This window comes from Lederbergia sp. NSJ-179, from assembly GCF_022867885.1.
GTDB lineage: Bacteria > Bacillota > Bacilli > Bacillales > Bacillaceae_C > Lederbergia.
Genome location: NZ_JALIFP010000026.1, coordinates 1 through 53,582 on the forward strand (window position 1 = coordinate 1; position 53,582 = coordinate 53,582).

A 53,582-nucleotide genomic window follows, 5' to 3' on the forward strand; every position below is an offset into this window, starting at 1 on the left:
AACCCACTCAAGTTAGATTTACCTAGTAACTAAATTATAGCAAAGGGTGTGATAATAAGAAAGTAAAAATTAAGTTATCCACAATTTTAAAGTGAAAACAAGGAATTTGGTTCAATTTGATCCTAAAAATAGGAAACTCAATTGACGGAACATTCAAAAATGTTGATAAGGTATTTTCCTTAAAAAAGGGAACAAAATATAAATTTACTCCTCAGAGCTGTCAGATATTTTATTTGCTTTCCTTTTTTACTAATTTATGATACCTTAATTTTATGTATGTCAATGGAAAAAGAGTACAGTCTCATCTATCATCACCAGTAGGGAAGCTGATTCATCCACATGTTTTCCTTGGCAAATGATCAGTACAATTAGCACATTTATTTTGACTTTATTATATTGGTTTTCTTTTCTTGCTAAATAAATAAAAATTCAATATATGTTTTTACTGAATACGAACAACTTGAAGGCAGGGATTTTATGGCACAGCCCGCAAAATATATGATGGTCATTAATGAGATAAAAGATTGGATTCAAACGGGAAAAGTAAAACCGGGAGATAAAATATATTCTGAAAATGAACTTTCCAAAATGTTTCAAGTAAGTAGACATACGATTAGGCAAGCCATTGGCGAACTGGTTCATGAAGGATTACTTTACAGAGAACAAGGTGCAGGAACATTTTGTGCCGAGCAACCAAAGGAGCTTTCTTCTCCCCTTCCTAAACAAACTACATCAGGTAAGAATATTGGCATTATCACAACCTACATCTCCGATTATATTTTTCCTTCCATCATAAGGGGAATGGAATCTTATCTTACAGCAAAAGGCTATTCCTTATTTCTCTCCAGCACAAACAATGATGTGGAAAAGGAGAAACAATGTTTAGAGGCAATGTTGGAGCGCAAAGTCGATGGATTAATTATTGAACCAACGAAAAGCAGCGGGTATAACCCGAATATACCCTATTATTTGGAGCTGGAACAAAAAAATATTCCCTATTTAATGATTAACCAATACTATTCGCAATTAAATCCGCCTTATATCTTATTGGATGATGAAAAAGGCGGGATGCTTGCAACAGAACATTTAATTGAACTGGGTCATAATAAAATTATCGGCATTTTTAAAACAGATGACTTGCAAGGAATTTATCGGATGAAAGGCTTTATTAATGCCTTCCGGAATCACAAAATCCCGTTTCAAAATGATACGGTTATTTCCTATACAACCGAGGATCTGCCCGACGCTTTTCAAGAGAAAATCGAAAAACTAATTGCTGATCCAGAAAAGATTCCTACTGGAATGGTTTGCTATAATGATGAAATCGCGCTTACGATTATTCGTATTTTAAAGGAACATGGTTACCGTATTCCCGATGATATTTCCATTATTGGGTATGATAATTCTTCCCTTGCGGAGGCATCTGAGGTAAAGATCACATCGATTAACCACCCGAAAGCGCAATTAGGTCGGGATGCCGCTAAGTGGATTGTGAATGCCATTGAACAACCGGATACGTTTGAAAAAAGTAGTATTACGTATGAACCGGAGTTAATTATTCGGGAATCGACGAAGGCCGTAGATACGGAATGACAGGTTCTTAAGCGACAGATCGCCTTCAAATATAAGATTGATTTTTCTATTCCTTTATAATATTTGTTGGAATGGCTCATAACGTTCTAAGGGGATAGATTATTTCAATAATACGCGCTTCGCATTCCTTGAGGCGGGAGACTTCTTTCGGAGTATTGTTAAATTTGGCTATATAAAAACCGCACCTCCAATTTGTTAGTTTTGTCTAACATTTTGGGGTGCAGTTTAAAGCACGCGGATTTTGACAAACTCGACCTCCGTTTTACAGAAGGAAAGCCCCACCATACAGCTTCTTCATCTTCAGTACCAGTTCCGTTGGAATTTCGTCGTCCCCCTTCTTATTCAATCGCTGCTTTACAGGAATTGATGTTGCGTATGACTTCTGGATCAAACTTCGGATTCCGGTCATACGTATAAAGCCCGTTCACTTCTTGCTCGACATCGTATAACTGGGTGTAGCAAAAACCAAACATATTAGGGTTATCGAGAAGGACAGAAACTAAGCCCTCGTACCGACTTAAAAATTCCTCCTCGGATTTTGGTCGATCTCCATATCCCCAACCTTCCTCTTCCTTCTGGTTTGGATCCCACCAAATTCCACCAAATTCACTCACGAAATATGGTTGACCTCCATACTGCTGACGATCTGGAAACGTTGTAAAAACTTCTCCTCCTTTTTTCATTGGCTCGTATCTTGCCGCAAACGTTTCCGGATTTTGATCATAATCATGAACATCATAAATATCAGTGACCACATGGAAGTTTCCGCTCGTATCAATGACCGGACGAGTTGGATCAACTTGTTTTGTTACAGAATAAACGATTCGCAATACTTCATTATTTTGTTTCTTTCCATCCGAATCCCACGTTTCGTTAAAAGGACACCAACCAATTAAAGCAGGGTGATTAAAATCCCGCTCGACAACCTCCAGCCATTCAGGTAAAAAGCGCTCGAGTCCAGTTGCCGTCGTAATATCCAAGCCCCAATTCGCATGTTCTCCCCAAACGAGATACCCTAGCGTATCCGCCCAATAAAGGAATCGCGGTTCAAACACTTTTTCATGCAGCCTTGCCCCGTTAAAGCCCATCTCCATAGAGAGCTCGATATCTTTTCGAAGCGCCTCATCCGTTGGAGCAGTATAAATTCCATCTGGATAAAAACCTTGATCAAGGACAAGCCGTTGAAAAACGGATTGATCGTTAATTTTAAAAGTCATTCCGTCTAATTTAAGGCTGCGAAGTCCAAAATAACTTTCGACGACATCGAATTTTTTTCCATCTTTTAAAATACAAATTTCTAAATCATACAATTTTGGATTCCCTGGCTCCCATAAATAGCTCTCGGAAAGTTCGACTGTTGCTCTCGCTTTTTGCCCAGAAACGTTAGTTTGACTGTGGCCCATAGCTTTTCCTTTATACATTGCTGTAGCTTCTAGTACTAGTTGATTATCGTAATCTCCATTTAGCGCCGCTTCAATATGTACACAATGATTATCGGGATCTGGATAATATTTTACATCCGAAATATACGTTTTCGGCACACACTCTAACCAAACTGTCTGCCATATTCCTGTTGTTCTCGTATAATCGCAGCCATGTGAATAAAATAATCCACTCTGTTTCCCTCTTGGCTGCAGCCCGGACCTAACATCATCCTCCGCACAAACCGTCACAATATTTTCTCCATTAATAACGAACTTCGTAATATCAAATGAGAAAGAAGAATACCCACCGCGATGCGTGCCTACAGACTGTCCATTAATCCACACTTCTGTGTCATAATCAACAGCTCCGAAGTGAATCAAAATACGGTTTTCCTGCCAACCTTCAGGTACCGTGAACTTTCGTTTGTACCAAACAGCCGCCATAAAATCCGTATAACCAATTCCCGATAACTCACTTTCCGGGCAAAACGGTACTACAATATTTTTTGAAAAATGATATTCAGCATCGAACCAATTTCTTTGTTTCCCACTTTTCCCATGATCCATTTCAAATTCCCAATTCCCATTCAAATTCAACCAATCAGATCTCACCATTTGCGGTCGCGGATATTCTGGCCGTGGCATCGAAGTACTCTTCACTATGCAACTCTCCTTTTTTATTACAATTTTAGTTGTAGTATGCTAGTCTCATTCGCCTAATAAAGGATGTTCAAAAAGTCCGGTAAAAATGACACATCGAATTTCTTCGTTGGCTTGCTTTTCCGCTGCTCATGTATTTAAAAGCATACATTCCGCTGCTCAAAGCTGCGCCGCCTCGAACTTCTTGGTCCTTTTTATCCTCCTTTTTGAAAAACGCTATAATATAGCGTTTTCAATTCCGATATTATATTATTCACTGAAATGTTTCAAGTATGTTTGTGATTACTTTTTTAAAAGTCTATTAAATTGGCATAAAAGCCGCAGCTTAGTTCCTGTGGTAATAGGTCTCTATATATATTCTTGTAAATCTGGTTCCTCTTACAATTTGTCTGGGGCTACTACTTTTACAACCGAATAAACTTAAAAGTTCTAGAGATATTGACGATACCTTCTAATTCAAATTTACACCCCTACTGTTTCTATTCAACTACCGTCCAGTACTCCTCATATCTATTAATTGTAATCATTCATTTCTCTATAAAAGGACCCATTCCGCATTACTTGGAATGGATCCTTGAATCAACTTAAGATTTCATAATAATCCCTTGTTCGTAAAATGGACCAATCCTTTTAAAAAGTTGGATGGTCATGCCTATACGAAAATAAGAAGAGAAACTTAAGAATGAGCTAATGTCGGTTTACGATTCTTACTCCATACACTCCTCCAGCAATCTTTCCTTCGCTTGAAGAAAATTTTACTTCTACCTTTTCCTTATCTTTACTCAGGTCAAACGGAATGTTATATGTAAGATCGAACAATTCGTCAGACCGTTCTCCATCCAGCATTTGTTCCGCAATCTGAACACCATCTATAAAAATCGCAAACTCTCTTTCATAATTTTTGCCATCGAGCCAAATCTTACCATCACGGCCAAAATAAGAGACTTGTAAATACATTTGTTTCATTGGCTCAACAGCCATATCATATTGGAAAAAACCACCATCTCGACAATCTCGCCATCTTCTTTGAACAAGATTCAAATAACTCGAATGAGACTTGTTTGCTTTGAAACCATGCTCAATCTCAGGTTGTTGTTCACCAGGCTGGACAAAATCAACCGTCTTCTCTCTTAATTGTTCTTCTTGTATTTTTTCCTCATCTACGAAAGTTGTATACGCCTCTTCATCCATCATATTCCAATACAGGGTATAACGTTGATGATGAATTTCATAAAAAGGAAGCAAGATTACTTTGCTATTTCCGGGTTGGCCGATGGCATCTGTCTCAAATGTTAACGAATTTTCATCCACTCGTTTGATCCAATCATTGATTTGATCTTTCGAAGCCACCAGATTTGGGACATCGATCAACGGGTAATTATTTAATTTTAAATGATCCTCTAAAATATCTTGTTCAGGGAAATTTTCCGCACCTAGAGCACCGGCTAGTACGATAGGTCCATACAAAATCCCTACTTTATTTGGATCGTCCTTTGCCGTATAGGTGTGGAGGTTCATAGGAAGTTGAATTTCTACTCGATCTCCCACCTGCCAATTTCGCTTCAAAACAAGATATCCCTGTTTCCTCGAACCTTCAACTTTTTCCCCGTTTGCCGTTACCTCCACAGATCCGGCTACCCAATAAGGAAGACGAATATGTATTTGAGTGAGCGATGGATCTATTTGCTCAATATAAAGTGATACATTCTCGGAGTTTGGAAAATCTGTTTTCTGTTTGATTTTTACTTTTTTATCAGAGCTCTGCCATACAGATGGAATAAATAGATTCACATACAGATGCTCATTCTGACGAATTGAAGTTTTTCTAGTAATCTCTCGTCCTTTGTGGCATCATACATCGCCGCAGCCGCTGATAACCAATGACCAATGGAATGTCCCGCAATTTGCGTAGCTTCCCATCCACCATAACGAGGTTTCTTCGGTGTCTGATGAACCGCTTCATAGCATGGCGCAATCAGTCGATCCACATCCAGAAATAATAAATATTCTTTTCCTTTTTCTTGTGATTCTTTAAAAATTCCATCTAGTAAATGAACATTAGTCATTTGTATCCTCCTATTTGTAATAAGGTAAGAAAAATAGATTAAACATACTAGAAAATAGCGTTTTCTTTTCAAAATGATTAAAATGGACCGTACCACCCCGGTTCTTGTACGAACATCGACATCTATAGTCCTTAACCTCATAACGTTAGTTGTACTTATAAGGGTTGTTTTAATTATAGATAACTTACATGACTTTATCATTTTTTGAAATAATGGTATATTTTTCGTTCTCTTTTAGCAAATTTTTACATTCATACTCGAAAAGTAGATGAATTATCCATATATGTATGTACAACTTTTGTTAACCTTATCAAGCCAAAATGCCATTATCCCTTTTTTATTAATATAAAAGTTAAACATATAATTGGTTTACCCACATTGTAAGGAGGGCGAAATGAAAAAATCTGTTGTATTAGGATATTGAAACTAGCAGTTTTACTTTTTATCCGTGGGTATAGCGGTGATTAGTCAATATAAGAGGTCCGGAGAGCCACAATTTAAAAATCCCTCTGTTCATGATCCATCTATCATTCTAGTTGATGAAGTGAAGACAATTATGTTTTTGGTTCGCTATTCTGCATCAGCAAAAAAGACACCCTTACAATTGGCTATAAAGTTCCTACGGCCAAGCCCGTAGTGGACTATGCTCCCGCTCCCACAAGTTTAGCTCTCTCGTGCCGGTTTTAACCTAAAAAGGCTGTTGAGACTTTCTCAACAGCCTAAAGATGTTAAATGAGATGTTCATCATCTTTTTGACTAAACTTGTTACAATCCTTATTACCTACATCCATAAAATCTTAATTTGCTATCATATACGACTACCTCTTAAAATTTAATTAGTCTTCCGATAATATTTTATCAATTTCCTCGTCAGCTTTATCCATCAATTGCTTCGGATCATCACCAGCTAACAATTTCTCAATCATCGGGTTGATCACATCATTATTAATGGTTGGAATCTTGTGCGAACCTGGCATAAAAGGTTCAGCATATTCAATTTGCTTATATAACTCTGTTACAATTTCATTGTCTTTTACTTCTGGGTCATCTGCAACCGATTGTAAATAGGGTGGGAAGCCGTTTTCAATGCTCCACTTTTTCCCAACCTCAGTTGTATTCCAAAATTTAATAAATTCATAAATCGCAACTTTTTTGCTAGAGTCTGTGCTAGACGGGATGCCAAACCCTACCCCATCAAGAATGGCTTGTTCTTTTCCATTACTTCCTAACGGTACCGTTGTTACACCATAATTAATTTCGTTTTTCTTCAATCCATTGTTTAACCATGGACCATTAATTTCAATCGCAAGTTGGCCTGCATTCATTAGGTTATCTACCTCAGCACCAGAGATTGATTCAGGACCTACTTTTTGATCGTGAATCATGGTTTGAATCTTTTCTAATACTTCCAATGTTTCATCTGATGCAAAGGCAGACTTTGTTTCATCTCCATTAGCAAGATTTCCTCCATTATCTAAGATCCAGTTATAAAGGACTGGATTTCCCTCCTTGGGCAACGCAAACCCAGATACATTTTTGGAAGCATCCACTAATTTAGGGGCCATCTCCGTCAGTTCATCCCATGTTTTTGGTGGAACTTCCGGATCTAAACCAGCCGCCTCAAATAAATCTTTATTCCAGAATAAATACATCCCCTGAACTTGCATAGGAATAAAATATTGAGTGTCATCAATTTGACCTAATTGAACGGCTGTGTCACTAAAGTCAGCTTTGTCGACTCCATCAAAATCCCAAAAATCATCTAAGGGTTGTACAGCACCATTTTTTACATATTGAGCAAAGTCACCATAGTTTAATAAAGTAAAATCTGGTGCTGATTTTGCCGAAATAGCAGAGGGTAATTTTTCATTAAGATTTGCCCATGTCATAATATCCATTTTCACCGTAATGCCCTTGTCATTGCTTTTATTAAATTCATTTACAATTTCTTTTAGAATCTCTCCATCAGATGCTGTAAAACCATTCCACATGGTGAGTGTAACTTTCCCATTTTTTTCACCTTTAGAATTGTCTTTTCCCCCACAAGCAGCTAGGCCAAAAACTAGAATACTAATAAGAACTATGCTTAAAAGCTTTTTATGCATCTCCACTCTCTTCATCCCCTTTAAACTTTTTTAATCATTAACTCAATTATTTTTGAGTGGTTTTCCAAATTGCGGATAATTATTTTTATCATAATCAAACGCTTGAACACATGCATGACGACCAGCATCATGTAAAGCATCGTCTGCATCTTCATCATGTTGATGGTCACGGACATGGTACACTAAGAGATCTTGTGAACCATCTTCTGAAACTGTAAAGCTATTATGCCCTGGCCCATATTTCTGATTTTCTTCACAAGTTTGAAAAACAGGAGTTTTCGATTTCTCCCATGATTGCGGATCTAATAAATCACTATTTTCATCGGCTGTTAACACGCCCATACTATAATTTTCATCTGTGGCACTTGCTGAATAGGTGATAAAGATTTTATGATGCCTTTTCAACACTGCCGGTCCCTCATTCACAAGGAACCCAATCTTTTCCCATGGATATTCTGGTTTTGTTAATAAAATTTGTGATGTTTTCAATGTCCACGGATTTTCCATTTCAGCAATATATAGATTTGAATGACCTGGAATTTTCGGATCTTGCTGCGCCCAAACATAATAAAGCTTACCTTTATGTTCAAAAACTGTTGCATCAAGAGAAAACGATTCCCAGTCTGTTTTGACTTCCTCTTTCTTCCCATTCTCCTTCTAATGGATTTGCATGCTCATTTTCGAGTACATACATTCTGTGCTGATGTAGTGCGTATTCAAAAAACGACATTTTGCTTATAAAAAATCTTCACTCGAAATTCCGATTTATCTTTTATCTCACTCTCGGCAGAAGTTAACAACTAAACTAGTATCTTTTTACTATGAAATGTGCTAATCTACCTATAAGATATTTCTTTTTTAACTTCATACATTCATCTCAGAATCCCCACCATAGACATTTACATTCACAAAAAGGATGTGATAAGATAATGGTAAACATGACCTCTATTGTACTCGAAGAACCTGCCCCGTATTTGGACAACGATGGTCTGTGGAAAAAGGTGATCACAGATTTATTCGAACCATTCGTATTATTTTTTTCCCCTGATCTTTATGAAAAACTGGATTGGAGCAAGAAACCTGATTCACTGGAACAGGAATTTCATCGCGCGATTCCAAAGAAAAAAGGAACAAAGTATACCGATAAACTGATGAAGGTTCATCTTAAAAATGGAAAGGAACAATGGTTGCTTGTTCACGTTGAAGTTCAGGGATACAAAGACGAAGATTTTCCTGAACGGATGTTTCAGTACTTTTACCGTATTTTTGACAAGTACGACCGTAAGATTTATGCGATTGCCCTCCTCGCTGATCCTGATCACTCTTTCAAACCAACCATTTATAAATACCATTTTCATGGCACGGATTTAACGTACTCTTACAACACCTATAAATTATTGGAACAGGATGAGGAAGAACTATTGCAATCAGATAATCCATTTGCCCATGCTGTTTTAGCTGGTATCTATATGCTTAAGACCCGAAACAACGCTAGTAAGCGATATCAATTCAAGCGGCGTTTACTAGAATTTCTATTACAAGATCCGCGGAAAAACTCCCAAGAATATATTCAATCCCTGTTCCATTTTATCGACTATCTATTAGAAGTTCCGGAGGAGATGACAAGGGAGTTGCAAAAAGACATTGAACCAATGATTGAAAAGGAGGCGAGTTATATGGATAAAACGATGTACCCTGATCCACCAACGTTAAAACCTTTTATCGATAAGTGGAGGAAGGAAGGGAAAAAGGAAATAGCTGTGGCGATGCTTAAAAAAGGCTTTTCATCTAAAGAGATTATCGAATTGACAAGCCTCACCGAAAAAGAGTTAGATGAAATAAAGGGGCAGATGTAACATTTCTGATGAAATAGATAGCGTAGAAACAGGATTGTTCCAGTGTTGGAACAATCCTGTTTTGTTTGTAGTCTATGGAAAAAATGATGACAGGACTTGCGGGACTTTACTCACGATAATTGACATGCACCCGACCACGGCTATCAAGCCGTTGAAGCCGATTCAATATAACAAAATCCCCAGAGTATTTCACGTCATATCTATGCTACTACGAAACAGGGATACCGTTTTTCACCGGTTGGTCCGGTTTTAAAAGGACGACATCTCCTTCTTCGGGGATACCGCCGATAACTAGAACCTCAGATTGAAATCCTGCAATTCGTCTAACGGGCAAATTGACCACTGCGACCACTTGTTGACCAATTAGTTTTTCAGGATTATATCGGTGCGTAATTTGGGCGGAGGATTGTTTATGCCCCATTTCACCAAAATCAATGAACAGTTTTATTGCGGGTTTTCGTGCTTCTGGAAATGGCTCTGCTTTTATAACAGTACCAATTCGAATATCCAGCTTTGTAAAATCTTCAATGGTTGCCACAATCATTCTCCCCTTTTTTTCAGGATAGGTAGATGTAACATTCATAGCTTTCATCTGCTCCACTTTTATCAAAACTTTCGCTCAAGCAATGTTGATCCAGGAGCCTATTTTAAGATCTATGTAGATAAAAAATCATCCTTACACTTCTCGCCATTGAATAATTTATGAAATTAGTTTCCATCTTAACGAATAAACTTCATGAAATCAATTAAATTTCCGCGAAAATTTTAGCTACATCATTTTTTAACCGTTTTGATTGTCTGTTAGTCACAATGAAAGCGGTTAAAAATTGTCTCTAATCAATGATGCTAGATCAATAGCCGTTTTATACAATGAACTTACAATCGCCATAGAAAGAGGGTGAAAACATTTGGAAGCGATAACAAAGAATTTTTTTCATGTTTTTATCCAAAAGCAAATTTTTGAATGATTTTGCTAAAAAAAGAGGTGGTCATTTCGCAGCGGGAAAAATTATTAGTGGGACCGATTTTGAAAGCTCTATCCCAATCCTGCGCGAACTAAATCATCAAGGCTTATCAACAACTGTTGATTATTTAGGGGAATTTGTCGACTCCAAAGAAGTGGCAAATGTGAGAACCGACGAATGCATTAAAACGATCAAAATGATCCATCAAGAACGGCTTGACTCCCATATGTCTGTCAAAATGACATCATTAGGTCTTGACATTGACCGCCAACTTGTCATCGATAATATGACTAGAATCCTGGACACCGCCGAAAAGTACGGAATCATGGTCACGATTGACATGGAGGATAGCCCCCGTTGTCAAGCAACGATTGATCTGTTCAAACAATTTAAAGAAAAATACGACTGTGTTAGCACTGTGTTGCAAGCCTATTTATATCGAACGGAACAAGACTTACAAGCCTTAAGTGCCTACAAACCTTTTTTACGATTGGTCAAAGGGGCTTATAAGGAACCCGCGGAGGTCGCTTATCCAGAAAAAAAAGATGTGGATGATCATTATAAAAAATTAATTGAACAAAGCTTCCATTACGGATTATACACAGCGGTAGCCACCCATGATGACAACATCATTGAATATACAAAGGAACTAGCTGCAACATTAAACATCCCCCATGATCAATTTGAGTTTCAAATGTTATATGGGATGCGAAGTCAAACACAGTTAGAGCTTGTGGAGCAAGGGTATAAAATGAGAATTTATGTACCGTACGGACATGACTGGTATGGATATTTTATGAGGAGATTAGCAGAAAGACCCGCGAATATTGCATTTGCTTTTAAGGGCTTTATCAAAAAATAAAGGAGTTGGATTTGTTGATTACGTACAAACATGAACCATTTACAGACTTTTCGAAAGAGGAAAATAAACAAGCATTTCAGGATGGATTGGCTTTGGTCGACAGTTATCTTGGTCAGGATTATCCGTTAATCATTGGCGGAGAAAAAGTCACAACCACTGAAAAGATAATTTCCATTAATCCAGCCAATAAAAAAGAAGTGGTCGGGCGGGTATCAAAAGCGAATCAGGAACTGGCAGAACAAGCGATGAATAGCGCTTTAGAAGCCTTTGAATCGTGGAAAAAGACGAAACCTGAAGTCCGTGCAGATGTGCTTTTCAAGGCAGCGGCCATTATTAGACGTCGCAAGCATGAATTCTCTGCATTGCTGGTGAAGGAAGCAGGGAAACCATGGAATGAGGCAGATGCTGATACCGCTGAGGGAATTGATTTCATGGAATATTATGGTCGACAAATGCTGGAGCATAAAAATGGGAAGAAGGTTGAAAGCCGTCAAGGAGAATATAATCGTTATGACTATATCCCCCTTGGTGTCGGCATTGTCATTTCTCCATGGAATTTCGCCTTTGCGATTATGGCCGGAACAACAGTGGCTGCACTTGTGTCAGGGAATACTGTTCTATTAAAACCGGCTTCTACCACACCTGTTGTGGCCGCTAAATTCGTTGAAGTGATGGAAGAGGCAGGTTTGCCAAAAGGGGTACTCCATTATATCCCCGGGAGTGGGGCTGAAATTGGTGATTTCCTTGTCGATCACCCGAAAACCCGTTTTATTAGTTTTACAGGCTCAAGGGAAGTTGGAACAAGAATTTATGAACGTGCAGCAATCGTGAATAAAGGTCAGATTTGGCTAAAACGTGTGATTGCGGAAATGGGTGGGAAAGATACCATTGTTGTCGATAAGGAAGCAGATCTGGAACTTGCCGCTCAGTCGATTGTTCGTTCTGCCTTTGGGTTTTCCGGGCAAAAATGCTCCGCATGTTCCCGAGCTATCATCGTTGAAGAGGTATATGACCAGGTATTAAGTAGAGCTGTTGAATTGACAAAAGAGTTAACAATGGGAGATCCTGTGGAGCAAAATAATTTTATGGGGCCTGTGAACGATCAGCAGGCATTTGACAAAATTATGGAGTATATTGAAATAGGGAAAACCGAAGGTCAATTAATAATTGGCGGAGAAGGAGACGATACGGATGGTTACTTTATCCAGCCGACTATCTTCGCAGGGCTTGATCCTCATGCACGAATCATGCAGGAGGAAATTTTTGGACCTGTTGTCGCCTTTGCGAAAGCAAAAGATTTCCAAACAGCCCTTGAAATCGCGAATAACACAGAATATGGATTAACAGGGGCCGTGATTACAAACAATCGAATGCACTTAGAGCAGGCCCGTGAGGATTTTCATGTTGGGAATCTTTATTTTAACCGTGGCTGTACGGGCGCCATTGTGGGTTACCAGCCCTTCGGAGGCTTCAATATGTCAGGAACGGACTCCAAAGCGGGGGGACCGGATTACTTGCTCTTGCATATGCAAGCCAAAACGACGTCAGAAATGTTATAAGTCGTACACGGATAAATTTAATAACAAAAGAGCGAATGCGGTTTATGAAAAGTATGATACACTTTTCATAAACCGCATTTATTTTGCTTTCTACAGTAATCCGTTATACATTGTTTATAGATTGCATCAACTACCTACCGCTTATCATTTGAACGAAGGGCTTTTAGTTTAACGCTAACCCTCACCTGCCCATTGGGTAGCTTGAGGCGGGGCACTTCTTTCGTAGTTCTGTTTAAATAAGGAATTTTTTGGATAGGGGGAGCCGAATGGATCAACTGTTGGAAAAAGTCCGCTCGCTTATGGATATAAATGAAATAACCGATATCATGAGCGCGTATTTAAAAATGCCGATTGTAATTGAAGATGACCAGTTTTCTTTATTGGCTTACAGTTCCTTTTATATTGATGATTTTGATGAGGCCAACAAGCAAACCATTTTTACAAAACGTTGGCCCCTCTCCATATTGGAAAAGTTTATCGACAAAGGTATTGTCGATAAACTAAAAACGATTCCTACGCCCTTTCGAGTAGCGCCATTAGCGGAAATTGGTTTAAACCAACGGATCGTTGTGAGCGCCAAATATAATGAGCAAATATTGGGGTATATATGGGTACAGGAAACAGAGAGGCAGTTAATAGAAACCGAGATTGATTTTTTGCAAGCTGTGTCTTCACATGTAGGTCAGCTTCTGTATCAACAAAAACAACTTCAATTGAAAAAGAAGCGAGAAAAAAGTAACTTTTATAAAAAAATAATGGACGATATCTTTCAAACAGAAGCCCAACTCAAATGGGAAGCGGCGAATATGAATATCTCCATCCCCGATGCTTTTGTTACGATTGTCTTTACAGCCGAACCAACCAGCGAGGAGGTGTTTGATGAATTATTGGAAAAAGTTAAATTTTTCGCCCATTCCCTTCCCATTCATGTTGAGCTCTTTATAGATCCATTAAAAATAACGGTCATCATTGGTTATAAACATTCTTCACCTCAAAATTTATTAGCCTGTGCAACCGAATTAACTTCTACCGTTTTCAATCAGTTCAGTCATCAGCAAGTGTATCATGGGATTAGTAGAGAATATTCTACCATTTTTCTTCTCAAAAAAAGTTGTCAAGAAGCGCTTGAGGTCATCAAGATCGCCAAATTCATTGGGCCAGCCAACCTCCCATCCTTTGAATATGGAAAACTAGGATTGTTTCGTTACCTTGAAAGTATTTTCCACTATCAAAAAAGAATGAAGGATGTGAATGAGGATTTGTTAAAGCTAAAACAAAAAGATAACGAAAGCCAAACATGCCTGCTGCAAACATTGGAAGTTTTCTTATCGCAAAACTGCCGCTTAAAACCAACAGCAGAAAAACTTTTCATTCATACAAACACATTAAAATACCGCCTGAACCAAATAAGCGAACTCACTTCGATCAGCTTTGACAGCTTCCATGCTAATTGCCAATTATATATTGATTTACAATTATTGAAAGCCGATTCTCGGTGATTGCCTATAACACCTATAAGCTATTAGAACAGATTGACAATCCATTCGCCTCCGTAGTTATAGTGAAAAAGATGGACTAGAATCGGGCTTGTACCAGTGATGGAGCAAGCCTGTTTTTGTTTTGAATTTCAAAAAAATAGGCCCTAAAAGAGAAATCTCTTTAGGACCTTTTCTCATCCTTAATTTACAAATGCTTGAACAAGCTCCATTACTTCAGTTTCCAATTTTTCACGTTTCTTGATGCTTTCCTCCATCGAATCGCCTTTTACTGCAAAATAGAATTTGATTTTCGGCTCAGTCCCTGAAGGGCGTAGACAGAACCATGATCCATCTTCTAATGTAAATTTGAGCACATTAGATTTGGGCAATTCAATCTGGGTTTTTTCTCCTGTTCGTACATCTATTGCCTCACTAATCGCGTAATCTTCCAATACCGCTACTTGCACCCCAGCAATGGATTGCGGAGGATTTAGACGGAAGGCTTCAAGAATGCTGGCAATTTGCTCAGCTCCTTCTTTTCCTTTTCGGGTGAGAGACTGGAGAGACTCCTGATAGAAACCATATTTTTCAAAGATCCCCATAAGTCCTTCATAAAGAGATTTACCTTTCATCTTATAATAGGCAGCTATTTCTGCTGTGAAAATGGCGGCTTGAACCGCATCTTTATCACGAACAAAATCCCCAATTAAATAGCCATAGCTTTCTTCATAACCGAATAAAAATTGATGTTCCTTTGTTTTTTCAAATTCCTTAATCTTCTCCCCAATGAATTTGAATCCTGTAAGAGTATCAAGGCAGGATATACCAAAGCTGTTGGCAATTGCACGACCTATTTCGGATGTGACAATCGTTTTAATGATGACACCATTCTGAGGCAGTTCCTTCTTTTGTTGTTTTTGTGTCAAAATATAATCTGCCATTAAGGCACCCACTTGGTTACCTGTTAAAACAGTAAATTCACCTTGGCTATTTTTCACGGCTACTCCTAGGCGATCCGCATCAGGATCTGCACCTAGCAAAATATCGGCATCTAATTTTTCACCATATTGAATCGCTAGTTCAAAGGCGGCATGTTCTTCTGGATTTGGAGAAGTAACCGTTGAAAAGTTTGCATCGGGTAATTCCTGTTCCTTTACAACAGTCACATTTTCAAAACCAAAAGCTTTCAGCCCTTCGCGAACGGGTAAATTAGCTGTTCCATGAAGCGGAGTAAAAACAATTTTCAAGTCTTTTCCAGCCTTTTGGATCGCTTCTTCATTTAAATGGATCGGTTGTAAGGCATTTCTATAGGCTTGATCTATTTTATCCCCAATAAAAATAAGTAATCCCTGCTCCACTAACTGTTTTTCATCTGCAACTTCAATTTCTAACTCATGACCAGCTTGGCGTACATATCCGATCAACTCATCAGCCGGCTTAGGTGGGAGCTGGCCACCATCTTCTCCATATACTTTCAAGCCATTATACTCAGGAGGATTATGACTAGCTGTAATCATCACTCCCGCATAAGCATGCAAATAACGAACAGCAAAAGACAATAATGGTGTAGGTCGCAAACTTTCAAAAACATAAGCCTGAATCCCATGCTTCCCCACTGTTTTTGCCACTTCTAAAGCAAACTCGGGTGACATATGACGGGAATCATACGATACGACCACTCCACGGGTTTTAGCCTCTTCTCCCTGATCTTCTATGTATTTCGCAAGACCCTCCGCCGCTTTACGCACAGTATATATATTCATTCGGTTCGTCCCAGGACCAAGCTCCCCTCGCATCCCACCTGTTCCAAACTCTAATTCCTTATAAAAACTATCTTCAAGCTGCTTCTCGTCCTTTTCCATCCGTTCGAGCTGTTCTTTAAGTTTGCTATCCAGTGCATCATTCCCCATCCACTGTTCAAACTTCTCTCTCCACATCATGTCCATACCTCCTCATTCGGTGCCTGGCACGCCCCGAATTTTGCATTTTCCTATTTATCATACCTGTTTATTATTTTATACTCAACTCTCTAGAGTAGGCTGCTTTAGAAGTAAAGAGGAAAGCAAGCTTCATTAAGGGTAAGGAGGACAAATAAGGGGCCCAGTCCCGAATATGCGGATTTATAACGTTAAGTATTCTGGGAGGTAAAAGCTCTACATATTTCTCAACTCATGGATTTTTTGCAAGGTATGGATGTACAGTGTTCTTTCATCATCCGTTTCTTGGAGTTTGTTTCCCGACCCTGCGTTCATATACCACTCTACAAGCCTGTACCCGAACATAAGTAGAATCATCTCATAAACACAGTTATCCGTTATGTGTGAAATATCCGCATATTCCGAAAAGCCCTTGTAATACGCCGGAATACATCTGCGGTAGTATTCAACCATGTGCTCAATATCGGCTTCGTCCGCGATAAGACTTGCCATATCTTCACCTAAATAGCCCCATCCAGTGGTATCCCAGTCGATGAGTATAGTTTTACCGTCTGAATAGAATATGTTTGCTACCCAAAAATCCCTGTGGCACAGCACGATAGGTAGCTTTTCAATACGGTTGAATATTTCGTCTGCGTTTTTATCAATGTCGATGAGCATTTTACATAGGTGTTTCGGGATTTCGCAAGCGTCGGAGCGTATATAATCGTACACTCTATTCCATGACCGATAATGAAGATAGAAGTTCTTCATATAATCCACTTTGCTCAGGTTGGTCAAGCTCTGTAAAACAACTGGCTGCTCGGCATATAACTTGCCTTGGAACCGTCCTAATTCCGCGGCTGCGCGTTCATACATATCACCGGTCAAGTCTAAACCCGATATGCCGTCGATATATTCCATCCATATCTGCGTTTCGTTTTTTTCTTCGTTCATTTCGGCGTGATAACATTCAGGCCAACGGAATGATTCAGAAAGCAGAGCGCCGAAATTGGATCTATAAAAATCATATTCCCTTCGCCAAGAATTGGGATCGCCATAACGTTCAAATTTTTTCTGTGTTTTCCAAACCATCTTATATGGAAGATGTTCACCATCGGAAGTTTCAGCCATGCCTGTTACAAGTCGAACATCTCCTATTGTTCCACCTTGCAACTCTTTGAGTCGATAATCTGCGCGGATTATTGTCTTATTAAACATTTTACTCAAAGCAAGCTCCAGTACTTCCGGATTAACAAACCTTTCATCATGGTTGTTCATTTCTTGTAACCTCCCTTTTTCCCCTTATTTCGCATGGCAATTGCCTTTTGCCGTGCTCGTTTATCCATGAGAAAACCTGATTTATCATCCACAAACTTATTTTCCCGCTTCTGTACCAAGTAATGCTCCCAATGATCTGACGCTAATGATCCATCTTCAAGGGCGGCAAGAAGTGATATTCCCGGTTGCTCTTATTCCAAACTATAATCAAAGATTACAGCTTCACTTCTATAGTTTGCCCTAACTCTTTGTAAGCGATCAAGAGAAAATTTGATTATAAGCAAATATTATCGGTCTGCTACCTCTCCAACTCAATCTCCCAATTGTCGAATATCACATAAGAAAGGCCACCTTCGTTCTCGATTTGAAGATGGCCACTTATGGCAATTTGCTGCTTTTTCCTATGTTCTTTACCTCGTAAAAAACAAATCACTGGATGCATTATAGCCTAGTATGAAATAAGACTACATAAAAGATTGAGCTTTAAGTTTTTTATAAAGAAAAATCCGATCTACCTACGATAGATCGGAAAGTTATAAAGGGAGCTATTAATCAAAATAGACTGCTTTTCCAGTTTTTGCTGATTCATATATTGCTTCGAGGATTTGTGTGACGACATAGGCCTGTTCTGGTTTTACAAGTGGATCTGTATCATTGATGATGCTCTCAATCCATTGACGAGCCTCAATATCAGCATCGCTTTCAGATTTTCCACCATAAAACGCAACCCCGCCTGCTCCTAGATTAACTTTTTTCGTATATAGTCTGCTGAATTCCTCCCCGTTAATACGAAGACCGTCTTTCATGTCTGCCCCAGCATGTGTACCGCTCAAGGAAACCTTTGCTTCATCGACATCCAATGTATTCAAAGCCCAACTAGATTCCAAAACTATCGTTGCACCATTTTCCATTGTAATAAAGCCAAAAGCAGAATCTTCTACTTTAAATTCTTCAGGATCCCAAGGACCAAAGGCATTTGCAGCATTTTCCATATGTCCAAGTTTATGGTAAGTTGTTCCTAAAACTGCTTTTGGTTTATAATTATCCATCATCCACAATGTCAAATCCAATGCATGGGTACCAATATCAATTAATGGGCCGCCACCTTGTTTTTCTTCATCAAGGAAAACACCCCAAGTTGGCACAGCGCGGCGGCGAATAGCATGGGCTTTCGCATAATAAACTTCACCCAAATCTCCACGGCTACATATATTATGTAAATGAAGGCTGTCAGCTCTGAAGCGATTATTATAACCAATTGTCAATTTTTTACCCGTACGTTTAGCAGCTTCCACCATTTGCTTCGCTTCTTCTGAAGTTTTGGCCATGGGTTTTTCACACATAACATGCTTACCAGATTCTAGTGCAGCAATGGAGATCTCAGCATGTGAACTATTCGGTGTACAAACATGCACAACATCAATGGACGAATCCGCTAACAATTCTTTATAATCTTCATAAACCTTGGCACCTTCCACTCCGAATTTTTCCGCAGCAGCCTCTGCCTTTTCTACAATAATATCGCAAAACGCTACCATTTCAACTTGCTCTAACTTAGACAAACTAGGCATATGCTTGCCATTCGCAATACCGCCACAACCAACAATGGCTACCTTTAACTTCTCTGACATTCTCTCATCCCCTTATTTTAAACTTCGTCTATAATTTAAACGTTTCTATCAAAATAGTCAAGAGAATCTTTACGGTGAATGGCACGCCCCCGAATTTTGTAAAATTGAAGACGAAATAAAATGAACACCATCCAAACTCATTTATTTTTTCACTCCTATTCCTTCAAACCAAGAACCACTTCTAAGTTGAATAGCTTCATCAATGGATTCGTCCGAAATTCTGTGTTGATTCTCTAAATCTGATATTGTCCTTGCAAGACGAATGATTTTTAATTGTACTCGGTTACTCCAATGCAGCTTTATAGATAGGGAGAGTAGCCTTCGTTCTTGCTCTTGTGACAATGGACTTGTCCTCAATAATTTTTCGATAGGAACCTTACCATTTGTCCATACCATCTGATAGCGGTTATACTGCTTTTCTCTTGCTAATTGAACGCGCCTTCGAATGCTTTCAGAGGTTTCACTTTTTCGGTTTACTTGATCTAGCTTCATAGAGTGCAAATGGAGGAAAATATCTAATCGATCATGAACAGGACCAGAAATTTTATTTTGATAGTTTTTTATTTGTCGAGGGGAACAAGTGCAATAATAATGAATGGAGCCAAGATAACCACAAGGACAAGGGTTGGTCGCACCGATTAATATAAATGAAGATGGATATGTAACCTTTGATTGAACGCGACTAATCGTTACTTTTCCACTTTCCATCGGTTGCCTTAACATTTCTAGTGTTTTCTTAGGAAATTCAGCCATTTCATCTAAAAATAAAACCCCTTTATGAGACAGTGATATTTCTCCTGGTTTTGGAAAGGAACCTCCGCCAATTAAGGATGTTGAAGAACTAGAATGATGGGGAGAACGGAAAGGTGGGGTACAAGGAATGGCGTGTTTTTCACCTGCTAACTGATAAAGACTCATGACTTCCAATAGGGATTCCTTAGAAAGTGGAGGTAGTATGGTAGGAAACGCTTCTGCCAAAATACTTTTCCCGCATCCAGGTGGACCCGTCAATAGTACATTATGTTCGCCTGCTGCAGCAATTTCCAAAGCTCTTTTAGCTTGTTCCTGACCAAAGATATGAGAAAAATCGTTTTGCCAAGCGAAGGTGGAATTCATTATTTTAGCCTTTTTTGGTGAGATTTCCAAGTTGGTATTTTTACCATTAAAATAGGCAATAGCATGGAACAAATTTTTGAAAAAGACTAACTCCAGCTCCTCCATAAGTTCAAGGGGAATATTCGGATCATACGGAAGGTATAGCTTTTTTATTCCTAATGACTTTGCTGCGAGAATCGTGGGAAGAAGATCGTCCGTACCTAGCAAAGAACCATCTAAGGACAAGGCCCCTAAAAAGGCAGCATTTGGATCTAGCTCTTTCTTAATCAAATGCGATTCTTTTAGTATCCCAACTGCAATGGCAAAGTCAAGGAGGGTACTATTTTTCTTTTGTTCAGATGGTGATAAATTAACAACGATCTTTTGTGTGGTGATACTACTTTCTGCATCCCTTAATACAGTGAGAATTCGTTCCCTAGACTCCTTTATCGATTTATCTGGTAAACCGACAATCACCATAGAGGGCAAGCCAGCACGAATTTGAACTTCAGCTTGAATTCTATACCCCTCCAAACCTTTTAAACCAACGGTAGAAACTGTCTCCATGGACATCCTTCCCTTCCTTTTCATTCAATCTATCTTTTTGCAACATAAAAACATTTGTTCTAAAAAAGATTATAACCGGAAACACTTAATAAATTCAACAAAGCTTATTCGACAAATTTCGGGGCGTGCCAGGCACCTCAAAAGACATCTAAAAAGGTAGAAGACTTGTATACTTGAAGTCTTCTACCTTTTTAAGATTACAATTTCTTTTAGCTCAAGCCGAGATGTTCCTTTAAATGGGTTTGGATATTGGTTCTTTCTTCTTCTGGGACGATGTAATACCAAATTCCGTCGATTGTGGAGCCACTGCCTTTGATTTCTAATTGTTCAATTTTACGGCGGGCACCCGCATAATTTTTCTGAATATTAACCATGTCATCCATCGACAGATTTGTTTCCACATTATTACTCAAAGCCCTCAGCACATCATCGTATTTCCACAGTGCCGAAATATTTGCGCCTTTATTCATTACGCCTTCAATGACTTGACGTTGACGCATTTGTCTTCCAAAATCTCCTCGAGCGTCTTGTTTACGCATTCTAGCAAAGCTTAAAGCGGCATCTCCGTCTAAATCAAGAGTTCCTTTCGGAAAATGATGGCCCCCTTGCGAAAAATCCAAATCATTTTGAACACTAATTCCACCAACAGCATTTACAATATCTTTAAAGCCATCCATATTCATTTTGATATAATAATCGATCGGAATATCCAGGAATTTTTCGACCGTATTCATCGACATTTCTACATCACCAAAAGCATAAGCGTGATTGATTTTATCGACTGTTCCGTGTCCAACAATTTCTACCCTCGTATCGCGGGGAATACTTAGCATTTCCATTGAATTCTTATCTGGATTGATCGTCAAAACTACCATTGTATCTGACCGGCCTTTATCACCAGGTCGTTCGTCCACTCCAAGCATTAAGACCGAGAAAGGTTCTTTTTCTTGAAGCGATAATTCTGATGGCCTTTTAACCTCAGGTGTCCGATTAATCGGTTTGTGAACAGTATTCACGGCTTTATTTACATTATGAAAAATTGAATATCCATACCCTACAACTCCCAATACAAGCACAATCAGAACAGTGAGAAAGATCTTCAAGCCTGTCCTTTTCTTTTTTTGTTTTGTTCTTTGCATTTTTTCTTTTCCTTTCCCTTGGAAATTTACTTATTATATCCCGCTCACCTATTATTATCGGTGAAAGCTCTCTAAGAATAGACGTTTATCGTCATAAAAAGTTACACTTCGACCTTTTTTTAAAATGAGTCACACATATTCCTAATTATACGAAACTTTTCAACCTAAATTCAATATTAATTTTGTCGATTTTGTGCCTTACCTAACTTACCAGATGTAGGTCTATCGATCTAACCGATAAAAATGACCCTTCTATCAATATCCCCCTAACCGAAATGTTTATTTTTAAAATGCAACTTTTACCTTTTCAAACATTTCAAAAACATTCTTTTGCGTGATGGAATTTTTTAACATTGAGTGTACTTTTCCAGGAAAACTTGTAAAAAGTATTGTTTTCCCATATCCAATATTTTACTCTTATATTTCTAAAGTAACAGTATAATAGTCCTGTCACTTTAATTGGCTCGATCGCTATTTCCGATCCATTTACATCATTATGACATAATAAGAGGTGCATCTACTATGAAAAGATTTCAATTCCATACTATCACGTCCAAAATGCTGGCAGGGTTTTCACTTGTTTTAATCCTTGTTTTATGCATAGGTCTTTTTAATTTCATTTCGATTAATCAGATGAATCAAAAATCAAAGGTAATCAATAATGAAGAACTTCCACTTTTAACGGCGGATGATAAATTAGCTTTAAATCTTTCCAAAAGAATCATCATGGAACGTAATTATCTTTTATATGGGGATCACGAATTTAAGGAGCAATTTATAGAATTAACCGAAGATAGCAAGGAATATATCGACACAATTTCCAAAATGAGCCATTATGAAAATGTAGATACCATGATAAGCCGAAATAAAAAATGGAGTGAGCTTGTTCTTTCAGATGTTTTTGATGTTTATGACCAAGGGTTTCATGATCAAGCTGTTGGGAATTCGGAATACATTCAACCGATTGCACAAGATATTTTAAATAGCTTAGAGGAATTAGCAGATATGCAAGCCACTAATATTCACCATAAAGGACAGAATAACATTACTTCGGGCGGAAAAACATTACTGACTGTCGGGATCTTAACAGTCATTGCCTTTATGATCGTGATTGCGACTGCATTCACTACATCTCACATGATTGCGTCGCCACTAAAAACAGCAACAAAACGAATGAAATTACTGGCTAGTGGTGATTTAAGCAGTGAACCGTTAAAAACTACAGCAAAAGATGAAACGGGACAAGTAATACGAGCCATGAATGAAATGACAAGTAATACAAGAGATTTACTGAAGAAAATTAATACTGTCTCAGGCACTGTTTCAAGTCATAGCGAGGAGTTAACACAAGCGACAGCTGAGGTAAAATCTGGTTCTGAGCAAATTGCGGTCACCATGCAAGAACTTGCGACAGGTGCGGAAACACAAGCCAATAGTACAAACGACCTCTCAAATATCATTGGTCAATTCATGAAAAAAATCCAGGAAGCAAGTACCAATAGTAAGCAAATTCAAATCGCATCTAGGGAAATGGTGCAATTAACCGAAACAGGTGGTCATCTGATGGATTCATCCAATGAACAGATGACTAAAATCGACCAAATTGTCCAAGATGCGGTTCAAAAAGTAGAAGGTTTAGAAAGCCAATCCAAGCAAATCAATAAATTAATTTCAGTCATCCAGGACATTGCGGAACAGACAAATCTACTTGCTTTAAATGCTGCCATTGAAGCAGCGCGTGCGGGTGAGCATGGAAAAGGTTTTGCAGTGGTAGCTTCTGAGGTCAAAAAATTAGCAGAACAAGTTTCTCATTCCATCACAGATATTACAAAAATAGTTACAACAATTCAATCAGAGTCTCAGCTTGTTACTCATTCCCTTCAAAGTAGCTATAAAGAAGTGGAACAGGGGACAAACAAAATCCAAACAACGGCTGAAACATTCAATCAAATTCAAGAAAGCTTGAAAAAAATGGTCATTAATATCCAAACCATCACGACCCATTTATCGAATATGACGGAAGATAGTGAGGTGATCCACTCCTCAATTCAGGAAATTGCCGCTGTTTCCGAGGAATCATCTGCCGGTATTGAACAAACATCAGCCACTTCTCAACAAGTCAGCAGCTCAATGGAAGCAATATCCGATAGCTCTTCAGATCTTTCTGCCTTAACAGAGGAATTAAATGATTTAGTCGAAAAATTTAAACTTTAAATGGAACAGCAGGCTTCATTCGTGAGAAGCCTGCTTCCCTCTTAAAAGCAATTTTTGCCATAACATCAGCACGCGTTCAAATCGATGATCGAAAAATGTAGAAATAATAAAATTCGGTGCAAAATGGACCAAAAATTGCGTTTTTTATTGTTTTTTGTGAAACAAATATTTATCCTCAATTAAGTATGAAAAGGGTAAAGTGGCTTGGCGCCAAGAGCAGATGTTACACTCCTTTATACGCTTGGCGATAAATATCTGCCAGCTCCGTTACAAGCGGAAGCTTCGGGTTTGCTGTTGTACATTGGTCTTCAAATGCCCGATCAGCAAGTTTCTCAACCTTCGCCTCAAACTCTTTCTCATCCACGCCATTTGCTTGAATGCTCATTGGAATGTCCAATTCTCGAGCTAATTTTATAATGGCCTGCACGAGGCTTTCTACCCCTTCCTCTGTCGTCCGAGCCTTTAAGCCTAAGAATCTAGCTATTTCGGCGTAGCGTTCATCAGCGATAAAGCTTTCATACTTAGGGAAGGCCGTAAACTTCATTGGTTTAGTGGCGTTATATCGGATGACATGTGGAAGCAAAATCGCGTTGGCGCGTCCATGAGCGATGTCAAATTCAGCTCCAAGCTTATGAGCCAAGCTATGATTAATCCCTAGAAAGGCGTTGGCAAAAGCCATTCCTGCAATAGTGGAGGCGTTATGCATTTTTTCTCGAGCTAATGTATTCGCTCCATCATGATATGCAGTAGGCAAATATTCGAATACAAGCTGAATGGCCTTCATTGCTAATGCATCTGTATAGTCGTTTGCCATGACAGATACATAGGCTTCAATGGCGTGTGTGAGTACGTCCATTCCTGTGTCTGCCGTTACCTGTTTAGGTACCGTTCTTACAAATTGAGGATCAATAATGGCCACATCGGGTGTTAATTCATAATCAGCCAATGGATATTTCGTATTTGCTTCTTTATCTGTAATAACAGAAAATGATGTCACTTCGGATCCCGTTCCGGAGGTCGTTGGAATTGCCACAAATTGTGCCTTTCGTCCGAGCTTGGGGTACTTAACAATTCGCTTTCTGATATCTAAAAATTTCTGCTTCAATCCTTGGAAATCGACATCCGGATATTCATAGAAAAGCCACATGCCTTTCGCAGCATCCATAGCTGAGCCACCGCCAATCGTAATAATCACATCGGGCTGAAAGCTTGTCATCATTTCTGCACCCTTCATGACCGTCTCAATACTTGGGTCTGGCTCTACATCTGAAAAAATTTTACAATGAACATACTCAGGACGTCTTCTTAAAAAATAAAGTACCTTATCTACATAACCAAGCTTTATCATACCAGGATCAGTGACAATCACTGCTTTAGAAATATTAGGCATTTTCTGCAAATATTGAACAGAATTTTCTTCAAAGTATATTTTAGGTGGTACCTTAAACCATTGCATATTGACATTCCTTCTTGCAACCTTTTTCGTATTGATCAAATGAACAACCCCAACATTTGTGGAGGCAGAATTACCACCATACGTTCCACAGCCAAGTGTAAGGGATGGTAAATAAGCATTATAAATATCGCCTATGGCCCCTTGGGATGATGGTGCATTAGCAATAATTCGGCCTGCTTTCATCTGTAATCCGAAGGTCTTTATAACGGCCTCATCTGTTGAATGAATGACAGCAGAGTGACCTATTCCCCCAAACTCCAGCATTTCTTTAGATCTTTTTAATCCTTCATCCAATGAGTTTACTCGATAACAAGCAAGAATAGGACTTAGCTTCTCACGAGAAAGGGGATATTCCGGGCCGACGCCAGCCAATTCTGCAACTAATATTTTTGTTTTCTCTGGCACCTTAATGCCCGCCATTTCAGCAATTCTGGAAGCGGACATCCCAACAATCTCAGCATTAACGGCACAAGAAGCCTCATTAATCACTAGCTTTTCCAGCTGATGCCTCTCCTCCTTATCAAGAAAATAACAACCATTTTTGACCATTTCCTCTTTTACGGCTGAATAAATCTCTTTATCGATAATAACGGCTTGTTCAGATGCACAAATCATGCCATTATCAAAGGTTTTTGATAAAATTAAATCATTTACGGCTCGCTTGATCCGAGCTGTTTTTTCAATATAGCAAGGTACATTCCCTGGCCCAACCCCAATTGCCGGTTTCCCTGAACTATAGGCCGATCTCACCATTCCGCTGCCACCTGTTGCAAGTATAAGAGAAATGCCCTTGTGTGCCATGAGTAATCTTGTTGCTTCCACAGATGGATGTTCAATCCATTGAATGCAATTTTCTGGAGCCCCTGCTTCCACTGCTGCATCTCGCAATACCCTCGCTGCCTCTGCACTACATGCTTGAGCAGATGGATGGAAGGCAAAAATAATTGGATTCCTTGTTTTAATCGCACTTAAAGCTTTAAACATCGTGGTAGAGGTTGGGTTGGTTACAGGTGTCACTCCAGCAATGACACCGACAGGTTCAGCAATTTCCGTCACTCCCTCGTACTCATCCTCATTAATTACGCCTACGGTTTTATCATATTTAATATTGTGATAAATATATTCCGTTGCGAACATATTTTTAATGATCTTATCCTCATAAATACCACGTTTTGTTTCTTCTACAGCAAGCTTAGCCAATGGCATATGCTGATCCATCCCTGCTAAAGCCATTGCCTTTACAATCCGGTCGATTTCTTCCTGATCAAATCGGTAGAATTCCTCCAGAGCGTGAAGCCCTTTAGCGACTAGTTCATCAATCATTAAAGTCGTTACTTGTTTTTCATTTGCAACTTTTTGATCAACTGTCATCGTTTTTTCCTCCTTATATTTGTGAATAATTTCACAAACGCTTCTAAAAAAATAATGATTCCATACTTTCATTTTATAGAGGCCTACTTCATCGCTTCCCCCTTTCTGCCTTTATTCTATTTATACTATACCATGTAAGGAATAGTTTGTGAAGTGTTGAGCAAACAAACTAATAATTTCCCTTTTCGTTCTAGATTACCAATTAAGAACTGGTTTTTTTAATAATAGCAACACTGAAATGGCGATAGGGCTAAACCAAATATATTCCCTTTGAGAAATATGTCTTTATAAAACTGCCAAAACATTTGGTGGATTGGTTGGGTAGCAGTCTCTCGAATGTATTGTCTTGCTACAGCCATGACAGCCAAAAGGGCAGGAAAAAAACCAAATATTCCAAGTCCTACTACAATAAATCCCATAAATAACAACTGTAAAATAATAATTCGACCTAGCACTCGTCCAACTTTTTGAAAAGATTCTGTTTTCATTTAATAAGACTCCCCCTTTTAATTCATATTATACTATGATTTTTTTAGAGAAGTCCCTTAATCTTCTATCTATTTCCATAAGCCTACAATTTTCATCGAAAAAGCCCTACTTTATAAAAAAAATGTCCATTTCCCGGGAAATTTTGTGGTAATGTAAGATAGAAAATAGGGATCAGTTTAATTTGTGGGCGCCTCTTCTATTTAAGCTTTTATGTAATCCCTATACTCAATCTATTAGGAATGGGTTTCATAGCCGCTTTTTCCACCTATTACTTGTACAATAAAAGAATCGATCAATAGAAAAGTAGCTTGTATTCAGAGGAGATGGAAGTTTTGCTTACGTTTGAACTGATTTTTGTTATGTTCCTAACCGGATTATTGCTTGGTTTTATTGGTGCAGGCGGGTCCGGATTTATGATTGCGATCTTAACCGTTGGGTTTGGTTACCCAATCCATATGGCGATGGGAACGGCCCTTGCTGCTATGATGTTTACCTCATTGTCAGGAGCGGTTAGCCATATTCGTGAAAAAAATGCAGATCTGATAAGCGGGGGGATTGTTGGCATAACAGGTGCCATTGCTGCATGGTTCGGAGCCGGCATCGCCATCAATATTCCTGAATCGATTATAACGTGGTTAACCGCTAGTATGCTGGCTTTATCAAGTATTGCTCTCTTTTTACGTTTGGTCTTGGCTTCAGAAAGTGTGAGCCAGTTAAATAAAAAAAGTATACGTTATTTTGTATCTGTTATTGCTCTTGGTGCCATAACCGGTTTCTTATCCGGCACGTTTGGCATTGGAGCCACTCCTTTTATTCAATTAGGTTTAATGTTGTTACTTGGATTGCCCATGCGGATGGCAGCAGGTACCTCCATGCTGATCATTTTACCGATTGCCGCAGCAGGAGGAGCCGGTTATTTTTGGGCTGGGAGTCTTAATATCCAATTGCTAGTGACTGTTCTGGTTGGTACAATGACTGGATCTTATATCGGGGCAAAATTGACAAAGCGAGCGCCCCAAAAGCTTCTTAAAATCGGAATCATTGTCACACCTCTTGCAGCAGCTCTCCTGCTCATCCTTTAGCGAACAAACTCGATTTCGCCTTGCTTAGCATCATGAACCTCCATGACTACCAAAACAGCTCTGGGGCTTCTTTTTTGGGCGTCATGAAACTCCCTTGACTACCAAAACAACTTTATACAACTGCGGGGCACACTGAAAAGCTCAGTGGAATTATTCCACTGAGCTTCCTTTTCGAAAGGACCATGGCATCTTTCTTATTTCGTTTTGTTTAAGCTATCGGGAATCTTAGGTGCGTGTAGCAATGGACTTGATGCGGAAACAAATGTTGAAGCAACGGCATGAGTAGCTTTTGAAACATGTTTAGCTAGTTTTTTCACCTTTTTCACCTCCTTGAGAGAATTTACTTACTATATGATCCAATGTATGAATCGATTTGATTCCCATTGGTGTAAGTAGCACGGCTTGAAGAAGTGCCCCAGAAACAAAACCAGTTTGTCCAAAATAAACAGAGAATAGAAGAGAAATAAGCAGCCACACAAGTGCAAATGCCTTCTTTTTTCTTTCCCATTGTGCGGAATGTTTCAGCTGATGCTCTTCATAGTAAGGGGCGAATTTTAAAATGAGTAGTAAGCTGATGAACCAATAACTATAAACGTATATATCCTTTTGTGGTAACCATAGCAGGGCAACCATTAATAATAGGCTTGCGATGGAACAGGTTAATGACTGATTTAGATGGGCTCCTCCTGATAAAATTCTGAGAATCATAAAGGAAATCCCAATCTGCAAGATGATGAAGGTAGCATCCAGTAACCAACCTGCAACCATCACCAAAAGTAACGTAAATAGTAAATTAAAAATAATCGTAAAACCAAAGACAAGCACATCTTGAGGAGCCGTTTCTTCAGGATTTGCTTTTTTGATTTGATCCGCAAAGGCTATCGCCCATTTCTCAAACATTCGATCACTTCCCTTATAAAATCGGAGAACGAATTGATAGATTAATTGGTTGAAAGTTAGAGTGAATAACAGCACCTAGATGTTTCAGTTCCAAAAGCGCATCATAGGATTTTAAATTTTCATGCACTTTTTCCTCAATTCGGAGAGGGCTGGAAATGGTAAACGAAACCACCGCTTCCTCGCTTGAGTCAATATGAAAGTGAATAATTTTGTCTTGTACTTCTGATGCTTGACTGAGCACAAAAATAAAATTATCAATAATTTTGCTTATACAAACGATTTGCTGTAGCGAGATCGGCACTTCATATTGAATCTCCCCAGACACCTTGATCGTCACGTCAAAAAGATGAGCGAGTTTCCTTTTATTGATTAATAAAACATAGAATAGTTCATCAAGTTGGGAACACAAACCCTGCTCGAGAGCTAAGTTAGATGGTGCTTTATCTAAATCATTCGATCCGATGTAATCTGTAATCAATTCGCAGGCTTGTCTGTTGGCTAGCTTGACAATTGACTGAAAATGCTGTCTCTCCTCTTCCTTCAAGTTCTCAATCCGATCAATCATTTGTTGTTCTTGATCAAGAAAAAGTTTCTTCGCCTCAAGAATTTGCTGTTTTTGAAGGAGAATATGTAAAAATAAATAGAATGATAAAATGAGAAAACCAATGAGCATGACGAATAAAATCATCATTTGTTTATAAGCAGACTCTTCAATCATTAGGATGTAAGCCGTTAACCAAATAAAAGCAATCATCAAAAGCGAGATCATTACCATAAGGAGACGATATTTCCTATTCATTCTAGGCATTTTAATCAGGGAACGAACTTCATTTAATTGAAATTGCGAGTACTGAACAATCATGCTGAAGAAAAATACAAATAAAATGGTTAACAACTGAGTGACAGCCTTATCAAAAAAAGCGCTAAAGAAATGCAGATGATCCAAGTTAAAAGCTCTTACAAGCACTTCCATAAAAATCATTTGGATAAAAATATAAAATCCGTAACCCATACTTGTGATCACAAAAGCTTCCAGCATCTTACTAGCTAATAGCCAATTAGTTAACATAAAGGCTAAAATAATTTGCAAAATGATGGTATACGTCATAGATATCGAAGTATGATGGAAAAGAAACGAAACCACACTCATTATACTTGCGATCCAGACAAGCGCTTTACGATGCTTTTTTAAAGAATAACCGAATACCACAATTGGGAAAAGAAATAAACATAACCATTCAAAAAAGGAGAGCAAAAGCGTGATAATCACATTCATAAACTGTACTCCTTTTTAAAAAATATCCTTACGGTGTGTTTTTCATCAAAGGAAGTCGAATTTGAACCTGTGCACCTTTTGGTTGTTGATTTTGAATAGACAATTCACCATTCAATGTTTCAACAATCGCTTTACAGATGGGTAATCCAACACCTGTCCCCGCTTCTTTCGTCGTAAAAAACGGGGAAAATAAATGTTCAATCAAATCCTCAGGAATTCCTGTCCCATTATCCGTTATAAGGATCCATACATCTTTGTCTTCCTTTTTCAGTCGAGTATGGATTATACATTCCCCTTTGGATGCTTCAATTGCATTATTCATCAAATTGACCAGTAATTGTTCAAAACGGGATTCGTTCCCGGTAATATAAACCTCATCTAATAAATCTGTCTCAAATCGAACACTTTCATATTCTGGTTGCATTTCAAAAATGGCAACCGTCTTTTCCACCATACATTTCACATCAATAATAGAAAGATGATCTTTCTGAAAATCGGTTGTGGCTAAAACAAGGAGCTCTTGAATTAACGACTCCATTCGTAAAGCTTCATCTTTGATAATGGAAAGATATTGACTAATTTTCGGGTCTGTTTTTACGGTTTTATCCTGTTCAAGAAATTGGGTGAACCCAATAATAGAGGTTAAGGGATTTCGAATTTCATGGGCAAAAAACGCAGCTAATCGCCCAATAATTTCATCGTAATTTTCCTCTTTTTTCTCTTTTTCTAGTTTCTTGGATTCTATTTTTTCCTTTTTAACCGCTTTCTTCTTTTTCCAAATAATACGGTTAAAGAATGGCCAGTTGTTCATGGATGTTTTTACTCTCCTAAGGGATAGTTTAAATGATATTAATCAAAAATACATGCTCAGTATAATTCTACCTCTGGGGGCTCCTGTTTTTTTACATCCTGAATCTGGTAATTTTTACCTTTGTAGATAACTGTACAGCACTCTATTTAAAAAGTCTGTCGGAATTTGTCAAGCAGATAAAAAGTTTTACATTTTTTGCAAAAACAAGCTGTCATCTAGTTAAATTGTCCCTTTTCTAGTGACGGATGACTACATTGATAGATGAAAGTCGAGAGAATTCACCATACTTCCTTGTACATCGATCATAAATCCCACTTGGTCTACTGAAATCTGCGTTTGAGAGCCGTGTAGGATTCACATTAACAAGAATGGTAGAAAGGTCTGTCTAGAAATAGACGCAAAACAGAATTTCCGGACAGCCTTTTTGTATATTTTATTGGTCCTTTCACAGCTTATGAAAGCACTTGATCGATAAACTCTTTTAAGCGATTTTCATATTGCTCCGTCACATTGTCAAAAGCTTTTGTATGTCCTGCGTCTGGCACAATCCATAACTCTTTTTCCCCACCAGCGGCATCAAAAAGTTCATGAGCCATGGCAGTGGGAACAAGATCATCCGCATCCCCGTGTATAATGAACAATGGTCGTGTATTCTTCTTCACTTGTTTAACAGCGGAAGCTTCTTCAAAAGTATACCCTGCTCTTATTTTCGTAATTCCACTGGTTATGTCTAGAAGAGGGAAAGAGGGCAGATGATAAATATTTTTTAATTGATGCTTAAGCTCTGCTTTGACAGAACTGTAGCCACTATCTGCAATAATCCCCTTTACTTCATCTGGCAGTTCTTCCCCACTTGTCATCAGAACCGTTGCGGCTCCCATGGAATTTCCATGTAAAAGAATATCCGTTGCACCGTGCTCATCAATTAGAAGTTGAATCCAATCGACATAATCAAGCCGTTCATGCCAACCATAACCGATGTAATTTCCTTCACTCTCCCCATGTCCCCGAGCGTCTGGCAAAAGAATATTGAAACCCTCCTGATAGTAAAACTTCGCTAATTTTCCCATATCATCGCCGGTATTACGAAAGCCATGCGCTAAAATAACAGCTTTTCCAGTCGCATTCTCATTTTGAATATATTTCGCTTTTAACTTCAACCCATCGTAGGAAGTCATTTCCCATATTTCGGGATCTTGCTTCTCATACCAAGCTTCGGCTTCTGCTAAACGACTCTGATCTTCTTCACTAGCTATCGCATTGACTGTAGCTGCTTCTTTGTGAATTTCGATTTCGGTTCCTCTCTTGACTCCTTGCCCGTAAAAATAATTCCCTGCGAAAATCAATCCTATTAGCAATATACCAATGATACTGCCTGTAATAAACAGTATTCTCTTTTGCAAATTCTTTCCCCCCTCGTCCCTATTACACTTTCATTTTTTCGGATAAAGGCTAAACGTTTATGATACACCTTCCAAATTATATGTGCACTTAGATATCTTCATTATATCATGGTTAGCAGTAGATGGGCCGCACCTAGATTTCGGCAATTTAAGTCCAGATCCGCATGCCATTCATGAAGTTCGGCATTCTGTTCACGAAGTTCAGCAATTCAGCCCGAGGTTCAGCAATTCAACCCCGAAGCTCAGCAATCCAATCCCGAAGTTCAGCAATTCAACCCCGAAGTTCAGCAATTCAACCCCGAAGTTCAGCAATCCACCCCCGAGGTTCAGCAATTCATCACCGTAGTTCAGCAATCCAACTCTAAGTTTGGCAATCCACTCCATAAGTTCAGCCATTTCTCATAGATTTTGATCCTCTAATTGTATTAAGGGAATTTTCACATTAAATAATGATTTTCATCAACTTTTTGACCACTTTCTCCCGCAAAGGTGTATAATTCACTCAAGGTTAAAATCTTAGGAGTGATAAATGTTGAAACAACGTGCTTATAATTTTAATGCGGGACCTGCTGCACTCCCCCTCGCTGTATTGGAGAAAGCGCAAAAGGAATTTGTTGATTTCCAAGGCACAGGTATGTCAGTTATGGAATTAAGCCATCGAAGTGCCACGTATGAGGATGTACATAATCAAGCGATTGCTCGCTTAAAGTCTTTGCTCTCCATTCCAGATCAATATGAAGTACTTTTTCTACAAGGTGGGGCTAGTTTGCAATTTTCAATGATTCCGATGAATTTTTTAAGCTCCGGCCGGCAAGCGGGTTATATCATGACAGGTTCATGGTCTGAAAAGGCGTTCGAAGAGGCAACATTATTTGGCGAACCTTATCACGTTGCTAGCACAAAAGAGAATCATTATCGATCGATCCCAGAACTAAATAAATTAAAATACAATAAAAATGATGCCTATATACACGTAACATCAAATAATACCATTTATGGCACGCAATGGAAGACATTCCCCCAAACTGGTGATGTTCCTTTAATTGCGGATATGTCTAGTGACATTCTTTCAAGACCTATAGATGTTAATCAATTCGGTCTTATTTACGCAGGTGCTCAAAAAAATTTAGGACCTGCAGGTGTGACAGTGGTAATCATTCGCAAAGATATGTTGGAAAAGGCGAACACAGCGATTCCAACCATGTTACAATACAGCACCCACGCTGAAAAAAATTCACTTTATCATACACCGCCTACATTTGGGATTTATATGCTGGGAGAAGTGCTTGCCTGGATTGAAGAGCAAGGTGGGATTGACGCTATTACGAAAAGAAATGAAGGAAAGGCAAAAATCATTTATGACACGATTGACCAAAGTAATGGTTTTTATATCGGACATGCCGAAAAGGATAGCCGTTCTCTGATGAATATTACGTTCCGCTTGCAAAATGAAGAATTAGAGAAGGAATTTCTAACCAAGGCGAAGGAAGAAGGCTTTGTTGGTTTAAATGGCCACCGCTCTGTTGGCGGTTGCCGGGCATCTACCTACAACGCCGTACCGTTTGAAGCTTGTACGGCACTTTGTCATTTTATGATTGATTTCCAAAGAAAACACGGATAAGCGGCTTTTCTTAGTAGATAAAAAGTTGCTACTAGGAAAGAAGGGGCGATTCAATAAGTCAAATTGCGGCGATTGGAGCCCCTTTTTCTATAATTTCTATCATTTCGGTAATTTTTGGGGTGTATAACGATTGCAGAATTTTCGATTTGATTGGATGAGTTATCATTCATAACTGCTATGATCTATTAATCCCTTAAAGTGAAGGAGCTACGAAAATTGGATTCATTTAAAATTATTGTTGCAGGCTGTGGAGGCATGTCGAATACATGGTTGGATTATGCGACAAAACGGGAAGATGTGGAAATTGTCGGCCTTGTCGATGTCAATATCGCGGCGGCGCGGAAAATGGCGGAACGTCGAAATTTAAAGGTACCCGCATTTTCTGATTTAGCCCAGGCCATAGAAGAAACAAAAGCAAACCTTGTATTCGATGTCACCATCCCTGCCGCCCATAAGCAAATTGTCACAACTGCGTTAAAAACTGGCTGTCATGTTTTCGGGGAAAAACCAATGGCCGAATCTTTAGAGGATGCAGAAACTGTTTTACAAGTGGCAGATCAAAGCGGAAAACGCTATGCTGTCATGCAAAATCGGAGGTATTTGAAGCAGATCCGAGCTTTTCGAGCTTTTCTGTCCAATGGAACCATTGGCACAGTTGGTTCCCTGCATGCAGATTTTTTTATAGGAGCCCATTTTGGAGGGTTTCGTGATGTAATGGATCATCCACTTATTCTCGATATGGCCATCCATACCTTTGACCAAGCACGTTTTATCAGTGGCGCTGACCCTGTATCTGTCTATTGTCATGAATATAATCCACCAGGATCCTGGTATAAGGGCAATGCTTCTGCCATCTGTATCTTCGAAATGAGTGATGGGTCTGTATTTTCCTATAATGGTTCTTGGTGTGCAGAAGGAATGAATACATCATGGGAAGCGGACTGGCGTGTCACAGGAAGCAAAGGGTCCGCATGCTGGGATGGAAACAGCAATCCCACCTATGAGGTGATCGATTCCGACCAACATTCTGGCTTTATGAATCCCATGAAAAAAGGAGAAGTGGAATGCGATTGGAATGGGCAAGAAGGACATTGGGGCTGCTTAGATGAAATGTTCGCATCACTAAAAGAGGACAGACGAGCCGAAACAGATTGTCATGATAATATTGAAAGCATGAAAATGGTCTTTGGTGCGATAGAAAGTGCGAAAACGAAGCAAAAGATTCTGTTTAAATAGAATCGAGCTACTCTCATTAAAAGCAGTACGTGTTGCAGTAGCTCGAAAGCCATGTTTAAAAGCCATGCATTTTTATACGTTCCAAGTAATGTATGGCTTTCCTATTTTTCAGAAAGTAATTTTCCGATTTACAAATCATCGGGCAAATGATGAAGATATACATACAGGATCTGTTTAGTATATCCGCTTAGAAATACTCTTTTTACCTTCATAATTTCTCCGCTCTAAACACAAAAGAACCACCAGCATCCTAAATGGTGGTCCTAAACATTCTTTTATTCTTCTTCAGACTTTTCTTGGAGTTCATTATAATACTGCACACTTGTCATTGCGCCTTCATCGACCATCTTGGCATCCTCTAACTCAGAAGGTTTTGCTAAACCCTTTAAATAAGAGGCATTAAACTTATTGAATTGCTTTTTTAGCTTTTCCCGATTACCACTGTTTGCCAGATAGGCTACTCCTGCTACCGCCCCGGCAACCCCTACTATTTTCCCGATTTTCCCCATTACTATCCGCTCCCCTTCCACATATTTTATAAAAGAGCAATGAAACGAATTTGACCATTATATATATGAATTACTCTTAAATAGAGCTTTATACAGAATATGCTCGTGTGGGCAAAATGGAATGAAGTTTTTATTTTTTTTACCTATCTACGGAATGAGTTATGTGTTATTCTGTCAATTTTTTATCATAGAACCTTTTTCTTTGGAGACACTAATGAAAAAGTTTTATAAATGAGGTGAAATCAATGACAAGGGAAAAAAACGTACCGCGGAAAAAGCTTCACACTCAAAATAAAGGAAGAAACGCTACAAGTGTCACTCCCCAAGGTTATGCTGAGACGGAATTTGCGGCGGAACCAAAAAGCAAACTAGAAAATGCTGCTAAGAAAAAGAACACCAAATAAACGTCTTAAATAAATGTAGATGACCCTATAGAGATTCCTATAGGGTCACTGTATGATCAACGCTTTAAAGGGCTTTATTCATGAAGATCTTTCTATATTTCCGAAGACAGCATCGGAATAAAATTATTTTCCCCTTTTACTCCCCCAATGCTTTTAATCCCACTGCTCCTGCGATAATACAAACCAAAAAAAGGATGCGTTTCCAGCCAGCAGGTTCTTTAAAAAAGAGAATTCCGATTAAAACGGCACCGACTGCTCCCAAGCCTGTCCAAACAGCATAAGCCGTTCCCAATGGGATATCACGCATCGCCATAGAAAGGAAAATAAATCCGCCTCCGAATGTCCCAATAATGGCGAGGAGCCTGCCAATCGATTTATGCCGTAAATACAAATTAATACTTATCACGCCAAAAATTTCGCCTAAACTCGCAACCATTAAGTAAATCCAGGCCATTTAATTTCCTCCCCTCGTTGCTACCTCATCATCCGGAGTCGTTATTTTAATGCCAATTACCCCAATAATGATTAAGCCGATAAAGAAAACCTTTGCGAGTGAAACATCCGCATCAAAAACAAGAAAATCAATCAAAACAATGGCCGCGGCGCCTGATCCAGTAAAAACAGCATATACCGTTCCAGCCGGAAGTTTCTCACAGGCCTTAATAATAAAATAAAAACTAAGGACAATAACAATCCCGGTTCCAATCCATTCAATAATCGAATCAGAATATTTTAAACCAATGACCCAAAACACTTCGACAATGGCTGCCAACAGTACATAGATCCAAGCCAATGATCTCCCTCCTTATCCCTTGCATTTTAGCACATCTATACTATTTTCGCCTTGAAAAATCCTTCATAATAACATAACATCGAATGAAATACTTTCTTCTTTTTACAAAAACTGTAACTATTTCTCTCTATTTCAGTCTAATGGATAAAGGAAGGTGATCGAATTGAAACATAGAATTATTATCCCCCTATTGATTTCGGTTTTCATTTTATCGATGACAGGATGTGGCACAATGTCCAATCAAGATGGTTTAGCCATAGCAAGCGATGTAGACTATGGGAAAGATGATTATCAAAAAATCAATTCTGCCAATAATGAATTAGGTTTTCAATTATTGTCCAAGGTTGTCCCGGATGACGAGGGGAATATCTTTATTTCTCCTACTAGTTTGCTGATGGCCCTTTCCATGGTTTATAACGGGGCGGATGGTGAAACAAAGGATGAAATAGCCAAGGCGTTACAAACGGAAGGGATTGATGTAGAGGATTTAAATAAAGCAAATGCCTCTTTCATGTCCATGCTCCATAACCGCTCGAAACAAGTCGAATTGAATGTGGCAAACTCTATTTGGCTCAACGAACATTTCCACTTTCAAAAACATTTTAAAACGAATACCCAAGATTATTTTAATGCAAAAATCCAGGAAGTGGATATAACTGATAGCAAAACCCCCAATAAAATCAATGATTGGGTCCAGCAATCAACCAATAGCAAGATAGAGGATATCGTCGATTCCCGATTAGACCCTAATATTGTTTCGATACTGATCAATGCCATTTATTTTAAAGGGGATTGGACCTATGAATTTGACCAGAAGTTGACGGAAGATCGTCCTTTTCATTTAAAAGATGGGTCGACTAAGGATGTGCCCTTGATGACAGTCAAAGAGAAACTAGCTTATATGGAAAATGACGATATTCAGGCCGTTACCCTTCCATATGGTGAGAAGCAGGAAATGAGCATGAATGTGATTTTACCGAAAGAAAGCACTAGTTTGGAGAAAATCATCCCATTACTAACAAATGAAAACTGGCAAGCCTGGAAAACAGAAATGAAGCCACAGGAAGGAACGGTCATGTTACCAAAATTCCAACTTGAATACGAAACGATTCTAAATGAAAGTTTGGAAAAATTAGGGATGAAAACGGCCTTTCAGGAGAATACCGCAAATTTTTCAAAAATGATTCAAGAGGATGAATCGATTTGGATAAGCCAAATTAAACAAAAAACGTTCATTGATGTAAATGAAAAAGGGACAGAAGCGGCTGCGGCTACCTCTGTAGAAATGAAGATTACTTCAGCGCTGATTGACGGTCCTTTCATTATGGAAATCAATCGACCGTTCATTATCATGATTACCGATCATCGAACGGATGCCATTTTGTTTTTGGGGGCCATCCGTAACCCGATGGAAGGAAAATGAAGAACAAATTCAGCTTTCCCTTATGATGAACATCTTCAAGAAAAATTCGGGAAAGAATTGAGACCATGTATATCCAAGGAAAAAAATAGGATCAATCAAAGCCAATGTTCCATATGGAGACCGTTGGCTTTTTTAATAGGATTAGCTATTTACATTTACACTCCATTTCAATCATGATAATATATCCAACATACTGACAAATACACTGCTTGACTACGAAAAGCCCCATTCATAGCGAATAATTGGGAGCGATTCGTGAGCAAGATATCGAAGGGGTCACTAAATATGTCAATCAATATATTAAGGACTTTATAGAAAACTTAGAATCAGAAATTGAAGGAGAATAATCGTTGAATAAGAACTCTGCATCACTAGAAAACACATCCATTAATAATGCTCATTGGCTCGTATTACTAGGCATTATATTAGTCGGAGCGAATTTAAGAGCTCCGTTAACATCCGTTGGCTCCCTTATTTCATTTATCCGTGATGATTTAGGCTTAAGCCATGCGGTAGCCGGAAGCATCACAACTTTACCCTTACTCGCTTTTGCCTTTCTTTCTCCATTTGCACCTAAACTAGCCAATCGGTTTGGGATGGAAAAGACCATCTTTTTCTCCCTACTCTTTTTAACGATTGGGTTAACGATTCGGTCACTAGTCGGGGCTGGTTTCCTTTTCACTGGTACGATGATGATTGGGATGGCAATCGCAATTGGTAATGTGTTATTGCCCGGATTCATCAAAATGAATTTCCCTTTAAAAATTGGCATGATGACCGGTGTCTATGCCGTTTTTATGAATCTGTTTGGTGCCTTAGGTTCCGGCTTGAGTGTCCCGATCGCTTCCATAAAAGGGATTGGTTGGAAAGGATCGCTCGCATTTTGGACCATTCTTTCTGTGATTGCTTTACTTTTTTGGATTCCACAACTATGGAAAAAAAGTGAATCGGTAAAAACTACAGAAGCCATCGCCCAAAAAGGTAAAAGCATTTGGCGTTCCCCATTAGCTTGGAATATTACCATTTTTATGGGACTGCAATCCCTCATTTTTTATACGATGATTACATGGTTACCCGAGATCCTCCAATCCCATGGATACAGCTCAGGTGCTGCTGGTTGGATGCTTTTCCTTATGCAATTTGCACTTATTCCTATTACGTTTATTATCCCGGTCATGGCGGAAAAAATGGAGAACCAAAGATTCTTTGCTGCTTTGACAGCGATTTTCTTTATGGCCGGAATCGTTGGTATCTTTCTAGGAAGTAAGCCATTCATAGCCATCTCTGTTATCCTAATTGGCATGGCAGCAGGAAGTGCCTTTAGCCTTTCGATGATGTTTTTCAGCTTAAGGACCGAAAATGGACAAGAAGCTGCAGAAATGTCAGGCATGGCTCAATCATTCGGTTATCTTTTAGCTGCTATCGGACCCGTATTATTTGGAGGTTTACATGATTTATTCCATGGATGGAAAATTCCGCTACTTCTATTATTCCTACTATCAATGATTATTTTGATAGCTGGAGTGGAAGCAGGGAAGAATAAAGTTATTTCAGCTTCGCCATTAAAAGAGAAAAAAGCTGGATAAAAAATAGGTGATATAACGATGTTCGACACGAACTTAGTAGGTTCGGCAGTGATTTTTACTACTAGTATCCAAAAACTTTTCAACGCCTTCGGAACACATCAGCAGGCCCTATCTATAAAGGGGTCTGCTTCTTTATCTTTATCACCCAAAAAACACCATATAAAAGTTCATATTCAGTTCATAATATTTTATTATGATCTTCATGTGGTGATGAAAGTCATTATCCACATAAGGTATATTTGATTTATGATCGTGATACCAATCAAAAAAGGAATGATACACAATGGCGAAAATCTTAATGGTGGATGATGATCCGCATATTCGGGAACTGGTCCGTTTGCTTTTACGTAATGAGGGATTTAAAGTTTATGAAGCTGCAGATGGACTAGAGGCTTTAACAGTGGTTGAATCAACCCAAGTGGACTTAGTCATTTTAGATATTATGATGCCTAATATGGATGGTTGGGAATTATGCCGTGAGCTTAGAGAATTTTATGATTTTCCTTTATTAATGCTGACAGCTAAACGAGAAACATCACAAAAACTCAAAGGGTTTGATATGGGGACAGATGATTATTTAGTGAAACCATTCGAACCACTCGAACTTGTTGCTAGAGTCAAAGCATTATTGAAAAGGTACCAAATTTCTGTATCCCAACAAATCCAGATTGGAGAGTTATTGCTGAATCGCAAAACATTCGAAGTTCATCATCACGGGCACCCAGTCACTTTGCCTCGAAAAGAATTTGAATTGCTATTTCTATTAGGCAGTTATCCTGGGAAGACCTTTACACGCGAACAATTAATTGAAAAAATTTGGGGCTATGATTATGAAGGGGACGAGCGAACAGTGGATGTGCATATCAAACGACTACGGAAGCGATTTGCAAATGAATCCGATGCTTTCAGCATTAAGACGATCCGCGGATTAGGTTATCGCTTGGAGCACGAATGAGAATGAGAGCCCGTTTAAAAGTGTTTTTAGCCTTTTCAACAATGATTGTATCCTTATCGATTTGCTGGTCAGCTGCTTTTTTTATCACACAGTTTTTCTATAAGCTGTTCCATATCCACTTTAATGAATATCTAATTCAGCTTTTTAACTCCATATTCGGATTTTTTATTTTTGGCTGCTGCCTATTTCTATTTTCGAAATTTTTTCCAAAACAGCGGCAAAAACAGGCAGAATTCGTTCAATCAATTATTGATGCGATGAGACAAATCGCAAGGGGCGACTACCAGATCACGCTTAAAAAGCTTCCTGGGCATGACCATCCAGAGGATCCATATTCAAAAATTGTCGATAACATCAATTATATGTCCAAGGAATTGGGGCAGATGGAGCAGATGCGGCAAGAATTTGTATCCAATGTTTCTCATGAAATCCAGTCCCCGCTTACCTCTATTAGCGGTTTTGCCCGGTCATTGAAAAATGAAACACTCACTCAAAAAGAAAGATGGCATTATCTTTCTATTATCGAAACGGAAAGTGAACGACTGTCCAAGCTGAGTGATAATTTGCTCAAATTAACTTACCTAGAATCTGCTCAACATTCTTTCGAATTACAGGAATATCGATTAGATAAGCAATTACAACATGCGCTATTATCCTGTGAGCCACAGTGGTCCGAAAAGCAAATGGAAATGGAGATTTCTTTGAAAAAAACGTGGATAACTGCTGATAAAGACTTATTAGACCAAGTGTGGATGAATCTGCTCCATAATGCCATTAAATTTACATCCATTGGAGGGACCATTCGTATAGCTACTTTTCGGCGAAAAGAAGAACTTATTGTCGAGATTTCAGATACTGGAATCGGCATTGCGGAAGAAGATCAGCTTCATTTATTCGAACGATTTTATAAAGCTGATAAAGCACGATCCCGCGAAACAGGCGGCAGTGGACTTGGCCTTTCGATTGTGAAAAAAATCATCGATATGCATAAAGGAATCATAAATGTGGCAAGTAAACCAAATCAAGGAACGACATTTACGATTACCTTTTCGGATTCCAGCACCAATAGATAGAAAAAGGAGTTTACCTATGAAAAATAACCAAAATAGTCTCAAACCATTTATTTCACTTATTTTATCAACAAATATTCCTAAGCTGGCGTTGACCATTGGATTAATCACAAGTTTAATCACAACACTTGCAGGTCTTGTTGTCCCATTACTGACAAAGAATTTTGTCGATGGCTCCTCCCTCTCATCCTTAAGCATACCACTTATCATCGCAATCGGAGCAGCCTTTATTATTCAAGCGGTCATTAGCGGGCTTTCCATTTACTTACTCACAGCAGTAGGTCAAAAGATTGTCGCTAGACTTCGTGATCGCATGTGGCTCAAGCTTGTTCGCTTACCTGTAAGCTATTTTGATCAAACAGCCAGTGGAAATACCGTTAGTCGAATTGTCAATGATACAAGTATTGTAAAGGATTTAATCTCACAGCATTTTCCCCAATTTATTTCCGGGATTATTTCCATCATTGGAGCGGTCACAATCTTAATTATTATGGATTGGAAAATGACATTACTAATGCTGCTTGCTGTTCCCATTACAATCGCGGTCATGATTCCACTTGGTCAGCAAATGGCAAAAATATCACGTGGCCTTCAAGATGAAACAGCGGTATTCACTGGAAATATTCAACAAACACTGAGTGAAATTCGCTTAATGAAGGCCTCAACAGCCGAAAAAAATGAAGAACAAAAAGGATTATCCGGGATCAAAAGACTACTTGAATTTGGGTTAAAAGAGGCAAAAATTACCGCATTCATCGCACCGATTATGCAATTTGTCATGATGCTCGTCATTGTAGTGATCATTGGCTATGGAGGAATCCGTGTCGCGAATGGATCGATGTCAACTGATTCGTTAGTGGCTTTCCTGCTCTATCTTTTTCAAATTATCATGCCGATTACAACCTTTGCGATGTTTTTTACCCAATTACAAAAGGCAAAAGGGGCAACTGAACGGATTATGGATATATTGGAAATGCCATTGGAAGTAGGGCAAGATGGGATGGCAATGGATATTGCAAACCAGCCTATTTTTGTACAAAATGTATCCTTTGCCTACAATGAGGGTGAGCCAGTCCTACAAAATATCTCTTTCGAAGCGAATCCTGGAGAAATGATCGCTTTTGCGGGTCCAAGCGGCGGAGGGAAAACAACTATGTTCAGCCTTCTCGAACGGTTTTACGAACCAACTTCAGGTGATATCCGGATCGGCAACACTTCGATCCAAGCTTTGTCGATGGAATCTTGGCGTAATCAAATTGGTTATGTTTCACAGGAAAGTGCCATGATGGCGGGCACCATTCGCGAAAATCTTTGCTATGGACTGGAAAATGCGGAGGAAATCTCTGATGAACGGCTATGGGAAGTAGCCAAAATGGCCTATGCCGATCAGTTTATTCGAGCTTTTCCACATGGTTTAAACACAGAGGTTGGTGAACGCGGCGTCAAACTATCTGGTGGCCAAAGACAACGGATTGCGATTGCGCGCGCCTTCTTAAGAGATCCAAAAATTTTGATGATGGATGAAGCAACTGCCAGCTTAGACAGCCAATCGGAAGGCATTGTGCAACAAGCCTTAACCCGTTTAATGCAAGGGCGCACAACCTTTGTTATCGCTCATCGTTTATCGACCATTGTCAATGCGGATAAAATTATTTTTATTGAAAAAGGAGAAGTGACCGGAAGCGGCTCACACCAAGAATTAGCTCATATCCATCCTTTATATCGAGAATTTGCCGAGCAGCAATTAGCCTAACTTCCTTTGTTTAAAGATAGGAAAGGAAATTGGCTGGCGCTAGGTCTCGAGGTAAAAAATCCACGCCAAAGAAAGGCAAAGAACGCCTTTCTTTGGCGTTAAAACGCTAGGTGTGACCATTCTCACAGTCAGTCGAATCATTGTATGGTACAGTATGAATTACCATATATTGTGGTCGTTTCAATTCTATATCACAATATATGGAGTTTAGTAGCAATGAAAGGAGTGGGAACATGAGTCATACTAAAACAACAACAAAATTAGAGGCACTATTTTCAGCTTTTACCGAGATTGTCGAAACACGTAATTTGGATCTATTACAAGAAAATGCCAATATCGACGGACAGTCGCCGATGGGGCAAATGTCTAAATTTGCCTCTGAAGCGGGAAAGTTTTATGCAAAAGAGCGATTAATGAGTGAAGAGGTGCTGCAAGCGATCGAGGAAAATTATCTGCATCCTCACGATCTTGACTATATGGCAACAGGAACTACGACATGCTGTCAAATTCCTTTAGGGAAAATTTTAAAAGGGGGATTTCATACGGGGCATGGTTATATGCGTGAGCCTAGTGATGTGGGCAGCGCCATGGCATTAGCCTCGATTATTTTTCAATCTAATCAAAATATGCAGCATGGTGGGCAAAGTTTTCCCCTTTTTGACTTTGATTTACCCCCTTATGTCCGTAAAACCTATGAAAAACATTACAATCGATTAAAGAACTATCCATTGAATCTGGAGGAAGAAAGCATCCAGGAAATGGCATGGGAAGAAACGGATCAAGCGGTGTATCAAGCCTGTGAAGCCTTTATTCATAATTGTAATTCGATGCACTCGCGAGGCGGTGCCCAGGTTCCATTTGTGTCGATTAATTATGGGACCGATACATCGAAGGAAGGGAGAATGCTGATAAAAAATGTTCTACTCGCGACAAAGGCGGGACTGGGTCATGGGGAAACACCTATTTTTCCGATTCAAGTATTTAAAATGAAAAAAGGAATAAATTTTGAACCCAATGAGCCCAATTACGATCTTTATCAGTTGGCACTGGAAACAACCGCGAAACGGTTATTTCCAAACTTCAGTTTTATTGATTCTAGTTTTAATATCGATTTTTATGATGGAACGCCCGAATCGGAAGTCGCGTATATGGGCTGTAGAACCCGGGTAATGGCCAATATCCATGGAGATCAAACAAGCATCGGCAGAGGCAATCTCTCCTTTACGTCAATGAATCTGGTGAAAATTGCTTTAACCACTCAGTCACGTGAGGCCTTTTTCAAAAAGTTGGATCGATACATAGAGATAGCAATCCAACAATTACTGGAACGTTTCGAATGGCAAGCCCAAAAAATGGCCAAGAATTTCTCCTTTCTTTATGGACAAGGTGTTTGGAGAGATGGTGAAACACTTGCAAGTAGGGACAAGGTAGTATCGGTCCTTAAGCACGGCACCCTAAGCGTCGGCTTCATTGGCTTAGCGGAGGCATTAGTTGCTTTAACGGGCCAACATCATGGTGAATCAGAGGAGGCTTACGAGCTAGGTTTTCAGATCATCCAGCATATGCGCAAACGAATGGACGAAGCAACGGAGACGTACTCACTCAATTTCTCTTTAATTGCCACACCTGCTGAAGGGTTATCCGGGAAATTCACAAAACGGGATCAAGCAGAATTCGGAAAAATAAACGGAGTAACAGATCGCTGCTATTATACGAATTCCTACCATATCCCGGTGTATTACCCAATAAAAGCGATCGACAAAATTAAAAAAGAAGGACCCTTCCACTCTCTTTGCAATGGTGGGCATATTTCCTATATTGAATGTGATGGGGATGTCTCTAAAAATATTCCCGCTCTTGATGCGATTGTAAAAGCAATGGCGCAGCATGACTTTGGCTACGGATCCATCAACCATCCCGTTGATCGGTGCAGCCATTGTGGGTATACGGGAATCATTGATAACGAATGTCCTAGCTGCCATAACCAGGACGAAAAATATATCGAACGAATTAGAAGGATCACCGGGTATTTAGTAGGCGATATGAGTAAGTGGAATTCGGCTAAACGGAAAGAAGAAGAAGAAAGAGTGAAGCACCAATGAAGATCATGAATATCCTTCATGATTCCGTTGTCGATGGCGAAGGTTTACGAACCGTTGTCTTTCTCGCCGGCTGCCCCCATTTTTGCAAAGGATGTCATAATCCAAAAAGCTGGAATTTCCGGAATGGAACGGATATGACCGTGGAAGAAGTTTTTCAGGAAGTAACGAGCAACCCCTTGAGCAATGTGACGTTATCAGGGGGAGAGCCCTTTTTTCAAGCAGAAGAGGTCGCTCCATTAGCCAAAGCCTTGAAAAAAGCAGGAAAGAATATATGGATCTATAGCGGATATACCTTCGAACAGCTTGTTCAATCGGAGGATCCCTCCAAGCTCGAACTGCTTCATCACTGTGATGTCCTAGTCGATGGTCCCTTTCTACTGGAAGAACGAGACTTAACCTTAGCCTTTCGAGGAAGTAAAAATCAACGAATTATTCAACTGGAATCCTATCATTCTTATTAATATGTATACCCATTTAAGTGCACAAGACCACTGAATTAAGCCGTATTCACATAGACAGGAGAGGTGCACGAAGCCCTCTCCCTCTCTTTTTTTAAAAGTTGCTCCCTATTCCTGATTTTTAGCTTCCAGAATTTTCGCTTCAGATTCTTCTGTTACAATCCGAAGAAATTCGTTCGCATCCATACCTGATTCATAGAATTTTTGCAGGTTAATATCGACATATTGATCCCATGGACTAATTCGTTCAGGTGGCGGGGCTGTTTCATTTTTAAAGATCGCTTCAATATTCTTTCCTTCGGCACTTTCATAATCGGAATAAAAACCCTCTTGTAATTCTTTTTTATTCGACACTATCCCAATACCCTTCTTAGCCATATACTGCTGGTATTCATCTGATGAGAAATAGGCAAAGATCTTCAAAACATCATCTACATGTTCACTTGCTGGATTTAAGGTCAATGTATGCAAGAACCCTCTCGGTGCTACTCCAGGACGATCTGGCCATGTAGGAATGGCCGCAAGATCATAGTTTAAACCAGATTCATTCCTCCAAGCTATCGCCTGAGCATTTGTAACGACCATGGCCGTTCGTTGATCGTTAAACCGATGATCTGTGAAGAACCCCTCTTCTTCATTTTCACCAAGCGGGACTGTTTCAAAATAGCGCTTATACAGATTTAAATACTTTGAGAACTCATCTTGTTTTGTAATCAGTACTTCCCCAGTCTCTGGATCTGTCTTATTGACAGAAAACTGGGAGAGAGCCACCTCATCTTGAAAATCAAGGCCTCGATAGTAAGTGCCGTCTCTTTCCTGCGTTAATCTGCCGGCTAATTCAATCAATTCGTCCCAGGTCATATCATCGCGTGGATAACTTTCCCCAAACAAATCAAATATATCCTTATTATACATAATCACATAATACGTATCTTCATAAGGCCATGCTAAAAGGCGCCCCTCTTTATCTCTAGCCCGAATAGTATCAAGCAGGGCTTGATTTAAATGACTTGTGTCAATCTGATTAGCTTCAAGTAAATCCGTTAAATCCTGATCAAGCTCAAAATATTCCATATCCTGTTGTGACAAGGTAAAAAAGAAATCAGGATTTTCTCCATTACCAAATACTTCCTCTTCAAGCGACTTTCGGTCAAAGTTATTACCCGGCACATGTTCCACTGTCATATAAGGGAATTCCTTTTCAATTGGCTCCTTAAAACGCTCATTAAACATGTTCTCGTCCCAAAGGGCAACTGCCTTTAACGTAATCGGTTCATGCTCTCCTTCTTCGCTCGAACCAGATTTTTTCGGTTCTGTATCGGTCTTTTGATTTGAATTTGAACACGAAATAAGTAATAAAACTAACAAAATAGCAAACCCATAAAATAATTTTTTACACCCCTTCATTCCTTTCTCCCCCTTAATTAGTTGTTAGAAAGCGTAACAATCTACTCCATGTTTGCGAATAAGGCATATATTTCAACCATCGGAGCTTGATCTAATAACCATTTATATTTCTGTTCCACTCCCGTCTTTCCGGACCAATCCGAGCTAAAAAGACCTTTATGATCACGGGCATGTGTCCATGCATAATTTACATTGTCCTGGATTGCCTCAATAAAAGTACGGTCTTTCTCTGAGTCAACTTCAAACAAAGCTAAATATCCTTTCAATAATATCGTATTAAACCAAGGTGTTGTTGGAAATAAGTGAATAGAGACATCTGGATGCTTGGTGGTAAAATGGGCCAAACTACTTTGAGCAAGCATTCGAGCCTCTTTTAAATAATCGGAATGGTTGGTAGCTTTATACAATAGGGCATTGGCATGGATAATCGTTCCTGTATTATACGTATAGGTGGTTCCATCAATGGATCCATCCAGTTTCATATTGTCTCCATACACGCCTGTTTCAGGTTGCCAAAGAACTTTTGTCCAATCTAAAATTTTTTCAGCCCAAATGATATACTCATCCTTACCAGTTTCTTCGAATAATTTCATCGCGAGTACAGCAGCAGGGCCATTGGAACAAGTATTTTTTGACGTTTTCTGATCCTCCTGCCAATAGATCCCACCACCAAGCTCATTTGACCAGCCACTAATAGAAAAATCAAACATCGCCTTCGCCATCTCTAAATAATAAGGATTTCCTAATGTTCTATAAGCTTCAACAAAATCTAGTCCCAACCATTGATTATCATCATAAAATTTTGAACCTCCCCCTTGATGGATGACATAAGAATCATAGGCAGCGGGATCAGCCTCTACATCTCGATATTGTTCAAGACTCTCTAAGATGCTGACCAATTCCTTACGATATTTCTCTTCCTCTCCTCCCATTCTCGCAAGCGCATTCACAGCTGAAAGAACTCCAGAAAACGGCCAAAGATAGGAGAAATCCCGATCGTCCGGCTTTTTTTCATAATTTTCGAGAAAAAGCTGATGCTCTTTTACAAAATAATAGTTTACTAATGTTTCATATGATTGTTCTGCTTTTTCCTTATAAGTTTTTGCCAACTTCACATCCAAACACAATCATCCCCTTTTCTTAAAATCAACTACTTTCGATCCACATCCTAAAACTTACCTCTCACCATTAATTCCGTCGATAATTAACCGCTTTCATACATCATAATAGTATACCAATATAAAAGTCAATATATATTTTGAATATCGATATACTATTTTTTTAAAAAAACTTATTTTTTTACATAAGTGGTTGATTTCCCGACAATCAATTCCGCATCCAATAATTGCTTCGAAGAAACAGACGAATGGTCCTTCATTTTTAAAATATTTTCAATCGCTTTTCTACCAATTTCTTTTTCTTGCTGTTTTAAATGAGTAAATAAATAGCCATCCTGCAACGGAAACTCAGGACTATCGAAACTAATTATCGAAATATCTTCAGGAATGTTCCACCCTAATTCCTCAATCGCTTTTTTTGCAATTAAGGCAAGATTATATTCAACTACAAATAAAGCCGTGATTTGCGGCTGACTTTGTAAATGTGTTTTTATTTTTTTAATATCCTCTGAAATATTTTCCTGTGTAAATGCATTGGGCAGAGTACTTGTAAGATCTGTTGCCCAAAGCGCTTTATCCACAGCAATCCCCGCTTCATCATGAGCCTCGATAAAGCCTTCTATTCTTTCTTCAATGGCGGTGGTGTCCACAGGCGGAGGGGAGATCAAGCTAATATGTTCATGGCCAAGTTCAAATAAATAATTGATCGCCTTTTTAGTGGATGACACATTGTCTGTACTGATCGAAGTAGCCGCAATTCCTTTGAAATATCGATCAATCAAAACAAGCGGGAATTTATTAATCACAAGCTTTAATATTTCCTCATTAAAATATTCTCCCTGGGCGGGAAATACAATCAACCCATCCACACCTAAATGAAGCAATTCCTTAATCGCGTTCACTTCATTTTCAATCATCCCCATCGTCCGGCGGATAACCGGAAAACATTCATGCTGCCTTGAAGCTTCCTCCACGCCATGAACAATATGTGTCCCGAAGCTATAATCAAAATCGGTCATGACAAGCCCAATTAATAATCGTTTAGAATTTTTCTCGGTCGCCTTTTTTATCTTTACTTGCTTTTCTACATCGACCGCTTCCTTCACAAAAGACCCTTTGCCAGGCAGCCTCACGATTAATCCATCATTGGCCAATAATTCTAATGCCTTTTTGCTCGTAATCCGACTCACATGATAGAGGTCAGCCAATTCCTTTTCAGAAGGAACTCGATCCCCTTCCCGATAATGTTGATTCGCAATACGCTCACATAATTCATCGTAAATTTGTTCATACATTGGCTTATTTGTCTTTTCTACTTCCATTCATATCCTCCTCAACTACACCATACATACTATATATATTAATATATCAGTTTATACAAACAAATGAAACCATTATCATAAGATTGATTAAGGAGAGCTTGTCCCCGAAGGTGTTTTTAAAATAAAAAAACCGCTCACCATTAAAACCAACGAATCTCAGCTGAAATTATTTTCATTCTAAAAAACCATGGTAACACCAAGATTAATGACGTCACCATGGTTTTCAAATGTAACCTGCCTTTTACCCATAACGGTTTAACCCAGAGACTTTCTACTTTCTCTGAATATTGATCAATGACCTGCTTCCACTTCATCCACATGTTTAACATGGGCGTGATTCGACCAGACAACGAGTACAGAAATAAACACAAATACGCCGCCCACAATAAAAGGGATGCTCGAATTAAATAGTTCCGAAAGCTTACCTGCGAGGAAAGGGGCAATCGCCGCTCCGATAAAACGAAGAAAACTATAAGCTGCAGAGGCTGTTGAGCGTTCAACTGTTGTAGCATTCATCACCGCTGTCGTAATTAAAGTATTATTATTTCCAAGCAAAGCTCCTGAAAGGATGACAGCTGTAATCACTAGCCACTGTGTAGAAGTCCAAATTCCCATAGCAAGAAGGAGGAGGCCAAATAAAATTAACATCATACACATCGATTTAACCGTTCCAAACCATTGCTGGAGTTTCGGGGCCATAAACACAGAAGTAATCGCCAGCAATAATCCCCACCCTAAGAAAACAAAGCCTAGTCCATGCTCATCTAAACCTAATACAAACGGGGCGTAGGCTAATAATGTAAAAAAGCCGAAATTATACAAGGCGGCCGTAATCCCTAAAACCATTAAAGAGCGATGTTTCATCGCACGAAAAGGATCTAATAAGGAGACTTTCTGTTTTGTGCTCTTCTTCACGTTCGCTTTTGGCATTAAAATCGACAATCCGATAAAGGCAATGACCATTAAGGTTGCTACACCGAGAAAAGGACCTCTCCATGACATCGCCCCTAACCAACCACCAAGCAGTGGACCAACAGAAATGCCCAATCCAATCGCCGCTTCATATAAAATGATCGCTTTTGCATTTCCACCAGTGGCAAGTGTAACAATCGCCGTTAAAGCTGTCGCAACAAATAAAGCATTCCCAAAGCCCCAACCGCCTCTTAAGCCAACAAGTGTCCAAATATCATTCGAAACTCCGCCTAATCCGGCAAACAAAGCAATAATCACAATTCCGCTCAGTAAGGTTCCCTTCATCCCAAGCTTCGAGGAAATGGTTCCTGTTACAAGCATCGCAATGGCCATCACCGCATTATAGCTCGTAAAAAGCAACGTTACCTCACTTGGTGAGGCATCCAATTGATTGGCGATTGCAGGTAAAATCGGATCAACCAATCCCAATCCCATAAAAGCAATAATACTGGCAAAAAAGACTGCCCACACCGCTTTTGGTTGTTTCAGAATACTTCCCTCTTCTTCAATAGACTCATTGACTACTTTTGCTGCAGTTGTTACATTTTGTGACATAGATATTCTCCATTCTATTATTTTTTTGTCATCTCATAAAAATTAAAAAGGCCTCATGGGTGTTATTTAAAGAGGCCTCGTTAATATTTTTTTGCATTATAAAACCACTTAATTTGCGGAGCTTTTTTAAAGTGTATGGCTGGAATTTCCGGCTCTATTGCCGAAGCTTTCCACCCGTATCATTGAACTTCCCGGCCCATTTGCTGAACTTTCACATGTATTGCTGAAGTTTTCATACCTATTGCTGAAGTTCTCAACTCATTTGCTGAACTTTTCACACCTATTGCTGAAGTTCTCAGCTCATTTGCTGATCTTTTCACACCTATTGCTGAAGTTCTCAGCTCATTTGCTGATCTTTCATCCGTATTGCTGAAGTTCGGAACTCAACTGCCGGCGAACTTCCAGTGCAAGACATTGACCGGAAGCTTTTCTCCCGCTACCAACTATTTAAAGTAAACCTTTAAATGTATGGCGAATCACGTCACCACGACTGATGACACCAACCAGCTTCCCATCTCGTTCAACAGGTACTTTTTTTATTTTTCTTTTCCCTAAAATAGTCGCTACATTTTCAACCTCTTCATCCCATGAAACTTTGATCACTTTTTTCTTCGCAATGTCGAGAGCAGGTAAAGTCAGAATTTGTTTAACCCTTTCTGAAAATCCCTCCCTGTCTCCTTCCACAACATTAACAAAATATAAAGAGTCCACCACAATATCCTTATGTCTCCCAATATATCGCATAATATCGCCATCACTTATATAAGCAATTAATTCTTTTTGATCATTAACCACAGGTACCCCGCTAATCCCATGCTTAATAAAATTTTGAATAACAACGCGAATCGGATCTGTTCCTTTCACATAAAATACATCCCGAATCATAATGTCATTGGCTTTCATAATCATCCTCCTATTCCATTTATCGTATTGTCAAAACTTATATAGTAAAAAGTTAATAAAATCTTGATTTATAGGGTTTAGAATACAAAAAACTTGCCACCCCCCTAAAATCTGAAGATAATTGAGGTTACCACACACCCAAAATCCCAGAATAGGAAGTGACAAGTTGTACCCTCAATTATTAACTTATTTACTC

General features: G+C 39.0%; 43 protein-coding genes and 1 pseudogene. 17 read left to right on the forward strand and 27 right to left on the reverse strand.

The features are described from left to right. Nucleotides 1–477 precede the first annotated feature (477 nt). Nucleotides 478–1,593 carry a GntR family transcriptional regulator gene (locus tag MUB24_RS16275; RefSeq protein ID WP_244705927.1) on the forward strand — a complete coding sequence of 372 codons (1,116 nt, stop codon included), beginning with the start codon at nucleotides 478–480 and terminating at the stop codon, nucleotides 1,591–1,593. A 338-nt stretch (nucleotides 1,594–1,931) separates the two neighbouring features. Here the strand turns inward: MUB24_RS16275 and MUB24_RS16280 are convergent, their stop codons facing one another. The 5 genes and pseudogenes from MUB24_RS16280 to MUB24_RS16300 form a co-directional block, all read right to left on the reverse strand. Then, the gene (locus tag MUB24_RS16280) at nucleotides 1,932–3,677 is read right to left on the reverse strand and encodes a glycoside hydrolase family 2 protein (RefSeq protein WP_244705929.1); all 1,746 of its coding nucleotides are present in this window, start codon (nucleotides 3,675–3,677) and stop codon (nucleotides 1,932–1,934) included. A 687-nt stretch (nucleotides 3,678–4,364) separates the two neighbouring features. Beyond that, the gene (locus MUB24_RS16285) at nucleotides 4,365–5,468 is read right to left on the reverse strand and encodes a DUF6805 domain-containing protein (RefSeq protein ID WP_244705931.1); all 1,104 of its coding nucleotides are present in this window, start codon (nucleotides 5,466–5,468) and stop codon (nucleotides 4,365–4,367) included. Then, entirely contained in the window at nucleotides 5,465–5,743 is a 279-nt protein-coding gene (locus MUB24_RS16290; RefSeq protein ID WP_244705933.1) for a beta-L-arabinofuranosidase domain-containing protein, read from the reverse strand. Before MUB24_RS16290 ends, MUB24_RS16285 begins: the two co-directional genes overlap by 4 nt. Nucleotides 5,744–6,579: 836 nt before the next feature. Next, the gene (locus MUB24_RS16295; protein WP_244705994.1) at nucleotides 6,580–7,848 is read right to left on the reverse strand and encodes an ABC transporter substrate-binding protein; all 1,269 of its coding nucleotides are present in this window, start codon (nucleotides 7,846–7,848) and stop codon (nucleotides 6,580–6,582) included. Between the two features lie 42 nt (nucleotides 7,849–7,890). Beyond that, nucleotides 7,891–8,557, reverse strand: a pseudogene (locus MUB24_RS16300) (glycoside hydrolase family 43 protein); the annotation flags it as partial. A 220-nt stretch (nucleotides 8,558–8,777) separates the two neighbouring features. On the opposite strand from MUB24_RS16300, the gene MUB24_RS16305 reads away from it, so the two are divergent. Further along, nucleotides 8,778–9,704 (forward strand): RpnC/YadD family protein, encoded by a 927-nt coding sequence (locus tag MUB24_RS16305; protein WP_244705935.1) that lies wholly within the window; start codon nucleotides 8,778–8,780, stop codon nucleotides 9,702–9,704. 208 nt (nucleotides 9,705–9,912) lie between these two features. Here the strand turns inward: MUB24_RS16305 and csaA are convergent, their stop codons facing one another. Next, complete coding sequence (gene csaA, locus MUB24_RS16310; protein ID WP_244705996.1) at nucleotides 9,913–10,242, reverse strand: chaperone CsaA; 330 nt, start codon at nucleotides 10,240–10,242, stop codon at nucleotides 9,913–9,915. A gap of 398 nt (nucleotides 10,243–10,640) precedes the next feature. Here csaA and MUB24_RS16315 point away from each other — a divergent pair, with 398 nt between their 5' ends. From MUB24_RS16315 to MUB24_RS16325, 3 genes are all read left to right on the forward strand, one after another. After that, the gene (locus tag MUB24_RS16315) at nucleotides 10,641–11,531 is read left to right on the forward strand and encodes a proline dehydrogenase family protein (protein ID WP_244705937.1); all 891 of its coding nucleotides are present in this window, start codon (nucleotides 10,641–10,643) and stop codon (nucleotides 11,529–11,531) included. 11 nt (nucleotides 11,532–11,542) lie between these two features. Further along, nucleotides 11,543–13,090, forward strand: a complete 1,548-nt coding sequence (gene pruA, locus MUB24_RS16320; RefSeq protein ID WP_244705939.1) for an L-glutamate gamma-semialdehyde dehydrogenase — start codon at nucleotides 11,543–11,545, stop codon at nucleotides 13,088–13,090. Between the two features lie 266 nt (nucleotides 13,091–13,356). Then, a complete protein-coding gene (locus MUB24_RS16325) occupies nucleotides 13,357–14,589 on the forward strand; it encodes a PucR family transcriptional regulator (RefSeq protein WP_244705941.1) in 1,233 nt (410 codons plus the stop codon). 179 nt (nucleotides 14,590–14,768) lie between these two features. Here MUB24_RS16325 and MUB24_RS16330 read toward each other — a convergent pair whose 3' ends face one another. The 5 genes from MUB24_RS16330 to tagU form a co-directional block, all read right to left on the reverse strand. Beyond that, the gene (locus tag MUB24_RS16330; RefSeq protein WP_280517035.1) at nucleotides 14,769–16,514 is read right to left on the reverse strand and encodes a phospho-sugar mutase; all 1,746 of its coding nucleotides are present in this window, start codon (nucleotides 16,512–16,514) and stop codon (nucleotides 14,769–14,771) included. Between the two features lie 207 nt (nucleotides 16,515–16,721). Further along, complete coding sequence (locus tag MUB24_RS16335) at nucleotides 16,722–17,765, reverse strand: aminoglycoside phosphotransferase family protein (protein WP_244705945.1); 1,044 nt, start codon at nucleotides 17,763–17,765, stop codon at nucleotides 16,722–16,724. 548 nt (nucleotides 17,766–18,313) lie between these two features. Continuing rightward, on the reverse strand, nucleotides 18,314–19,396 hold the full coding sequence (locus tag MUB24_RS16340) for a Gfo/Idh/MocA family protein (protein ID WP_244705947.1): 1,083 nt from the start codon (nucleotides 19,394–19,396) through the stop codon (nucleotides 18,314–18,316). Nucleotides 19,397–19,537: 141 nt separating this feature from the next. After that, nucleotides 19,538–21,058, reverse strand: coding sequence for a YifB family Mg chelatase-like AAA ATPase (locus MUB24_RS16345; protein ID WP_396426771.1), 1,521 nt, complete (start codon nucleotides 21,056–21,058; stop codon nucleotides 19,538–19,540). A 209-nt stretch (nucleotides 21,059–21,267) separates the two neighbouring features. Continuing rightward, entirely contained in the window at nucleotides 21,268–22,197 is a 930-nt protein-coding gene (gene tagU, locus MUB24_RS16350; protein WP_244705951.1) for a polyisoprenyl-teichoic acid--peptidoglycan teichoic acid transferase TagU, read from the reverse strand. 522 nt (nucleotides 22,198–22,719) lie between these two features. Between tagU and MUB24_RS16355 the strand changes: the two genes are divergently transcribed. Next, nucleotides 22,720–24,411: a methyl-accepting chemotaxis protein gene (locus tag MUB24_RS16355; protein WP_244705953.1), complete on the forward strand. Its 1,692-nt coding sequence runs from the start codon at nucleotides 22,720–22,722 to the stop codon at nucleotides 24,409–24,411. A 223-nt stretch (nucleotides 24,412–24,634) separates the two neighbouring features. Here MUB24_RS16355 and adhE read toward each other — a convergent pair whose 3' ends face one another. Further along, nucleotides 24,635–27,238: a bifunctional acetaldehyde-CoA/alcohol dehydrogenase gene (adhE, locus tag MUB24_RS16360; protein WP_280517036.1), complete on the reverse strand. Its 2,604-nt coding sequence runs from the start codon at nucleotides 27,236–27,238 to the stop codon at nucleotides 24,635–24,637. A 218-nt stretch (nucleotides 27,239–27,456) separates the two neighbouring features. Next, on the reverse strand, nucleotides 27,457–27,726 hold the full coding sequence (locus MUB24_RS16365; protein WP_244705955.1) for a DUF624 domain-containing protein: 270 nt from the start codon (nucleotides 27,724–27,726) through the stop codon (nucleotides 27,457–27,459). A 324-nt stretch (nucleotides 27,727–28,050) separates the two neighbouring features. Here MUB24_RS16365 and MUB24_RS16370 point away from each other — a divergent pair, with 324 nt between their 5' ends. Beyond that, on the forward strand, nucleotides 28,051–28,809 hold the full coding sequence (locus tag MUB24_RS16370; protein WP_244705957.1) for a sulfite exporter TauE/SafE family protein: 759 nt from the start codon (nucleotides 28,051–28,053) through the stop codon (nucleotides 28,807–28,809). 194 nt (nucleotides 28,810–29,003) lie between these two features. Here the strand turns inward: MUB24_RS16370 and MUB24_RS23525 are convergent, their stop codons facing one another. The 6 genes from MUB24_RS23525 to MUB24_RS16400 all read right to left on the reverse strand — a co-directional run bounded on the left by MUB24_RS23525 (nucleotide 29,004) and on the right by MUB24_RS16400 (nucleotide 33,595). Continuing rightward, nucleotides 29,004–29,126: an AgrD family cyclic lactone autoinducer peptide gene (locus MUB24_RS23525; RefSeq protein ID WP_244705959.1), complete on the reverse strand. Its 123-nt coding sequence runs from the start codon at nucleotides 29,124–29,126 to the stop codon at nucleotides 29,004–29,006. After that, a complete protein-coding gene (locus MUB24_RS16380) occupies nucleotides 29,110–29,709 on the reverse strand; it encodes an accessory gene regulator ArgB-like protein (protein WP_244705960.1) in 600 nt (199 codons plus the stop codon). The genes MUB24_RS23525 and MUB24_RS16380 overlap by 17 nt, the downstream gene beginning before the upstream one ends. A gap of 13 nt (nucleotides 29,710–29,722) precedes the next feature. Further along, the gene (locus MUB24_RS16385) at nucleotides 29,723–30,985 is read right to left on the reverse strand and encodes a hypothetical protein (protein ID WP_244705961.1); all 1,263 of its coding nucleotides are present in this window, start codon (nucleotides 30,983–30,985) and stop codon (nucleotides 29,723–29,725) included. A gap of 28 nt (nucleotides 30,986–31,013) precedes the next feature. After that, nucleotides 31,014–31,796, reverse strand: a complete 783-nt coding sequence (locus tag MUB24_RS16390) for a sensor histidine kinase (protein WP_244705962.1) — start codon at nucleotides 31,794–31,796, stop codon at nucleotides 31,014–31,016. 452 nt (nucleotides 31,797–32,248) lie between these two features. Further along, nucleotides 32,249–33,199, reverse strand: a complete 951-nt coding sequence (locus tag MUB24_RS16395; RefSeq protein WP_244705963.1) for an alpha/beta hydrolase — start codon at nucleotides 33,197–33,199, stop codon at nucleotides 32,249–32,251. A 201-nt stretch (nucleotides 33,200–33,400) separates the two neighbouring features. Next, on the reverse strand, nucleotides 33,401–33,595 hold the full coding sequence (locus tag MUB24_RS16400; RefSeq protein ID WP_244705964.1) for a hypothetical protein: 195 nt from the start codon (nucleotides 33,593–33,595) through the stop codon (nucleotides 33,401–33,403). Between the two features lie 133 nt (nucleotides 33,596–33,728). Here MUB24_RS16400 and serC point away from each other — a divergent pair, with 133 nt between their 5' ends. Continuing rightward, on the forward strand, nucleotides 33,729–34,820 hold the full coding sequence (gene serC / locus MUB24_RS16405; RefSeq protein WP_244705965.1) for a 3-phosphoserine/phosphohydroxythreonine transaminase: 1,092 nt from the start codon (nucleotides 33,729–33,731) through the stop codon (nucleotides 34,818–34,820). Between the two features lie 216 nt (nucleotides 34,821–35,036). Continuing rightward, on the forward strand, nucleotides 35,037–36,056 hold the full coding sequence (locus MUB24_RS16410; protein ID WP_244705966.1) for a Gfo/Idh/MocA family protein: 1,020 nt from the start codon (nucleotides 35,037–35,039) through the stop codon (nucleotides 36,054–36,056). 275 nt (nucleotides 36,057–36,331) lie between these two features. Here MUB24_RS16410 and MUB24_RS16415 read toward each other — a convergent pair whose 3' ends face one another. After that, entirely contained in the window at nucleotides 36,332–36,565 is a 234-nt protein-coding gene (locus tag MUB24_RS16415; RefSeq protein WP_244705967.1) for a hypothetical protein, read from the reverse strand. Nucleotides 36,566–36,810: 245 nt separating this feature from the next. Between MUB24_RS16415 and sspL the strand changes: the two genes are divergently transcribed. Beyond that, nucleotides 36,811–36,969: a small, acid-soluble spore protein L gene (sspL, locus tag MUB24_RS16420; protein WP_244705968.1), complete on the forward strand. Its 159-nt coding sequence runs from the start codon at nucleotides 36,811–36,813 to the stop codon at nucleotides 36,967–36,969. Between the two features lie 136 nt (nucleotides 36,970–37,105). On the opposite strand, the gene MUB24_RS16425 is transcribed toward sspL, so the two are convergent. Next, complete coding sequence (locus MUB24_RS16425) at nucleotides 37,106–37,423, reverse strand: DMT family transporter (protein ID WP_244705969.1); 318 nt, start codon at nucleotides 37,421–37,423, stop codon at nucleotides 37,106–37,108. Continuing rightward, nucleotides 37,424–37,762 carry a DMT family transporter gene (locus MUB24_RS16430; RefSeq protein ID WP_244705970.1) on the reverse strand — a complete coding sequence of 113 codons (339 nt, stop codon included), beginning with the start codon at nucleotides 37,760–37,762 and terminating at the stop codon, nucleotides 37,424–37,426. A gap of 163 nt (nucleotides 37,763–37,925) precedes the next feature. Between MUB24_RS16430 and MUB24_RS16435 the strand changes: the two genes are divergently transcribed. The 7 genes from MUB24_RS16435 (at nucleotide 37,926) to nrdG (ending at nucleotide 47,112) form a co-directional block, all read left to right on the forward strand. Beyond that, on the forward strand, nucleotides 37,926–39,185 hold the full coding sequence (locus MUB24_RS16435; protein WP_244705971.1) for a serpin family protein: 1,260 nt from the start codon (nucleotides 37,926–37,928) through the stop codon (nucleotides 39,183–39,185). Between the two features lie 350 nt (nucleotides 39,186–39,535). Beyond that, on the forward strand, nucleotides 39,536–40,771 hold the full coding sequence (locus MUB24_RS16440; protein WP_244705974.1) for a CynX/NimT family MFS transporter: 1,236 nt from the start codon (nucleotides 39,536–39,538) through the stop codon (nucleotides 40,769–40,771). Between the two features lie 283 nt (nucleotides 40,772–41,054). Next, nucleotides 41,055–41,726, forward strand: coding sequence for a response regulator transcription factor (locus MUB24_RS16445; RefSeq protein WP_244705976.1), 672 nt, complete (start codon nucleotides 41,055–41,057; stop codon nucleotides 41,724–41,726). Between the two features lie 2 nt (nucleotides 41,727–41,728). After that, complete coding sequence (locus MUB24_RS16450; protein ID WP_313898463.1) at nucleotides 41,729–42,799, forward strand: sensor histidine kinase; 1,071 nt, start codon at nucleotides 41,729–41,731, stop codon at nucleotides 42,797–42,799. Between the two features lie 16 nt (nucleotides 42,800–42,815). Continuing rightward, a complete protein-coding gene (locus tag MUB24_RS16455) occupies nucleotides 42,816–44,549 on the forward strand; it encodes an ABC transporter ATP-binding protein (RefSeq protein WP_244705980.1) in 1,734 nt (577 codons plus the stop codon). 233 nt (nucleotides 44,550–44,782) lie between these two features. Further along, nucleotides 44,783–46,651, forward strand: coding sequence for an anaerobic ribonucleoside triphosphate reductase (locus tag MUB24_RS16460; protein ID WP_244705982.1), 1,869 nt, complete (start codon nucleotides 44,783–44,785; stop codon nucleotides 46,649–46,651). Beyond that, on the forward strand, nucleotides 46,648–47,112 hold the full coding sequence (nrdG, locus tag MUB24_RS16465) for an anaerobic ribonucleoside-triphosphate reductase activating protein (protein ID WP_244705984.1): 465 nt from the start codon (nucleotides 46,648–46,650) through the stop codon (nucleotides 47,110–47,112). Before MUB24_RS16460 ends, nrdG begins: the two co-directional genes overlap by 4 nt. Nucleotides 47,113–47,217: 105 nt before the next feature. Here the strand turns inward: nrdG and MUB24_RS16470 are convergent, their stop codons facing one another. From MUB24_RS16470 to MUB24_RS16490, 5 genes are all read right to left on the reverse strand, one after another. Beyond that, nucleotides 47,218–48,516, reverse strand: a complete 1,299-nt coding sequence (locus MUB24_RS16470; protein ID WP_244705986.1) for an ABC transporter substrate-binding protein — start codon at nucleotides 48,514–48,516, stop codon at nucleotides 47,218–47,220. A 41-nt stretch (nucleotides 48,517–48,557) separates the two neighbouring features. Further along, the gene (locus MUB24_RS16475; RefSeq protein WP_244705999.1) at nucleotides 48,558–49,631 is read right to left on the reverse strand and encodes a glycoside hydrolase family 76 protein; all 1,074 of its coding nucleotides are present in this window, start codon (nucleotides 49,629–49,631) and stop codon (nucleotides 48,558–48,560) included. A gap of 176 nt (nucleotides 49,632–49,807) precedes the next feature. Next, nucleotides 49,808–50,956: a GntR family transcriptional regulator gene (locus MUB24_RS16480; protein WP_244705988.1), complete on the reverse strand. Its 1,149-nt coding sequence runs from the start codon at nucleotides 50,954–50,956 to the stop codon at nucleotides 49,808–49,810. Between the two features lie 291 nt (nucleotides 50,957–51,247). Next, nucleotides 51,248–52,483 (reverse strand): MFS transporter, encoded by a 1,236-nt coding sequence (locus MUB24_RS16485; RefSeq protein ID WP_244705990.1) that lies wholly within the window; start codon nucleotides 52,481–52,483, stop codon nucleotides 51,248–51,250. Nucleotides 52,484–52,930: 447 nt separating this feature from the next. Continuing rightward, a complete protein-coding gene (locus MUB24_RS16490; protein WP_244705992.1) occupies nucleotides 52,931–53,386 on the reverse strand; it encodes a CBS domain-containing protein in 456 nt (151 codons plus the stop codon). Between the last annotated feature and the right edge of the window lie 196 nt (nucleotides 53,387–53,582).

Excerpts from the sequence above, each read along its gene's own strand:
- MUB24_RS16275 (WP_244705927.1), top strand. The coding sequence starts at position 478 with ATGGCACAGCCCGCAAAATATATGATGGTCATTAATGAGATAAAAGAT.
- MUB24_RS16290 (WP_244705933.1), bottom strand. The coding sequence starts at position 5,743 with ATGACTAATGTTCATTTACTAGATGGAATTTTTAAAGAATCACAAGAA.
- MUB24_RS16295 (WP_244705994.1), bottom strand. The coding sequence starts at position 7,848 with ATGCATAAAAAGCTTTTAAGCATAGTTCTTATTAGTATTCTAGTTTTT.
- MUB24_RS16305 (WP_244705935.1), top strand. The coding sequence starts at position 8,778 with ATGGTAAACATGACCTCTATTGTACTCGAAGAACCTGCCCCGTATTTG.
- MUB24_RS16315 (WP_244705937.1), top strand. The coding sequence starts at position 10,641 with ATGTTTTTATCCAAAAGCAAATTTTTGAATGATTTTGCTAAAAAAAGA.
- MUB24_RS16325 (WP_244705941.1), top strand. The coding sequence starts at position 13,357 with ATGGATCAACTGTTGGAAAAAGTCCGCTCGCTTATGGATATAAATGAA.
- MUB24_RS16330 (WP_280517035.1), bottom strand. The coding sequence starts at position 16,514 with ATGGACATGATGTGGAGAGAGAAGTTTGAACAGTGGATGGGGAATGAT.
- MUB24_RS16335 (WP_244705945.1), bottom strand. The coding sequence starts at position 17,765 with ATGAACAACCATGATGAAAGGTTTGTTAATCCGGAAGTACTGGAGCTT.
- MUB24_RS16340 (WP_244705947.1), bottom strand. The coding sequence starts at position 19,396 with ATGTCAGAGAAGTTAAAGGTAGCCATTGTTGGTTGTGGCGGTATTGCG.
- MUB24_RS16345 (WP_396426771.1), bottom strand. The coding sequence starts at position 21,058 with ATGGAGACAGTTTCTACCGTTGGTTTAAAAGGTTTGGAGGGGTATAGA.
- tagU (WP_244705951.1), bottom strand. The coding sequence starts at position 22,197 with ATGCAAAGAACAAAACAAAAAAAGAAAAGGACAGGCTTGAAGATCTTT.
- MUB24_RS16355 (WP_244705953.1), top strand. The coding sequence starts at position 22,720 with ATGAAAAGATTTCAATTCCATACTATCACGTCCAAAATGCTGGCAGGG.
- adhE (WP_280517036.1), bottom strand. The coding sequence starts at position 27,238 with ATGACAGTTGATCAAAAAGTTGCAAATGAAAAACAAGTAACGACTTTA.
- MUB24_RS16365 (WP_244705955.1), bottom strand. The coding sequence starts at position 27,726 with ATGAAAACAGAATCTTTTCAAAAAGTTGGACGAGTGCTAGGTCGAATT.
- MUB24_RS16370 (WP_244705957.1), top strand. The coding sequence starts at position 28,051 with ATGGAAGTTTTGCTTACGTTTGAACTGATTTTTGTTATGTTCCTAACC.
- MUB24_RS16380 (WP_244705960.1), bottom strand. The coding sequence starts at position 29,709 with ATGTTTGAGAAATGGGCGATAGCCTTTGCGGATCAAATCAAAAAAGCA.
- MUB24_RS16385 (WP_244705961.1), bottom strand. The coding sequence starts at position 30,985 with ATGAATGTGATTATCACGCTTTTGCTCTCCTTTTTTGAATGGTTATGT.
- MUB24_RS16390 (WP_244705962.1), bottom strand. The coding sequence starts at position 31,796 with ATGAACAACTGGCCATTCTTTAACCGTATTATTTGGAAAAAGAAGAAA.
- MUB24_RS16400 (WP_244705964.1), bottom strand. The coding sequence starts at position 33,595 with ATGGCTGAACTTATGGAGTGGATTGCCAAACTTAGAGTTGGATTGCTG.
- serC (WP_244705965.1), top strand. The coding sequence starts at position 33,729 with ATGTTGAAACAACGTGCTTATAATTTTAATGCGGGACCTGCTGCACTC.
- MUB24_RS16415 (WP_244705967.1), bottom strand. The coding sequence starts at position 36,565 with ATGGGGAAAATCGGGAAAATAGTAGGGGTTGCCGGGGCGGTAGCAGGA.
- sspL (WP_244705968.1), top strand. The coding sequence starts at position 36,811 with ATGACAAGGGAAAAAAACGTACCGCGGAAAAAGCTTCACACTCAAAAT.
- MUB24_RS16425 (WP_244705969.1), bottom strand. The coding sequence starts at position 37,423 with ATGGCCTGGATTTACTTAATGGTTGCGAGTTTAGGCGAAATTTTTGGC.
- MUB24_RS16445 (WP_244705976.1), top strand. The coding sequence starts at position 41,055 with ATGGCGAAAATCTTAATGGTGGATGATGATCCGCATATTCGGGAACTG.
- MUB24_RS16450 (WP_313898463.1), top strand. The coding sequence starts at position 41,729 with ATGAGAGCCCGTTTAAAAGTGTTTTTAGCCTTTTCAACAATGATTGTA.
- MUB24_RS16455 (WP_244705980.1), top strand. The coding sequence starts at position 42,816 with ATGAAAAATAACCAAAATAGTCTCAAACCATTTATTTCACTTATTTTA.
- MUB24_RS16460 (WP_244705982.1), top strand. The coding sequence starts at position 44,783 with ATGAGTCATACTAAAACAACAACAAAATTAGAGGCACTATTTTCAGCT.
- nrdG (WP_244705984.1), top strand. The coding sequence starts at position 46,648 with ATGAAGATCATGAATATCCTTCATGATTCCGTTGTCGATGGCGAAGGT.
- MUB24_RS16470 (WP_244705986.1), bottom strand. The coding sequence starts at position 48,516 with ATGAAGGGGTGTAAAAAATTATTTTATGGGTTTGCTATTTTGTTAGTT.
- MUB24_RS16480 (WP_244705988.1), bottom strand. The coding sequence starts at position 50,956 with ATGGAAGTAGAAAAGACAAATAAGCCAATGTATGAACAAATTTACGAT.
- MUB24_RS16485 (WP_244705990.1), bottom strand. The coding sequence starts at position 52,483 with ATGTCACAAAATGTAACAACTGCAGCAAAAGTAGTCAATGAGTCTATT.
- MUB24_RS16490 (WP_244705992.1), bottom strand. The coding sequence starts at position 53,386 with ATGAAAGCCAATGACATTATGATTCGGGATGTATTTTATGTGAAAGGA.